General features: G+C 41.5%; 46 protein-coding genes, 3 tRNA genes and 2 pseudogenes. 25 read left to right on the forward strand and 26 right to left on the reverse strand.

All coding sequences use genetic code 11. From position 1 onward, the window contains the following. The first annotated feature begins 81 nt into the window (after positions 1-81). Genes GBI16_RS09290 through GBI16_RS09310 form a run of 5 tightly spaced genes read left to right on the forward strand, consistent with a single transcriptional unit; the run spans position 82 to position 5,126 of the window. Positions 82-513, forward strand: coding sequence for a hypothetical protein (locus GBI16_RS09290; RefSeq protein WP_004695737.1), 432 nt, complete (start codon positions 82-84; stop codon positions 511-513). 26 nt (positions 514-539) lie between these two features. Continuing rightward, positions 540-788, forward strand: coding sequence for a DUF2933 domain-containing protein (locus GBI16_RS09295; RefSeq protein ID WP_004695740.1), 249 nt, complete (start codon positions 540-542; stop codon positions 786-788). Positions 789-808: 20 nt separating this feature from the next. Next, complete coding sequence (locus tag GBI16_RS09300; protein WP_151706954.1) at positions 809-1,459, forward strand: isoprenylcysteine carboxylmethyltransferase family protein; 651 nt, start codon at positions 809-811, stop codon at positions 1,457-1,459. A gap of 11 nt (positions 1,460-1,470) precedes the next feature. Further along, positions 1,471-3,846, forward strand: coding sequence for a heavy metal translocating P-type ATPase (locus tag GBI16_RS09305; protein ID WP_151706955.1), 2,376 nt, complete (start codon positions 1,471-1,473; stop codon positions 3,844-3,846). After that, positions 3,843-5,126, forward strand: a complete 1,284-nt coding sequence (locus tag GBI16_RS09310) for an MgtC/SapB family protein (RefSeq protein WP_004663995.1) — start codon at positions 3,843-3,845, stop codon at positions 5,124-5,126. The genes GBI16_RS09305 and GBI16_RS09310 overlap by 4 nt, the downstream gene beginning before the upstream one ends. Positions 5,127-5,164: 38 nt before the next feature. Here GBI16_RS09310 and GBI16_RS09315 read toward each other — a convergent pair whose 3' ends face one another. Both GBI16_RS09315 and GBI16_RS09320 read right to left on the reverse strand, forming a co-directional pair. Next, on the reverse strand, positions 5,165-6,565 hold the full coding sequence (locus tag GBI16_RS09315; RefSeq protein WP_004763973.1) for a heavy metal sensor histidine kinase: 1,401 nt from the start codon (positions 6,563-6,565) through the stop codon (positions 5,165-5,167). Further along, complete coding sequence (locus tag GBI16_RS09320) at positions 6,558-7,238, reverse strand: heavy metal response regulator transcription factor (RefSeq protein WP_004679347.1); 681 nt, start codon at positions 7,236-7,238, stop codon at positions 6,558-6,560. The genes GBI16_RS09315 and GBI16_RS09320 overlap by 8 nt, the downstream gene beginning before the upstream one ends. A 148-nt stretch (positions 7,239-7,386) precedes the next feature. On the opposite strand from GBI16_RS09320, the gene GBI16_RS09325 reads away from it, so the two are divergent. The 7 genes and pseudogenes from GBI16_RS09325 (at position 7,387) to GBI16_RS09360 (ending at position 13,581) form a co-directional block, all read left to right on the forward strand. Continuing rightward, a complete protein-coding gene (locus GBI16_RS09325) occupies positions 7,387-7,683 on the forward strand; it encodes a hypothetical protein (RefSeq protein ID WP_004281865.1) in 297 nt (98 codons plus the stop codon). Between the two features lie 89 nt (positions 7,684-7,772). Next, complete coding sequence (locus tag GBI16_RS09330) at positions 7,773-9,686, forward strand: copper resistance system multicopper oxidase (RefSeq protein ID WP_151706956.1); 1,914 nt, start codon at positions 7,773-7,775, stop codon at positions 9,684-9,686. Continuing rightward, positions 9,673-10,593 (forward strand): copper resistance protein B, encoded by a 921-nt coding sequence (locus GBI16_RS09335; RefSeq protein ID WP_005401398.1) that lies wholly within the window; start codon positions 9,673-9,675, stop codon positions 10,591-10,593. The genes GBI16_RS09330 and GBI16_RS09335 overlap by 14 nt, the downstream gene beginning before the upstream one ends. 109 nt (positions 10,594-10,702) lie before the next feature. Further along, positions 10,703-10,996 (forward strand): annotated as a pseudogene (locus tag GBI16_RS09340) (IS5/IS1182 family transposase); the annotation flags it as partial. Positions 10,997-11,063: 67 nt separating this feature from the next. Next, positions 11,064-12,229, forward strand: a protein-coding gene (locus tag GBI16_RS09345) for an IS3-like element ISAba22 family transposase (RefSeq protein WP_151706957.1) whose coding sequence is annotated in 2 segments (ribosomal slippage) — positions 11,064-11,322 and positions 11,322-12,229 — 1,167 coding nt in all. Because the reading frame shifts where the segments join, the coding sequence is not laid out codon by codon here. Between the two features lie 367 nt (positions 12,230-12,596). Further along, positions 12,597-13,259 (forward strand): annotated as a pseudogene (locus GBI16_RS09355) (DNA/RNA non-specific endonuclease); the annotation flags it as partial. 76 nt (positions 13,260-13,335) lie between these two features. Next, entirely contained in the window at positions 13,336-13,581 is a 246-nt protein-coding gene (locus GBI16_RS09360; protein ID WP_086209089.1) for a hypothetical protein, read from the forward strand. Positions 13,582-13,660: 79 nt separating this feature from the next. On the opposite strand, the gene aqpZ is transcribed toward GBI16_RS09360, so the two are convergent. Continuing rightward, positions 13,661-14,347, reverse strand: coding sequence for an aquaporin Z (gene aqpZ / locus GBI16_RS09365; RefSeq protein WP_086209088.1), 687 nt, complete (start codon positions 14,345-14,347; stop codon positions 13,661-13,663). Between the two features lie 129 nt (positions 14,348-14,476). After that, the gene (locus GBI16_RS09370; protein WP_086209087.1) at positions 14,477-15,478 is read right to left on the reverse strand and encodes an AraC family transcriptional regulator; all 1,002 of its coding nucleotides are present in this window, start codon (positions 15,476-15,478) and stop codon (positions 14,477-14,479) included. A 110-nt stretch (positions 15,479-15,588) separates the two neighbouring features. Between GBI16_RS09370 and GBI16_RS09375 the strand changes: the two genes are divergently transcribed. After that, positions 15,589-16,227 carry a hypothetical protein gene (locus GBI16_RS09375; protein ID WP_086209086.1) on the forward strand — a complete coding sequence of 213 codons (639 nt, stop codon included), beginning with the start codon at positions 15,589-15,591 and terminating at the stop codon, positions 16,225-16,227. A 325-nt stretch (positions 16,228-16,552) separates the two neighbouring features. On the opposite strand, the gene GBI16_RS09380 is transcribed toward GBI16_RS09375, so the two are convergent. Next, positions 16,553-16,885 carry a hypothetical protein gene (locus tag GBI16_RS09380; RefSeq protein WP_228146988.1) on the reverse strand — a complete coding sequence of 111 codons (333 nt, stop codon included), beginning with the start codon at positions 16,883-16,885 and terminating at the stop codon, positions 16,553-16,555. A gap of 233 nt (positions 16,886-17,118) precedes the next feature. Next, positions 17,119-17,880 carry an imidazole glycerol phosphate synthase subunit HisF gene (hisF, locus tag GBI16_RS09385; protein ID WP_308463950.1) on the reverse strand — a complete coding sequence of 254 codons (762 nt, stop codon included), beginning with the start codon at positions 17,878-17,880 and terminating at the stop codon, positions 17,119-17,121. Between the two features lie 110 nt (positions 17,881-17,990). Between hisF and GBI16_RS09390 the strand changes: the two genes are divergently transcribed. The 3 genes from GBI16_RS09390 to GBI16_RS09400 are packed head-to-tail and all read left to right on the forward strand — an operon-like array spanning position 17,991 to position 20,006. Then, positions 17,991-18,941 carry a homoserine kinase gene (locus tag GBI16_RS09390; protein ID WP_086209083.1) on the forward strand — a complete coding sequence of 317 codons (951 nt, stop codon included), beginning with the start codon at positions 17,991-17,993 and terminating at the stop codon, positions 18,939-18,941. A gap of 13 nt (positions 18,942-18,954) precedes the next feature. Beyond that, positions 18,955-19,584 carry a DUF1294 domain-containing protein gene (locus tag GBI16_RS09395; RefSeq protein ID WP_151706958.1) on the forward strand — a complete coding sequence of 210 codons (630 nt, stop codon included), beginning with the start codon at positions 18,955-18,957 and terminating at the stop codon, positions 19,582-19,584. Between the two features lie 29 nt (positions 19,585-19,613). Then, positions 19,614-20,006 carry a hypothetical protein gene (locus GBI16_RS09400; RefSeq protein ID WP_086209081.1) on the forward strand — a complete coding sequence of 131 codons (393 nt, stop codon included), beginning with the start codon at positions 19,614-19,616 and terminating at the stop codon, positions 20,004-20,006. A 334-nt stretch (positions 20,007-20,340) separates the two neighbouring features. Here the strand turns inward: GBI16_RS09400 and GBI16_RS09405 are convergent, their stop codons facing one another. Then, a complete protein-coding gene (locus GBI16_RS09405) occupies positions 20,341-20,700 on the reverse strand; it encodes a helix-turn-helix domain-containing protein (RefSeq protein WP_151706959.1) in 360 nt (119 codons plus the stop codon). An 87-nt stretch (positions 20,701-20,787) separates the two neighbouring features. On the opposite strand from GBI16_RS09405, the gene GBI16_RS09410 reads away from it, so the two are divergent. Then, the gene (locus tag GBI16_RS09410) at positions 20,788-22,131 is read left to right on the forward strand and encodes an APC family permease (protein ID WP_151706960.1); all 1,344 of its coding nucleotides are present in this window, start codon (positions 20,788-20,790) and stop codon (positions 22,129-22,131) included. A 13-nt stretch (positions 22,132-22,144) separates the two neighbouring features. Continuing rightward, positions 22,145-23,584 carry an NAD(P)/FAD-dependent oxidoreductase gene (locus GBI16_RS09415; RefSeq protein WP_404814595.1) on the forward strand — a complete coding sequence of 480 codons (1,440 nt, stop codon included), beginning with the start codon at positions 22,145-22,147 and terminating at the stop codon, positions 23,582-23,584. 71 nt (positions 23,585-23,655) lie between these two features. Here the strand turns inward: GBI16_RS09415 and GBI16_RS09420 are convergent, their stop codons facing one another. After that, entirely contained in the window at positions 23,656-24,555 is a 900-nt protein-coding gene (locus tag GBI16_RS09420) for a DMT family transporter (RefSeq protein ID WP_151706961.1), read from the reverse strand. Between the two features lie 90 nt (positions 24,556-24,645). On the opposite strand from GBI16_RS09420, the gene GBI16_RS09425 reads away from it, so the two are divergent. Beyond that, a complete protein-coding gene (locus tag GBI16_RS09425) occupies positions 24,646-25,194 on the forward strand; it encodes an XRE family transcriptional regulator (RefSeq protein WP_151706962.1) in 549 nt (182 codons plus the stop codon). Between the two features lie 71 nt (positions 25,195-25,265). Here GBI16_RS09425 and hisA read toward each other — a convergent pair whose 3' ends face one another. The 5 genes from hisA to hisB form a co-directional block, all read right to left on the reverse strand. Further along, positions 25,266-25,997, reverse strand: a complete 732-nt coding sequence (gene hisA, locus GBI16_RS09430; protein ID WP_086209075.1) for a 1-(5-phosphoribosyl)-5-[(5-phosphoribosylamino)methylideneamino]imidazole-4-carboxamide isomerase — start codon at positions 25,995-25,997, stop codon at positions 25,266-25,268. Positions 25,998-26,076: 79 nt separating this feature from the next. After that, positions 26,077-26,745: a 3'-5' exonuclease gene (locus tag GBI16_RS09435; protein ID WP_151706963.1), complete on the reverse strand. Its 669-nt coding sequence runs from the start codon at positions 26,743-26,745 to the stop codon at positions 26,077-26,079. 112 nt (positions 26,746-26,857) lie between these two features. Further along, on the reverse strand, positions 26,858-27,370 hold the full coding sequence (locus GBI16_RS09440) for a DUF805 domain-containing protein (protein WP_086209073.1): 513 nt from the start codon (positions 27,368-27,370) through the stop codon (positions 26,858-26,860). 278 nt (positions 27,371-27,648) lie between these two features. After that, a complete protein-coding gene (gene hisH / locus GBI16_RS09445) occupies positions 27,649-28,266 on the reverse strand; it encodes an imidazole glycerol phosphate synthase subunit HisH (RefSeq protein WP_151706964.1) in 618 nt (205 codons plus the stop codon). Continuing rightward, complete coding sequence (gene hisB, locus GBI16_RS09450) at positions 28,266-28,859, reverse strand: imidazoleglycerol-phosphate dehydratase HisB (protein WP_004691554.1); 594 nt, start codon at positions 28,857-28,859, stop codon at positions 28,266-28,268. Before hisB ends, hisH begins: the two co-directional genes overlap by 1 nt. Positions 28,860-28,951: 92 nt before the next feature. On the opposite strand from hisB, the gene GBI16_RS09455 reads away from it, so the two are divergent. From GBI16_RS09455 to GBI16_RS09470, 4 genes are all read left to right on the forward strand, one after another. Further along, on the forward strand, positions 28,952-29,329 hold the full coding sequence (locus GBI16_RS09455) for a GNAT family N-acetyltransferase (protein ID WP_086209070.1): 378 nt from the start codon (positions 28,952-28,954) through the stop codon (positions 29,327-29,329). 185 nt (positions 29,330-29,514) lie between these two features. Next, a tRNA-Phe gene (locus GBI16_RS09460) sits at positions 29,515-29,590 on the forward strand. Positions 29,591-29,726: 136 nt separating this feature from the next. Continuing rightward, positions 29,727-29,802, forward strand: a tRNA-Phe gene (locus tag GBI16_RS09465). A gap of 142 nt (positions 29,803-29,944) precedes the next feature. Continuing rightward, complete coding sequence (locus tag GBI16_RS09470) at positions 29,945-30,697, forward strand: class I SAM-dependent methyltransferase (protein ID WP_151706965.1); 753 nt, start codon at positions 29,945-29,947, stop codon at positions 30,695-30,697. Between the two features lie 10 nt (positions 30,698-30,707). Here the strand turns inward: GBI16_RS09470 and GBI16_RS09475 are convergent, their stop codons facing one another. From GBI16_RS09475 to ompR, 4 genes are all read right to left on the reverse strand, one after another. Next, positions 30,708-31,127 carry a GNAT family acetyltransferase gene (locus GBI16_RS09475; protein ID WP_086209068.1) on the reverse strand — a complete coding sequence of 140 codons (420 nt, stop codon included), beginning with the start codon at positions 31,125-31,127 and terminating at the stop codon, positions 30,708-30,710. Between the two features lie 127 nt (positions 31,128-31,254). Further along, positions 31,255-32,772, reverse strand: a complete 1,518-nt coding sequence (locus GBI16_RS09480) for an acetyl-CoA hydrolase/transferase family protein (RefSeq protein ID WP_151706966.1) — start codon at positions 32,770-32,772, stop codon at positions 31,255-31,257. A gap of 205 nt (positions 32,773-32,977) precedes the next feature. Beyond that, positions 32,978-34,438 (reverse strand): ATP-binding protein, encoded by a 1,461-nt coding sequence (locus GBI16_RS09485; protein ID WP_086209066.1) that lies wholly within the window; start codon positions 34,436-34,438, stop codon positions 32,978-32,980. Between the two features lie 303 nt (positions 34,439-34,741). Beyond that, positions 34,742-35,506, reverse strand: a complete 765-nt coding sequence (gene ompR, locus GBI16_RS09490) for a two-component system response regulator OmpR (protein WP_086209065.1) — start codon at positions 35,504-35,506, stop codon at positions 34,742-34,744. Positions 35,507-35,841: 335 nt separating this feature from the next. Between ompR and GBI16_RS09495 the strand changes: the two genes are divergently transcribed. Then, positions 35,842-38,193, forward strand: coding sequence for a Tex family protein (locus tag GBI16_RS09495; protein WP_151706967.1), 2,352 nt, complete (start codon positions 35,842-35,844; stop codon positions 38,191-38,193). Between the two features lie 56 nt (positions 38,194-38,249). Here the strand turns inward: GBI16_RS09495 and GBI16_RS09500 are convergent, their stop codons facing one another. The 4 genes from GBI16_RS09500 to GBI16_RS09515 all read right to left on the reverse strand — a co-directional run bounded on the left by GBI16_RS09500 (position 38,250) and on the right by GBI16_RS09515 (position 41,574). Beyond that, on the reverse strand, positions 38,250-38,567 hold the full coding sequence (locus tag GBI16_RS09500) for a hypothetical protein (protein ID WP_151706968.1): 318 nt from the start codon (positions 38,565-38,567) through the stop codon (positions 38,250-38,252). Between the two features lie 93 nt (positions 38,568-38,660). Then, positions 38,661-38,984, reverse strand: coding sequence for a hypothetical protein (locus GBI16_RS09505; RefSeq protein ID WP_151706969.1), 324 nt, complete (start codon positions 38,982-38,984; stop codon positions 38,661-38,663). A gap of 117 nt (positions 38,985-39,101) precedes the next feature. After that, the gene (locus GBI16_RS09510) at positions 39,102-39,989 is read right to left on the reverse strand and encodes an SDR family NAD(P)-dependent oxidoreductase (protein WP_086209061.1); all 888 of its coding nucleotides are present in this window, start codon (positions 39,987-39,989) and stop codon (positions 39,102-39,104) included. A gap of 307 nt (positions 39,990-40,296) precedes the next feature. Then, positions 40,297-41,574: an O-acetylhomoserine aminocarboxypropyltransferase/cysteine synthase family protein gene (locus GBI16_RS09515; RefSeq protein WP_119063248.1), complete on the reverse strand. Its 1,278-nt coding sequence runs from the start codon at positions 41,572-41,574 to the stop codon at positions 40,297-40,299. 295 nt (positions 41,575-41,869) lie between these two features. Between GBI16_RS09515 and ettA the strand changes: the two genes are divergently transcribed. Further along, positions 41,870-43,531 carry an energy-dependent translational throttle protein EttA gene (ettA, locus tag GBI16_RS09520; protein ID WP_086209193.1) on the forward strand — a complete coding sequence of 554 codons (1,662 nt, stop codon included), beginning with the start codon at positions 41,870-41,872 and terminating at the stop codon, positions 43,529-43,531. A gap of 65 nt (positions 43,532-43,596) precedes the next feature. On the opposite strand, the gene GBI16_RS09525 is transcribed toward ettA, so the two are convergent. The 5 genes from GBI16_RS09525 to GBI16_RS09545 form a co-directional block, all read right to left on the reverse strand. After that, a complete protein-coding gene (locus GBI16_RS09525; protein WP_151706970.1) occupies positions 43,597-44,400 on the reverse strand; it encodes a DUF4198 domain-containing protein in 804 nt (267 codons plus the stop codon). 143 nt (positions 44,401-44,543) lie between these two features. After that, the gene (locus GBI16_RS09530; protein WP_086209059.1) at positions 44,544-44,885 is read right to left on the reverse strand and encodes a hypothetical protein; all 342 of its coding nucleotides are present in this window, start codon (positions 44,883-44,885) and stop codon (positions 44,544-44,546) included. A 153-nt stretch (positions 44,886-45,038) separates the two neighbouring features. Then, positions 45,039-45,114: transfer RNA gene (locus tag GBI16_RS09535), tRNA-Glu, on the reverse strand. Between the two features lie 92 nt (positions 45,115-45,206). Further along, positions 45,207-46,715 carry a glutamate--tRNA ligase gene (gene gltX, locus GBI16_RS09540; protein WP_086209058.1) on the reverse strand — a complete coding sequence of 503 codons (1,509 nt, stop codon included), beginning with the start codon at positions 46,713-46,715 and terminating at the stop codon, positions 45,207-45,209. 144 nt (positions 46,716-46,859) lie between these two features. Continuing rightward, positions 46,860-47,144 (reverse strand): hypothetical protein, encoded by a 285-nt coding sequence (locus GBI16_RS09545; protein WP_110974184.1) that lies wholly within the window; start codon positions 47,142-47,144, stop codon positions 46,860-46,862. Positions 47,145-47,244 lie beyond the last annotated feature (100 nt).

Raw genomic sequence — 47,244 nt, forward strand, 5'->3', positions numbered from 1 at the left:
TCAGTTTAGTAGTCAAATTCCTAGACTCTGTTCAGTACTAAAACATAGCTTTTACTTCCAAATTATTTAAAGGAAAAAATTATGATGAAATTCAAAAACATTTTTTTGGGCTTATGTATCGCAGCCGCGTCATTGAATACATTTGCACAGCAATCCGATGAACACAAAGATCACCACCCTGAAAAAACAGCACCATCTGCAGTAACAATTAAGCAAACAGTTACCAGCACCACTGCTACAGATAAAATGGCTGCAATGGATCAACACATGAAGGCGATGCAAGCCATGCATGAGAAGATGATGGCTGCAAAAACCCCACAAGAACGTCAGAAACTTATGGCTGAGCACATGAAACTCATGCAAGGAGGTATGAGTATGATGAAACAGATGGGCAGCCAAAGCATGAATGCAAATATGGCTGACCGTCAGCAGATGATGGAAAAACGTATGGACATGATGCAATCCATGATGCAGATGATGATGGACTGTATGCCTCCGTCAGCAACTAAATAGTTACCCATGAATTAGGGGAAAGCACCATGAATCACCAACACCAAGAAAATAATTCAGTACCTAACTTCTGGTCTACACGTTATGCCATTGGTCTAATCGTGCTGGGTGGTATCGCAGCTTATTTTCTATTAACGGAACATTTAGCCCACGTTATCGGTGCTTTGCCTTATTTATTCCTTTTAGCGTGTCCACTGATGCATATTTTTATGCATGGTGGTCATGGGCATAACCACTCGCAGCAAAAAAAATCCGATATATCTGATAACAAAAAATAGCTCTTATCAGGAGATCCATCATGAATCATGCGGAATCGGCTTATGGTTTATGGACGCTGGTTATCATTAACTCAGCAGTTTTTATCATGTTCGCTTTCAGTTTTTTTAGACCTTCCACTGCGCGCGATTGGCGTACATTTGGGGCCTTTTCGGCTTTTATCATTGCTCTATTTGTCGAAATGTATGGTTTTCCTTTAACCATTTACCTGTTATCTGGTTGGCTTCAAACTCGCTTCCCTCAACTTGACTTACTTTCTCATAATGCAGGTCACTTGTGGTCAACGCTATTAGGTGAAAAAGGTGATCCACATTTTGGCATTTTGCATATCGCCAGTTACGTTTTCTTGGGCTATGGACTTTACCTGTTATCAACGTCATGGCACGTGCTGTACAACGCGCAACGTCAGCATTCTTTAGCGATCACAGGCCCTTATGCACGTATACGTCACCCACAATACGTGGCTTTTGTGATGATCTTGCTGGGTTTTTTATTGCAATGGCCAACTTTACTGACACTGATTATGTTTCCAATCCTACTCTTAATGTACAGCCGCTTGGCAATTAAGGAAGAGGCTGAAATGAGTAAACAGTTTGGCGCTGTCTATGACAGCTATGCTCAACAGACTCCGAGATTTATTCCAAAATTCGGCCATAAAACCACTTTTCCATAAGAGAATTATTTATGTCAGATCAAAAAAATCATAACCAGGACCATATGGCACAGGCTACAACAGACGTACTGAAAGACCCAGTCTGTGGTATGACCGTCACTGAAGAATCGAAATACCATGAGGAATTTAAGGGGAAAACTTACTTTTTTTGCAGTGATAAATGTCAATCAAAGTTTCATAGCAGCCCGGTGCAATATATCGCTAAACCCGCAACGACGACTGCCGATGCACATACACAGCATCATCAGACTGTTCAACACGTTAATGCGGCAAGCACAACAGGTACGACCATCTATACATGCCCAATGCATCCAGAAATCAGGCAAGATCATCCTGGAAACTGTCCTAAATGCGGAATGACACTGGAGCCACTCATTCCTGAATTAGAGGAAGATGAGAATCCGGAGTTACGTGATTTCCGCCGACGCTTCTGGTGGACACTGCCATTGACCATCATCGTGACTTTTTTGGCGATGTTTGGTCATCAAATGAACCTGTTCAATATGGCTGTTCAGAGCTGGATTGAACTGGTGTTGTCACTCCCAATTGTACTTTGGGCAGGTTGGCCATTTTTTTCCCGGGGTTGGCAATCGGTTGTGAATCGCAGCCCGAACATGTGGACGCTGATTGGTTTGGGCACTGGAGCTGCATTTATTTATAGTGTGGTCGCAACCATTGCACCGCAAATCTTCCCAGACTCATTTATTTCCATGGGTCGTGTCGCTGTTTACTTTGAAGCTTCAGCGGTCATCATTTCATTGACCCTACTGGGACAAATATTGGAGTTAAAAGCACGTTCGCAAACTTCTGCTGCAATTAAGTCACTCCTTGGGCTCGCTCCTAAAACAGCTCGCCGAATCCTGCCTGATGGAACTGAAGAAGATGTTCCTCTAACGCATGTCCATGTAGGAGATTTACTCAGAATTCGCCCAGGTGAAAAAGTGCCTGTGGATGGTGTAATCACTGAAGGAAGTAGTTCAGTGGATGAATCGATGCTGACAGGTGAACCTTTACCAATTACTAAACGTATCGGCGATAAAGTCATTGGAGCTACCCTGAATACCAATGGTTCATTGATCATGCGTTCAGAGAAAATTGGTTCAAGTACCATGTTGTCCCAGATCGTGCAGATGGTGGCGCAAGCTCAACGATCAAGAGCACCAATGCAACGTATGGCTGATCAGGTAGCAGGTTGGTTCGTCATAGCTGTAGTAACCATTGCCTTGCTTACCTTCTTTGGATGGGGACTATTCGGCCCAGAAGAATCAAGCTGGGTTTATGCATTAATCAATGCTGTGGCAGTACTCATTATTGCCTGTCCTTGTGCACTAGGCTTGGCAACTCCAATGTCTATCATGGTTGCGACGGGTCAAGGTGCTACTCATGGTGTGCTGTTCCGTGATGCAGCAGCCATTGAGAATCTACGCAAGATTGACACACTAATCATCGATAAAACAGGTACGTTAACTGAAGGACGCCCTGTATTCGATCGTGTAGTTGCCGCATCAGATTTTGACGAATCTGAAGTATTACGTTTAGCCGCCAGTCTTGATCAAGGCAGTGAACACCCGCTAGCCGAAGCGATTGTAAACGCAGCACACGAACGTGGCCTGTCTCTTGAAACACCAGATAATTTTGAATCGGGCTCAGGGATTGGTGTTCGAGGTCAAGTGGGCGATCGTCAGTTAGCTTTGGGCAACACAGCACTGATGGAGCAATTGGGTATCTCGGTACAATCTCTGATTCCGCAAGCCGAAGAGCTGCGTTCAGAAGGTGCAAGTGTGATGCATCTAGCCATCAATGGTGAATTGGCCGGTCTGCTTGCAGTATCCGATCCCATCAAAAAAAATACCCCAGAAGCACTTGCCACCCTGAAGGAAGCGGGTCTACGTATCGTGATGGCAACAGGAGATGGTCTCACCACTGCCCGTTCAGTCGCAGCACGTCTAGGCATTGATGAGGTACATGGCGAAGTCAAACCCGCAGATAAACTAGAACTGGTCAGCAAATTGCAGAAGGAAGGTCGCATCGTGGCTATGGCTGGTGATGGCATCAATGATGCACCAGCCTTGGCTAAAGCTGATGTCGGTATCGCTATGGGAACCGGGACTGATGTTGCAATGAATAGTGCCCAAGTTACGCTGGTCAAGGGAGATTTACGAGGGATTGCTGTTGCCCGTTCACTTTCGGAAGCTACTGTCGGCAACATGAAACAGAACCTCATGTTTGCTTTCCTTTACAATGCTTTGGGTATCCCTATCGCGGCTGGCGTACTATATCCATTTACCGGTTGGTTGTTGTCACCGATGATTGCCGCCTTGGCTATGAGTTTGAGTTCAGCTTCAGTCATCACGAATGCCCTTCGCCTGCGAAATAAAAAGTTATGATAGAGAGTTCTTTTCTTCCACCAGATGTACCAGGTCTTATTGCAGCACTTGCCATCGGCCTGCTCATTGGTTTAGAACGAGGATGGCACGATCGTGAATTGCCCGAGGGCAGCCGAGTAGCAGGCCTACGTACCTTCACATTGACAGGATTGCTCGGAGGAGTGCTCGGTCATTTACAACCAAACTTCGGGCCTTGGCCGCTGGTCGCGGCCGTATTAGGGCTTTCCTTATTATTAACAGTGTCCTACGCGCGTACCGCAAAACTTTCCGGTAATCTAAGCGCTACCACGACGATCGCGATGCTGTTGACATTAGTTTTAGGTGCATATGCATCCCATGGTAATGTTACTTTAGCATTAACCGCGGCTGTAATCGTCGCTGTATTTTTGGATCTCAAGCCAACCTTACACGGTTGGCTACGCTTGATAGAGCATCGTGAATTAACCGCATCCCTGCAGTTGCTGGTACTTTCTGTCGTTATATTACCCTACTTACCCAATACGGGTCTGGGACCTTTTGCTGCATTAAATCCTTACCAGTTATGGTGGGCAGTGATCCTGATTGCCGGACTCTCTCTGGCAGGTCATTTTGCCATGCGGCTTACCGGTTCAGAAAGAGGCATATTCTGGACAGGTCTATTGGGTGGTTTGGCATCTTCTACAGCTGCAACTGTCGCACTGGCACGCTATACACGCCAGCACCCCGTCATGGTCAGTGCTGCTATTTCTGGAACATTGGCTGCCTGTGGCATCATGTTTTTTCGTATGGTTGTGCTGATAGGCGTCATTGAGCCAGCATTGCTAAGCACTTTTGGTGGTGCAATGATGATTGCGGGAATCCTTCTGCTGGGTATGGCATTGTGGAGACAACGCCAAATTACCAGCGCTGAAAACAACGATCGAACAATAGAAGCAATGGCTCCTTTTGATCTTGGGACAGCATTCAGCTTCGCTGCTTTCCTGGCTGTCATGGCAGTCTTGGTCCCGGCAGCAAAACAATGGTTGGGCACCAGCGGCATCTTCGTATTATCGACTATTTCTGGGCTAGCAGACGTAGATGCTATTTTAGTCTCACTTGCCCGCCTGCATAGTACTGAAGGCTTAACAACAAATGTGGCTGCTGTCGCGCTAGGGCTGGCCACACTGAGCAACATGTTAAGCAAAGCGACAATTGCATGGATGACAGGGGGGGCACAGTTTGGCCGAGCTATCATATTTGGCTACACAATTGCCATGATAGGTGCTGGCGTAGCTCTGGCTCTCAGTTTGAGCTTTATGTAAGGTCAACTCGGGTAAATGGAAGATGTTCAAAAAATGAGTTAAAATGATTCCCCTTGCATGGATTCACTTTGAAAAACAATGGTAAAAATGATTCGACCATTGAGGGATTCAGCCTGGATGGTCGCCCCAAGCATATCAAGAATAGATTTTGTTATCGCGAGCCCTAAGCCGGTTCCTTCTTCTGTTCTTTGTCTAGATGCATCTGTTCGATAAAATCGATCAAATAACCTGGATAGTTGTTCAGGAGAGATTTCAGGGCCTTCATTTTCAATTGAAAATATTGTGTTATCTAAATTCTGTTGAAGTTTTATGCGTATTGTAGAATTCTTATTTCCATATTTAACTGCATTAGATAATAGATTGCTGAGTGCTCGACGTAACATAGCAGGATCACCTTTGACATTTCCAGATCCTGTTTGTTGAAGCGTCATATTTTTTTCGGCAGCTAGCGCATCATAGAAATCAAATAAGGCTGTAACTTCTTTAACCAGGTCAATATTCTGTAAGTTCTGTAATTTTAGGCCATGTTCTGCTTTTGCCAAGAAAAGCATATCGGATACCATTCGAGCCAAACGTTCTAATTCTTCTAAATTAGAAAATAGTACTTCTTGATAGGTACTGGTATCTCGTTTACGGGCAAGACATACTTGAGTTTGAGTCATTAAGTTATTAATCGGTGTTCTAATTTCATGCGCTAAATCAGATGAAAAATCGGAAAGCCTTTCTAAAGCTGATTCTAGTCTGTCGAGCATATCATTGAAGGCAATTGCTAATGATTTTAGTTCTGTTGGTGTGTGCTCAACTTCTAAACGTTCTGAAAGATGTTGGGCAGAAATGCCTTCTGCGACCTTAGCCATTTTTTGCACGGGTCTTAAACCTCTCCAGGTTGCAAACCAGCCTAAAAACATTAAACAAATCGTACCGGCTAAACCAATGTAAAAAAGTTGACGCTTAAAATCATTTAAAAAATGTAGATGTTCAGATGTATCGATCCCCACAATAATGCGTACAGATTGTATTTCAGTATTTTTGTTTATATCCGTGTTGTAGATCATGCCACGATAGGTCTTATTCTTAATTTTCCATTTAATCCAAGGGTTATTTGCTGACTTGATTAACTGTTGAGTATTAATGATTGAAGGTGTTGAACTAAATAAAATCTGACCTGCCGGTCGTTCTATTTGGACCATAAGATCATGGTGTCCAACTAAAGCATCTTTCAAATATAGATCAAGTTCTGGAGAATTTTTAGGATGCTGTTGGAGAAGATTCTGAATAAGCTGGATTTTACCTTCTAATTGGGTACGATCTTGCGTTTCAAAATGATGCATCACTAATTTATGGATGAAAAACCCCATCATAATGAGAATACATATAGTCGATAATGAGAAAATAATACCAATACGAAAACTGATAGATTTGAATAATTTATTATTCATCTTCTACCTCTAATACATACCCCATTCCTCTAATATTTTGAATTAACTTAGGGGTAAAATTACTATCTACTTTATTTCTTAATCGTTTAATAGCGACTTCAACTACATTTGTATCACTATCAAAGTTCATATCCCAAATTTGAGATGCAATAAGTGCTCTTGGTAGAATTTCACCTCTTCTACGCATAAAAAGCTCCATAAGAGCAAATTCTTTAGCCGTTAAATCAATGCGTTGACCTGCTCGTGTTACCCGACGTTTTCTCAAATCAAGTTCTAAATCAGCAATCTTAATAATATTATTATCTTCTCTTTGTTGCCCTCGTCTAAGGAGCGTTTTTATTCGAGCTAGAAGCTCTGCAAAAGCAAAAGGCTTAACTAAATAATCATCAGCGCCTAGCTCTAATCCTTTTACTCGATCTTCGATTTGATCTCGGGCGGTAAGAAAAAGAATGGGCATTGTTTTACCGCTGCTACGAATATCATTGATAATATTCCAACCATTTAGTCCAGGTAACATCACGTCTAAAATAATTAAGTCATACTCTTCAGAAAGAGCTTGATGTTTACCCGTTAACCCATCTGTAACCCAGTCCGTAATATAGCCAGCTTCGGATAAACCTTGCTTGAGATAATCACCAGTTTTTTGTTCATCTTCAACTAATAGTATTCTCATTTCCGAATCCTAAGTCATTCATTAAAACTATAATAACGTTATAAAACATCTGATCGAGATAGATTACAAAAATGTCATTTTCAAGTCACTTAGATGTTCAGTGCTTCACTTTATTGTAGTAGCAAGAAATTAACTTTTAGAGAAACTTATGAAAACTGTAGTGCGTCGTAGTCTAACAATTTTAATGTGTGCTGGAACTTTAATTGCTGGTACTCAATCTTGGGCAAAAGATGTATCAACCTCAAGTGCCACTAAAACGGTAAAAGCACAGGAACCTTGTACAAAACCTTGTAAAATGGAAAAAGATGACAAGACTCAGCAAGATCATAGTCAACATCAGTCTCCTAACTCATCTGACATGTCAAAAATGGATCATTCTATGATGAATATGGACCATTCTAAAATGGATCATTCAAAGATGAATATGCCTAGTAGCAATAAATAATTTTATAAATAGCGAGAAAGAAGTATTAAAGTTTATACTAAATATTTGCTTTATTACTTCAATCTTGACCTTTCTAAAGGTGAGATAGAATGTCAAAAAAGTTAAGTCATATACTCTTAATTGGAGTTGGTTTATTTTCATCAACTTGGGTAATGGCGGCAGTTAAAGAATATGATTTAACAATCGCTGAACAAACTGTAAATATCACAGGAAAACCGCTAAAGAGAATTACTGTAAATGGTAAATTCGTTGCACCACTTCTTGAATTTGAAGAAGGTGATGAGGCCGTTATCCGTGTTCACAATAAGTTAAAAAATCAGGACTCTTCAATCCATTGGCATGGCTTATTATTACCTGGAATTATGGATGGTGTACCTGGATTTAACAAATTTAATGGCATTGCCCCTAATAAAACTTATGAATATAAGTTTAAAGTCCGCCAAAATGGTACTTATTGGTATCATTCACATAGTAAAGGACAAGAACAAGACGGTTTATATGGTGCTTTTGTTATTTATCCTAAAGATAAAACTCCACTAACAGCTGCTGAAAAAACCGATAAAGATTACGTTGTTTTGCTTTCTGATTTTCATAATTCGACAAGTGATCAAATTATGAAAAATATTAAAAAAGAAGCAGACTACTATCAGAACCGCCGCGAAACAGTATTCGATGTATTAAAACAAGTTAAACGTGATGGGCTAAAAGCGACTTGGCAAGACCGTTCTATGTGGAATCAGATGCGAATGCTGAAAACAGATATGTCCGATGTGACTGGTTATACATTTTTAATGAATGGCAAGACACCTCAGCAAAATTGGACGGGTAACTTCAAAGCTGGTGAAAAAGTTCGCCTTCGTTTTATTAATGCTTCCGCTATGTCATTCTTTGATGTACGCATTCCAAACCTAAAAATGACTGTAGTCAGTGCTGATGGTCAACCTGTAAAGCCCGTTCCTGTGGATGAGTTCCGTATTGGTACTGCTGAAACTTATGACGTAATTGTGGAACCAAAACAAGCACATTACCAAATTGAAGCTGAATCTATTGATCGTACCGGTTTTTCAGTGGGAACATTACATGAAGAAAGCAGTCCAGCAGTCAAACAAATTGAGATGCCTAAATCTCGCCCTCGTGCTTTATTAACTATGGAAGATATGGGGATGAGCCATGACATGTCATCTATGAAAGATATGAATCATGATATGTCTTCTATGAAAGATATGAATCATGATATGTCTTCTATGAAAGATATGAATCATGATATGTCTTCTATGAAAGATATGAAGCATGACATGTCATCTATGAAAGATATGAATCATGATATGTCTTCTATGAAAGATATGAATCATGATATGTCTTCTATGAAAGATATGAAGCATGACATGTCTTCTATGAAAGATATGAATCATGATATGTCAATGAATACCGCTCCTAAAAACTCATCAAATACAAATGACGATACTGTATTTGGATGGGCAAATGCTTCAACCCCTGTAGGTAAAAAAGCTTTGCAATATAGTGATCTTCAAGCTCTTGACCAACAACAAGATACTCGTGCTCCAGAACGCGAAATTGAAGTACGACTTGGCGGAAATATGGAGCGTTATATCTGGACAATCAATGGTAAAAAATTCAATGAAACGGAGCCATTAGAAGTTAAATATGGTGAACGGATTAGATTGAAATTTATAAATGACAGTATGATGGCTCACCCAATGCACTTACATGGTATGTTCATGCAGCTTGAAAATGGTCAAGATCCAAGCAATATACCAAATAAACATACTGTAATTGTTCCACCAGGGAAAACTATAACTACTCTGCTTACAGCCGATGAATTAGGTGAGTGGGCTATTCATTGCCACCTGCTTTACCATATGAGCGCAGGAATGATGAATAAACTAATTGTGGCCCAAGTAGACAAAGATAGTGTTTCAAAAAATATTGTTGCTCAGCCCCCAATAAGTGAGAAGGGAGTAAATCCACATGCAAATCACTAAGAATTTCTTCTCAAAAACAGTCTTATCAATTGCATTAATAAGTATATCAAACTTAACTTTTGCTAATAGCAGCACTTCGGAACAAGAAAGTAATATTACAAATGGTATGAGAGTCTTATTACAGGAGTCTGGTGGCTTAAGATATAGCCCCCAAGAATTGTATCCAGAATATTATTCAATGGAAAATGCAAATGGGGGAGATAATATTATTCTGACCGCAAGAAAGAGATCAGCCCCATCTCATGATGATCATCTTAAAGAACATGGCGGACAAATTTATCAAGCAACAAAACTTGAAAATGCATGGATAGTTGATGAAGATGGTAAGGGTACACTAGGAACGAAGTTTGAAACTTTGATTGGGACAGATGAAAATCGTATATTTATCGAAGCGAATCTAGCAAAGCCAGAAAGCAGTGATATTAATTATGATATATCTGCACTCTATAGTCGTAATGTAGCCCCATTTTGGGATGTGCAAACAGGTGTTCGATATAGTGAAGATAAAAACAGCCCAAACAACAATCGGATTGATGGTGTTATCGGTATATTAGGATTAGCCCCTTATTTCTTTGAGACACAAGCATATCTTTATGGAGGAGAGAATAACTTTTGGGGAACAAGTTTTGAATTCGAACGTGATTTAATTTTAACTCAAAAACTTATTACTCAACCTTACATCGAAGCAGATGTAGTATTTAGTGATGATTCTGACTATGCTGCAAAATCAGGTTTATCAGAACTAAAAACGGGGATCAAAACCCGATATGAAATTACTAAGCGAATTAAACCTTTTATTGACGTTGCTTACCAATATGAAAAAGGACAGAAAGCCACTTCTATGCAAGAGGCTACGGATTCTGAAAAAGGCTGGAAATATGGTGCAGGCATCGAATTAGTTTTTTAAAATAATTTAATGAAAGGAATAGTAGTTTAGCGTACTATTCCTTTCATCTTATAATGGCTTTGTTGCACAAACCTAGCATCAAAAGCTTATTCAGCAATATAATTTCAAAATGAATAAGCCTGCCTCTAAAATCTACCGTACAACCAATTGGTCATCCTATAACCGAGCCTTAATTAACCGAGGTAATATTTCCATTTGGCTTGATCCAAAGACTCAGTGGTATGCACAATCACAAGGCAAGCAAGGTCGAAATCAAACCTACTCCGATACAGCGATTCAATGCTGCTTAATGATCAAATTACTATTCCGACTCTCTTTACGTATGGTCACAGGTTTTGTTCAAAGTCTGATTAAACTCTCTGGATTAGATTGGACAGCTCCGGATTATTCCACCCTTTGTCGTATGATGTGTGCTGAAAAAACAGGAGGTTTTAACTTGGTAAACTAAACACACTCATCAGGAGTTTACCATGAGCAAGAAACACAAGACTTACACCACAGAATTTAAAGCTGAAGCCATCAAATTAATTGAAGCCAATCAAGGCAATGTCTCGGAAACAGCTAGACAACTTAGCATTTCAATGCAAACTCTTTCAAATTGGAATACCAAAGCAAAGGCTGGAACTTTAGCAGGTACAAAACAGTATTCACCTGATCTAAACGCTCTACTCGAAGAAAATAAAAAACTCAAACAACAGCTCAAAATAGCTGAAATGGAACGTGAATTTTTAAAAAAGGCAGCAGCGTACTTTGCCAAAGAAAGTCAGTAAGGTACGCCTATATGAAACAAAAAAGATATTCTTTTCCAATTACCTTAATGGCTCGATTACTTCATGTTTTAGTTTCATGTTTTTATGATTGGCTCAAGAGAGGCGTGAGCAAAAGAACGATTCAACGAAATCAACAGACGATATTGGTGAAAATAGCCCATGAGGAGACAAGGCAGAGCTATGGTTATATTCGATTAACCAAATACTTACAAGCTCAGGGTATAAAAATGAGTATGTACGCTGTAGGTCAGATAAAAGCGCTGAACCACCTGTATTGTAAGCGACACAAGCGTTTTAAAAGGACTACGAATAGTGACCATAATCGAGCGATCTATGAAAACCTGCTGGAGCAACAATTCTCAATGACTAGACCAAATCAAGCATGGTCAAGTGATATTACGTACATATGGACTGTTGAAGGATGGCTGTATTTAGCAGCGGTAAAAGACCTTTACACGAAGCAAGTGGTTGGCTATAGCTTAAATGAGCGCATGACAACACAGCTTGTTTGTAATGCGCTAAATATGGCTATTCACAATCAAAAACCAACCAAAGAACTGATTGTGCATTCAGACAGAGGAAGTCAATATTGCAGCCATGAATATCGAAATATACTTGAGCAATATGGTTTTCAAGGTTCAATGAGCAAGCGCGGAGACTGTTACGATAATGCACCGATTGAAAGCTTTTGGGGAATACTGAAAAATGAGTTAGTGCATCATTACAACTATCAAACCAGAGAAGAAGCCAAAGCAGATATTATAAAATACATTGAATTATTTTATAATCATCGAAGAATTCAAAAGGGTTTGGGTTTTAAGACACCAAATCAAATGGCCGAAGACTTTTATAAGTTGGCTGCCTAGAATCTCCCAAGGGAAAGTCTCCTGATAGTTCAGCGTATATCACATTCAGAGATTTATATTTTTTAGTATTTAAGATTTTTTGAATTTTGAATTTTGTCAATGATCTCAGTATATCTGTAATCTGTTCCTAGGCTTAAGTCTGCATCTTCTTAAACTGAGTTGCGTATATACTTCTTAAACATTGTTCTGGAAAGCTATTTTGAATAGATGTTCTCATTCACGAATTATGCATGAATGTTAAGGTAGAAATATTAATCAAATAAGAATTCTTCTTAATTTAGAAGGACATCTATTACTTAATTTATAGTTTATATAATTTAAATTAAATTGAGTGTTTTGTATGAGTATAGATTAAATCCGGATATAACACATGGCGCCTAATGCCGATATGCCGAATAAAGATGCACAATTCGACAGTTTTTCTTTGGCCAATATGGTACCGCAAGCCCCTAAAAATAATCAGCAGGTCTGGCGTGAATTAGAAGAGGCGACGCGCGCAATTGTGACCAAACAAAAGCTTGATGTTTTTGTAGTGACTGGACCTGTATTTCAGGGCAAGAAGCTTAAAACCATTGGACAGGGAGTGATTGTTCCGAGTGCGGTTTATAAGGCTGTGTATATGCCAAAAACAGGGGCGATTGGGGCGTATTATGCACCGAATGATAATTCACAGCAGGTAAAAGTTGTCAGTGTTTGCTATTTGGAAGAGCAGTTGGGAATGAATCTGTTTCCGCAACTGACAGAAGAACAAAAGCGCAATACCTACAAGCTCCCGCTGACAGCAAATGCTGTCAAAGCTCAACATGCCATTCAATATTCGCATTGGGATGCAGAAAGCCAGTGTGCGGAAGATGTTTCATCAGAGCAGCTCAAAGCGTTACAAAAAGACTTTAAGTCGGGGTCGAGTCAGTCGAGTGCAAAAAGCACAGATCAGACCAACAGTACAGGCATTGATTCGGCTACACAGGATGCTATTGTGAAGCAATTGATTGACGTATTGTTGCAATATATTTTGCAGCTGTTACGTTAAAGTTCTAAGCAGCTGGATGTGTATAGGTTCAGCTGCTTTATTCGATGACTGAAGCATAAATAAGAGTAAAAATAATATGTTTAAACCTTTTATACAGGGAGCGGAGTCACATGCCATTCATGACTTGACTCTTGATAATGACGTGGACTGTGTCAGTATTTATGGCAATTTACAACTCACCAAAGACCAAGTGGGTTTAGCCGCAGCCAAAGCATTACAGAGCTATATCAATGCCATCGTGCAACAGCTAGAAAGCGAGGTTCAACTTCCTGAAAAAATTCAGCGTTCAGAGACAGGGGAAATTGATAACCCTTTTTTATAAGTTCTAAGCATGTTCCATGTGGAACATTTAAAAAGCCCACATTCGTGGGCGTTATGCTGGTAGGGAATGGGAACAGCGTCTAAGCCTTTCTTTCCAAAATTTTATAAATGATGGCACCGATAATTGCGCCAATAATAGGTGCCACCCAAAATAACCAAAGTTGGCTTAAAGCAGCGGTTTCGGCAAAGAGGGCAACACCTGTACTACGGGCTGGATTGACCGAAGTGTTGGTGACAGGAATACTAATCAAGTGAATAAGTGTCAGAGCCAGACCAATCGCGATTGGGGCAAAACCAGAAGGTGCAAGTTTATCGGTCGCACCCATAATGATAATTAAAAACATTGCTGTTAGGACAATTTCAATAATTAAAGCTGAGATTAAAGAATACTGACCAGGAGAGAGCTCGGCATAACCATTGCTTGCAAATCCTCCTGTGCCAACAAATCCAGCTTGCCCTTGTACAATCAAATACAAAACCCAAGCTGCTAAAATTGCACCAATAACTTGAGAAATAATATAGGGAATCAGATCTTTGCTCTCAAAGCGACCACCGACCCATAAACCGATACTGACGGCAGGGTTAAAGTGTCCACCTGAGATGTGTCCGAGTGCAAAAGCACCCGTTAAAACGGTTAAACCAAAGGCAAGAGCAACGCCTAGAAAGCCGATGCCCAATTCAGGGAAAGCTGCAGCAAAAATAGCACTGCCACAACCTCCGAAGACCAACCAAAATGTTCCGATGAATTCAGCAAGATATTTATTCATAATGCGCCTTTTGTAGTTATTGATGTTTTATTTGTTTACAACGTATATTTAACGAGAAAACGATCGTTTTTCAATCAATTTTAACAAAAAAGCGTGACATCTTGATGACCTTAGAAAATTTGAGGATTGTTAGTCAACGTGTTGTAGTCGCCATTGTTGCGGGGTGAGCTCAGTCCATTGTTTAAAGGCACGCTGAAAAGCACTTTGTTCAGAATAACTGAGCAAGAGGGCAATTTCCTGTAAGCTCAAGTGTGGATCTTTTAAATATTGTTCTGCCAAGACACGTCTTACTTCTTGCATTCTGTGTTGATAAGTCGTGCCTTGTTGTTGTAAGTGGCGCTGTAGTTGTCGTACTGAAAAGCTCAATTGCTTCGCAATATGCTCAATTTGATATTGGTTTTTTTGGAGTCCTGTCAAAATAGCATGTTGTAGCCGTTGGTCAATGTGAGTGGAATTGGGCAATTTTTCAAGTAGGGCTTCGGCTTGCTGTAACAGTAGTTTTTGTAAGGTTTGATCGCCTTGTTGAAAAGGCATAGATAATTCACGCAGTGGAATCATCATCATCGGTCGACTTTGGGAAAAGCGAACGCGACAATTAAAATACTGTTCATACTGTAGGGTATTTTTAGGGGTAGGATGCGTGAAGTGCACTTCATAAAGCTGAATATCTTCATGGGCGACAAAGTGTTTCATAAATTGAATCATCAGTGCCATTGCCACTTCATTACTCAGTTGTGTGGTGAGTTCAATCGGCATTTCCACCCAACCAAAACATAGGTTTTCACCTTCAACGGCAACATATAATGAGCTACCATCATAAATCAGCCGATGAAAGTCATGGTAACGGGTCAGTGCTTCACCAAGCGTCTCACAGGATAGCGCAATATAGGCCAAGATACCTAAATGCTTAGGTTGTACATATTGAGCAATGTCGAGTCCGAGAGCCGGCGTTTGTAGATGGCTGTCGAGATCATTCAACAACGCTAACCACAGAGCATAATCAAAACGTTCTAGATTCTGAACTTTCTCAAGTTTTTCAGAAATTGGATAGCCCACCGCTTGGCAATAGGCATAAAGTAAATGACCTAGCCCGCCGTAGACTGAACCTGTGTAGTCTTTGAAATGTTGCATTTATTCGCTCTATTGTTCTTGTCGTGATTTGTCAATGAATTGGAATGCTAGGGTCAATATTTAGCATAGTTTCCACATTATATTCAATCTGAAAACAGGAGGGATTTGACATGTGGAAGGGTTTTGTCGCGGGATTGGTGGTGGCCAATGCCTTTGAGTGGGTGGCACATAAATATATTTTGCATGGTACACACCGTGCGGGTAAGCCACGCTACAGCCCTGTGCCTGACAGCATGAAGTCACATTGGGAGCATCACCGAGAAGTACGTAAAACGGCATTTCACGACCACGGATATGTTGAAGGCTGGAGTAACTGGCGTACTAAAAATGAGATCATTTCACTGGCTGTAGTCGCGGGTGTATTTGGAACATTATTTTATCCAGTGTCCAAAGGGATGACTTTATCTGTGCTGTATTCTGCTGGAAACTATTATTATATTCACCGCCGTGCGCACTTAGAACCTGACTGGGCAATGCGTAAAATTCCGTGGCACTATGACCACCACATGAACTCTAATCAGGATGCCAACTGGTGTGTGACTAAGCCGTGGTTTGACTATATTTTAGGGACTCGCGTGATTTCATCATTGGACTTGCAAGAACAAAATCCATTGGGCATTACCTTGCCTCAAGGCGTGTCTGAGCGTTTAACTCAATGGGTAAATCAGGTCTTTCCTGCAAAATGGGTTAAGGCACCAGAAGCTGTTGAGAGTAAGCCTAGGCAGATGACAGAAACTATCGCTGGATAATAGGGTTAATGTGAGAGTTGTCGTGATTTGTCAATAAAATTGGTATGTATTGTCAATATTTCATCATTTGAACATCTTATAGTAAAGCTGTTGATGAGGTGATTTCACTTCATGAGCTTAGTACGTCATTTTTCATTTTCCAGTTTAACAGAGCAATATAGTCGTTATTCTAGGTTTATAGGGAGTCGCAAGACTCCCTTTTTTTATCTCAAAAATTGAGAGTGTAGGTTCGAACAAGATCCAGAGAGCATTCTAAGCTTTAACATCTGCTGCATAATTGAGGCAATGGCACTAGCTGTGAATGAGTACAGTGGAATTGAGCTTTTTAATTCATCTGTTTTTTAAAGCCCGTTAAAATATAGCGATCCATTTCGTCCTTATACTGTGGAGAAAACTGGAAGCAAATGGGGTCATTCACTTTTAATGTGTTCAGCTCTGGAAAGCGTTGTCTGGCTTGTAGACTGTTGGTAAATATGAACCCTTGTCGATCATTTTGAAAATAAAAGGCTTTTTCAATGCTGACGTTGTGTCGGTTTTGCTGTCTGATTTCTACCCATTGATGAAAAGTTCCGCAATAACGAATTTGCTCAGGGGCGGCAAAGGCTTTTTTATAATACTGTGTGAGTTGGTATTCTGAGAACATTACATAACTAAACATGCACAAGCCTAAGAAGGGAATAATGGCGAACATGGTAAAAGGATGATCTGTGTATTTTCTTAATAGGTACAGTAATAGAAATAAGAAAGCGATGCCAAAGATAAGAAAAATAACCTGTAAGTCTTGCACTGTTTGATCTCTAATTGTTGTTCTAAATAGTTATAAAAAACTGAAGTCATAAAAAAAGAGCATCTTTCGATACTCTTTTAATCATTTCAGAATGATGCTGTCAATTATAAACGCATTTCAATGCCTTGTTCCGCAAGGTATTTCTTCGCTTCAGGAATGGTGTGTTGCCCAAAGTGGAAAATTGAAGCAGCCAGTACGGCGTCGGCTCCACCTTTTAAAATACCATCGGCCAAGTGTTGTAAGTTGCCAACACCACCCGAAGCAATGGTTGGAATAGTGACACGGTCATTGATTTGGCGCATCAGCTCGAGGTCATATCCTGCTTTGGTGCCATCGGCATCCATCGAGGTAATCAATAGTTCACCTGCGCCAAAGTTAGCCATTTTCACTGACCACTCAATGGCATCAATGCCTGTTGGTTTACGGCCACCATGAGTGAAAATTTCCCATTTATTTTCACCCGTTTTTTTCGCATCTATAGCAACCACAATACACTGTGCGCCAAAGCGTTGCGATGCTTCTTGGACAAATTCAGGATTAAATACCGCTGCTGAGTTAATGCTCACTTTGTCTGCACCAGCATTGAGTAAGAGACGAATGTCTTCAACTTTACGTACCCCACCACCGACGGTTAAGGGAACAAAAACCGTTTCAGCCATACGTTCAACGGTACGGTAGGTTGTGTCGCGGCCATTTGAGGTTGCTGTAATATCTAAGAAGGTAATTTCATCAGCACCTTGCTCGTTATATCGGCGTGCTACTTCTACTGGGTCACCTGCATCACGAATATCAAGGAATTGAACACCTTTCACTACACGACCGTTGTCTACGTCGAGGCAAGGAATAATACGTTTAGCTAGCATAATTTTTTCCAAAAATAACAGCCGATTATGAAACTTCGCGACTTAGATGCTACACCTTAATAGTCGGAGCAGGTATTCTATCAAACTTATGTAAGTTTTTTCGCAGGTTTTATATGTCGGTTTATACCACTTTGACTTTACAGGAAGTTCAGGCGTTTGCAGCACCTTATGGACTAGAGGTGATGGATCTGATCCCGATTCAAGGCGGTATTCAAAATACGAACTATTTTATTGTGTGTGAAAATGCTGTGCAGTACGTGTTAACTGTATTTGAAGAGATGGATGAACAAGGCGCAGGCGAGTTGGTTCCTGTACTTGAGCATTTGGGCCAAGCAGGTTTAACGGTACCCGTGCCATTAAGTCATTCAGGTAAAGCCATTCATAGCTTAAAAGAGAAGCCGGCACAAATTGCCCCACGGATGATGGGCAAACACCCTATGCCTGCGACCCTTGAGCAAACTGAGGCAATTGCCGTTGCACAAGCGAAAATGCATGTAGCACTGCAAGATTTTCCACTGGAACGTGCAGAATACCGTGACCATGATTACTGGCTGGCGGTGGCATTAGACATGAAACCGACTTTAACTGAAGCGGATCAAGCATTATTGAGCAAATTATTGGGTCTATACGATGCATTGTCGGCAGTTTATCCGAATCGTCCAAAAGGTTTTATTCATTCGGACTTATTTCGAGACAACACTTTGTTTGAGGGCAATCAGCTCAAGGGCATTTTAGACTTTTATGAACTGAATAAAGATGAGTTCTTGTTCGATATTGCGATTACGCTGAATGACTTCTGCACCGAATACCCAAGTGTACATTTAAATGAAGCCAAGGCCATCGCATTTTTAAACGCCTATGAAAGCATTCGTCCTTTGACTGCTGATGAAAAATCTTGCCTAGAGTTGTATCTCGCAATGGCTGCTGCACGTTTTTGGATGATGCGTTTACAAGTGGCACAAAAAAATGCAGAACAAGGCCGTACTGGGGAGGATATTTTGCAGAAAAATCCTGTCGAAATGCGTAATATGGTGATTGACCGCTTAAAGTTTGTAACTACTTAAATAGGAAAGAAAAATGCGTGACCAAGGACGACTCATTGAATGGTTTGATGATAAGGGCTACGGCTTTATTCAGCCTAACGATGACAGCAAAGATCGCGTGTTTTTACATATCAAGGACTTTGCGCGGCAAGGTCCTCGCCCCATAGTAGGATGTGCATTGGAATATAATGCAATTTTAGATGCGCAAGGGCGTTATCGTGCACAGCAAGTCAGCTATTTAAAAGCATCACAAACCCAAAATAATCGGACTCAAAAGAAGCCCCTGAAAAAGACCGTACAAGGCCAAAATTTGCGTCCAATGCAAATCGCTTCGGTGGTGTACATTGTTGTTTTAGCGCTGTTGGTGCTGCTGGGGCGTTTAAGTGGATTGGTGTTGCTCTTTATTAGTTTAATGAATGCAGCCAGTTATTGGTTCTATGCACAAGACAAAGAAGCGGCGCAAAATGGGCAGCGCCGCGTACCTGAAAATACGTTGCATCTGCTTTCATTTTTAGGCGGATGGCCTGCCGCATGGCTGGCACAGCAAAAGCTACGTCATAAAACACAAAAACAACCCTTTAGAAAGATTTACTTTTGTACAATCTTTTTCAATATTCTTTTAATTTTATGGCTTATTTCTCCTTTCAATAGTTTGCCTATTTAAAGTCAAAAGCCCACTTTATGAGGGACAATATGAATTATTCAGTCGATCAAGATCCGAATCGTAGCCTGACCTTTATTCTTTATATTTTGTATATTGTTGCGATTTTTTCCGCAGGAATTTTAGCAGTGATCGCTTTAGTCATTAATTACATCAAGCGCGATGCAGTCCGTGGTTCTATTTTTGAGAGCCATTTTACATGGCAGATTCGCACGTTTTGGTGGTATTTAATTTGGAACGTGATTGCCTTTGTGCCGTTTCTTTTCTTATTCTTTACAGGTGAAAATGCCACGGCATTTGCAGGTGTAGCACTAGGCGCTTCAACCTTCTGCGTCGCCGTGATTGTACTGTCATGGGTGTGGATTGTATATCGTGCGATTAAAGGCATCATTCGTTTAAATGATAATGAGCCGATGTATCAATAAGACCAGATGACTTTAAAAGGGCAGTTTGCCCTTTTTTTAGGTCTGTATCTTTTGAGATGGGATTTATGCACTGAGATGAAACCATATAATGCAGCAGTTTCACTATTTTTGCGCAGGCTTTAAAAAAGTACTGTACCAAATTAAATTTTATGTTTTACATTTTTGTTCAATAAATCTTACATTTTTAATATTTATAATTTACATTTTTATTTAATATATTTTACATATTTAATAATTTAAATTTACTTTTTTAATAAAATAACTATACATTAATGTACAGTTATTTATATAAAAATATGTTCGATATTGATTATAAAAAATAGCATGATTCTGGCTAGGCATAGAATCTTCCACGACGACGACGCAAGCCTAAAACATGAATGGCACGAACCAGTACGGCATAAGAAACTGAATAGCCAAAGTGCTGTTCAAAAAGTGGAACTAAATCGCTAATATTTTGAAATTTTGTATTTTTAACAAATACTTGGAATTCATTCCAGTCTTTAATGTGGCTAGGTGCTCCACGATTACTAACTGCTTTTGGAGATAAATTTCCAGTTTCTTCCTCTAGCTTAATCCATGCATCGAGGGTCACACGTGAGATGTTGAATTCTTTGCAAACAGCAACCTTATAATCAGTGAGTTTATAGCGTTGAATTGCTGCTTTTCGAGTTTCTAAATCGTATTTAGGCATTTTATTCAATATTCTTAAAATACAGAAGATGCTATTATATGGCATAGTTGTTGCAAAAACCAAAATCACTAGATTGAAAAATGAAAGATGGTGATTTCGGTGAAAAATGCAGATTTTTCTTTAAAGAAAATGTCACTATGGCAAGTGGTCATTATTGGTGTGGCCTACAAGACCCCAATGGTGGTGTTCGATACTTTTGGTATCGTGTCTGGGATCACCGATGGTCGTGTGCCATTGGCGTATATTCTGGCGTTGTTTGCAATGCTATTAACGGCATTTAGTTATGCACGTTTTAGTCGGGTCAGCGGTGACTCAGGTTCTGCTTATAACTACACCGCACAGTCCTGTGGAGCTAAAGCGGGCTTTTTTGTTGGTTGGTGTTCACTGCTCGATTATATTTTACTGCCTTTAGTTAATGCTTTACTGGCGGGTATTTATTTGGAAGCTGTCATTCCGAGCGTGCCCTATTGGGTCTGGGTGGTTTTATTTACAGGTTTAGTCACCCTAATCAACTGCTTCCGAATCAATATTTTAGCGAACTTGAGTTTGGTGTTTGTGCTTTTGCCCTTACTGTTGATGGTTCTGTTTATTTATTTGGTTATTCAAGGGGTGGGGTCAGCGCAAGGCTATGATCATGTACTGACTTTAGCGCCATTGTTTAATGGGGACAGCTCTGTTTTACCTTTGATTGCGGGGGCCTCCATTTTATGTTTTTCATTTTTGGGTTTTGATGCAGTTACAACCATGTCGCATGAGACCAAAGATCCGCAAAAGAACATTCCGCGTGCGGTTTTACTTACCACATTGGCAGGGGGGGCCATCTTTATCACAGCATCATGGTTTATTCAGTTGTACTTCCCAACGAATGTTCGTTTTAACAAACCTGATGAAGCTTTACCTGAGATTGTTCTCTATGTCGGAGGGGCATTGTTCCAAGCTGTATTTCTGTGTGCTCAAATCATGAATACCTTTGCTTCAGGTCTGGCGACTCATGCGAGTGCTTCACGCCTAATTCATATTATGGCGAAAGATGGCATTTTCCCCAAAGCAACCTTTGGACAATTACATGCAAGACTGGGTACCCCCTTGTACGCGGTATTGAGCATTGGCTTGATCTCATTGTCTGCCATTTTCTTAGATCTTGCGACCGTGGTCAGCATGATTAGCTTTGGTGCATTGATTGCCTTTACGGCGGTGAACTTCTCGGTTTTTGTGAAGTTTTATCTGTTGGAAAAACAAACTCAAGGCGTCAAAAACAAATGTCTCAATTTGATCCTGCCTCTGTTATCCGTATTGGTGATGCTTTGCCTGTGGGTCAACTTAGAACGAAATGCCCTGATTTTTGGGTGCTCTTGGCTAGCAATTGGTATTGGGATATTTATTTATAAGAAATTGAAAAAGCAAAACATTGTAATTGGAAATGCATACTAAACCTTGCATGAAAATGAAAGTAATATTGAGTGTAAATGAAATGAATATGAATAAACCGACATTTGTAGATGACGTTGAATACAAAGCCAGTTTTGCTGTACAAAGCGGCAAAGAGTGGAATTGGTTAAACCCGCAACATGGTGCGTTTGATCATCCTGCTAATTACTATGAAAGTTCAATGCATGTATGGCATGAGTTTGATGCTTTAAATGCAGATATCGAATGTGATGTCGTAGTGATAGGTGGTGGCTTATTGGGAACCTCGGCAGCACTGCATTTGTCGGAGCAGGGTGTAGATACGGTCTTGGTTGAAAAGAACCGAGTGGGCAGTGCTGCCTCAGGGCGCAATGGTGGGCAACTCACACCGGGATTGGCACGTTGGGAAGCCGAAACCATGATCGAGCACTTCAGCTTTGAAGAGGCAAAAAAGTTATGGCACTTTACCTCAACTGAAGCCATGACTTTGATTGATGACATTACTGAAAAATATGATTTAGATTTACAACGTAAACGTGGACATCTAACGGCCGCAGTACACCCAGGGCATTTAGATGCCTTGCGTGAAGGCATGCAAGCACGTCAGTACTTAGATGAAAAAAATACCTCAATGCTGACCCAAGAGGAATTACGAGAGCATGTGCAATCGGATAACTATTTTGGCGGCTTATTGGATCATTTAGGTGGACATATTCATCCTTTAGCGTTGACACGTGGTTTGGCGTATGGCTTTTGCCAAAAGGGCGGTAGCATCTATGAGCAAACAGAAGTGCAGTCGATTCAGGAACGTGCTGATGGTATTTATGTGACCACAGCGCAAGGGGTGATTAAAGCACGTAAAAGCGTGGTGATGGCTGTACACCATGCTTCATTTAAACTATTAGAAGAACGTAATCAAACTACGATTCCTTTTTATACTTACGTCTGTACCACAGCACCTTTAGCATTAGATTTGAAAGAACTATTGCCGACGGATCTGCCCGTATACGATACGCAATTTCAAATTGACTACTACCGTGGCGTTTCAAAAAACCGATTGTTATTTGGGGGCGAAGGCACTGGCTCGTGTTGGAGTCCTGAACAAACCCATGACTATTTGCTGGGACGTATTCAGCATGTATTTCCTCAGCTAGAGCAGGTGGCACTTGACTTTGTGTGGAGTGGAACGACAGATTTAACCGTTAATGGTGCGGCAGACAGTCGGAAATTTGGTCATCAATATCCCATTTATGCTGTACAGGGCTGGAGTGGGCATGGTGTTGCGCAAACGGTGCGTATTGGTAAAGCCATTGCCGATGATTTCTGTGGTCAATGTGATGATTTTAATATGTTGACCCGAATTCAACATCAGAACATTCCTTTTGGTCGGGCATTGGCACCGTTAGTGATTCCAATTGCCAAAAGTATGTATGGTTTAGGAGCAATGATTAATCCGGGTAAGATGGTATCGTTCTAAACATGAACTTGTGCTGCTGAATCTATACAATTTATGTTTAGACTCAGCAGACACCGCATTTGAACGTTAAATTAGCGCTGTTCAGCTTCTTTTTTTGATTTCAACAGTTTGGGTTTCCATTCACTCATCATAATGCCAAACACCACCAAGAGACCGCCCAACAAAGCTAGTGGTGCTAAACGTTCTCCTGCAACGCGCCCAAATAGTGCTGCCCACACAGGCTCTCCTGCGTAAATAATCGCTGCTTGTGATGGGTTGACTGAGCGCTGTGCCCAATTCATGACATATTGAATCACAGCACTGGCAAGCCCCAATCCAAAAGCAATGCCTAATAATGGCCATGAAAAAGCAGGTAGTTGTTGCTCACCAGCCAGTGGCATGGATGCAAAGGCGAGCACAGAGGCAACCGCCAGTTGAATGACCGTCACCCGACCAATATCAACTTTTGGGGCAAAAGAACCAATCAAAATAATTTCCATTGCTATAGCAATTGCACCGAGCAGGGTTAAGGTCTGGCCAAAATTCAATGAGATTGAGTTCAGACTATTGCCTGTGAGCAGGACTAAGCCTACAAACGCACAGAGTGCACCAATCCAAATCATAAAATGGGGCACTTTACGAAAGATCAACCACAATAGTAGGGGGACTAGGGGGACATACAGTGCCGTTAAAAAGGCAGATTCACTGCTACTGACTGTTTGTAGTCCGACCGTTTGTGTGCCATAGCCAATCGTGACCATACAGCCAATGAGTGCACCCGCCCACAGATCCTGTCGGGTGATGTGTTTTAAATGCTGATAGGAAAATAAACCAATAATGGTCGCGGCGCAGGCGAAGCGACAACCGACAAAGAACATAGGCGAGCTGAAATTTAAGGCATATTTCACGGCCAAGAAGGTACCGCCCCAAATAAAAGTAATGAGAATCAGCGCAATCACAGGCGCTTTAGAACCGAGCTGAGTATTCAACATAAAAAACTAATGTGCAATATATTGCACATAGCTTGTCATGCTTTGTTTTTGTGTGCAATATATTGCTCAATATTTTTTTGATTTATCTGTATGAACTCTCCTGCGGTGCTACAACACGTCAGCCAAAATGTGCGTCATTATCGAAACTTAAAAGGCCTGAGTCAGCAACAACTGGCAGATTTGGCTGGTTTAAGCCGTCGCATGGTGGCTGGGGTTGAATCAGGGCAGGATAATATTAGTCTGGCAAAGCTCAGCTTGATTGCCGATGTGCTTGAGGTCGATTTTGTACAAATTATTGCTGCGCCTGAACAGCAAGGGCAAGCGGTGGTGAACGTTTTGGCTTGGCAGGGCACACAAGCACACAGTGAAGCAAAATTAATGGCTTCAGCGGCAGCGACACAAAAAGTAGAGCTATGGACATGGGTACTTGCTCCAAATGAACACTATAGTGCTGAACCTGACCCAGAAGGCTGGCGTGAGATGCTCTATGTGATGGAGGGTGAACTAACTTTGGATTTGGCAGGCGACATGAAAGTCTTGGGTGTAGGAGAGTCGATCGTTTTTTCGAGTGCCATTGAATACCAATATATCAACCGTGGCAATGTATCGTTAAAGTTTATTCGTAATGCAATTTATTAAGAAGCAGATCTTCAAACTGATATTTAATGCATAAAAAAGAGGTCAATAGACCTCTTTTTTAAATTCTACAGTTAGAGCGATTGTTCATCTAATAGCAATTGTGCTTCACGTAGGTTTAAACTGCCTTCGTAAATCGCACGACCAGTAATTGCACCTAAAATACCAGGTTGACCTTTGAGGTTACGTACGTCATCAAGGTTGGTCACACCACCTGATGCAATCACAGGTAGGCCAGAGTATTGTGCCAGTTGAACAGTTTGTTCAACATTGACCCCTTGCATCATGCCGTCACGTGCAATGTCGGTATAGACAATGCTTGATACGCCTGCATCGGCAAAACGTTTGGCCAAATCAGTTGCCTTCACATCGGTCACATTGGCCCAACCATCGGTGGCCACCATGCCATTCATGGCATCAATCCCGACAATGATATGACCTGCAAATTTCTTACAAGCTTCTTCAACAAACTCAGGTTCTTGAACTGCTTTGGTGCCAATAATGACAAAAGATACACCCGCTTCTAGGTAGTGTTCGATGGTTTCTAGTGAGCGAATACCGCCGCCGATTTGAATGGGCAGTTCAGGTTGTGCGCGAGCAATCGCTTCAACCACAGGTTTATGAATTGGCGTACCCGCGAAAGCACCATTTAGATCGACCAAATGTAAGCGACGCGCGCCTTCATTTACCCAGTGCTGTGCAGTTGCAACAGGATCATCAGAAAAAACCGTATCGTCTTCCATACGACCTTGTTTTAAACGAACACATTTGCCATCTTTCAGGTCAATTGCAGGGATGATCAGCATGCTTTCGCTCCTAGCCAAATCTTAAATAAAATCAATGTCAGTCATCTTAGCAAAGTATTGGCAATTTTCTAAGCACCTGTTACAGCTTTTCATGACGAGGAGGTTTTATGATATTTTCCAGTTTTTGCAAAATCTCTTTCGGTAGTTGTTCCAAATGCCACAATTCTTCAAAAACTAACAGGGCAGCGTAGGCATCGGCAGCAGCATAGTTAATTTGTTCAGGCGTAAGGACTTTCCTTGCCCAATTTGAGGTGCTGACTTTTTTGCTTTTCGGGAAGTTGAGTTGAAACAGCAGGGCGATGGCATTTTTAATGCCAACAGGGTTGCTCAACCCAAAGCTTGCAAAGCATTTTGACAGCTCAACGATACCATTTAACTCAAAGCCTTTTTTACGGAACAGATGAGCATCATTTTTTAAACCAAAACCCACTTTGAGCTGGTCTGGATTCGCCAAAAATGGCGCAAGGAAGCTCCAAATGGGAGGGCTCATTTGAAACAAATAAGCACGCTCGACGCTGGCCAGTTGAATGAGATGTGGCCCAGTGGAGACTTCTCCCACTTGAAAGGTCGGTTTGGACTCGCTATCAAAACCGAAGATGGCAATCTGTTCCAGTTCAGTGCGAATGGCTTCACACTGTTCTACGTTCTGAATGACATGAATCGCTTGCATTGGCAAATTTTGAAAACGAGGCAAAATTTGAATGTGTTCTTTGTTGGGGATAGGGAGACTGGGTAGGGAATTATTCATGTTATATCTGAGGCATGCTTTTATCTCAGACTAGTGGTTTTTGATTTTAAAGGCAAAATAAAACCTGCAAGAAGCAGGTTTTAAGTACAATCCAAGATAACAGAATGCATTTTTATTGCTGTTGCATTTCGATCTGTGATTGATTGGCACGCAGTATATAGCTTTGATAAGAAGGCAAAGCAATTGCTGCTAAAATACCAACGACAAATAGCAGGATATAAATCCACGCTAGAATTGTTTCCCAACCTGCGGTTGGGCGTGGCGAACCATAGCTATTGCTACGATCATCACCTGGTGCAAAAATCAGGTAAAGCATTAAGATCACGTTAGCAAGAGGTACCAGCATTAACAGCGATAACCAGCCCGTATGGTTGCGGTCATGTAGGCGACGAATGGTAAATACGAAGGTGAAATAGAAAATTGCTATATAAATCACAGCAAGAAAAATCATGCCGCCACCAAAGTTGCCTGTTTCCATGTTGATGAAAGTCGTTGGAAAAATCACGGCAAAAATACCAATGATAATCACAGCGACGATGGCAAGGAGGCAGTTCCATGCGAGATATGAAAAACGTCCGAAGCGACCTGCGGCGTTCAGCGCAGATTCTTGTACATATTGAGTCATAGTGACTTACCTTATCGTTGTAAATTAAATTTTTTATAAATAAAAATGTCTAAAAAGCAGGCAAATCATAATCAAATTTGGTGACAATGGAAAGTCATTACGACAATGCTGAATATGTTAGTGTGTTTTAAATCAAAAATTTACAGGCTAAGGGGATAGCAAAAAAAAGATGAAAGCTTATGCACAGCATTTTTGGGGTATTACCGAAGTTGAGTGAATCGTGAATAAAAAAGCCCAACCGAAGTTGAGCTTTTTACTACAACAGATGTAGAGATAAATTAAATTTTCCATTCCACAAAGTTTTTTAGCAGTTGCAAACCTGCGGTATGACTTTTTTCAGGGTGGAACTGTGTTGCAAATAAATTTTCTTGATGAATCGCGGTACAGAACTCTAAACCATAGTCACAAGTTGCAGCCACAATGTCGCTATTCTTCGGTTCAACATAGAAGCTGTGAACAAAGTAAAAACGTGCATCTTGTTCAATGTCTTTCCACATTGGGTGGCTTGGGTCAGCTTGATGAACTTGGTTCCAGCCCATGTGTGGCACTTTTAAGCCATCTACATCTGGAAAACGTCTTACTGTTCCTTCAAAAATACCGAGAGCATCGACACCGCCGTTTTCTTCAGAGCGTTGCATCAGCGCTTGCATGCCGACACAGATCGCCAAGACTGGCTTATTAAATGCCGCATGACGAACGACTTCATCAATCCCTGCTTCATGCATGCCTTGCATACAGTCACGCATGGCGCCTACGCCAGGGAAGACAATTTTATCGGCCTGAGCAATCAGTTTAGGATCATTGGTCACATCGACTGTTGCACCGACATGTTCAAGCGCTTTTGCTGCTGAGTGTAGGTTCCCCATACCATAGTCAAGAAGGGCAATACGGGTCATTACAAGCTACCTTTGGTTGAAGCAATGGTGTTGGTTGCACGTGGGTCAATTTCACATGCCATACGAAGCGCACGGGCAAAAGCCTTGAACACACTTTCAATTTGGTGGTGGCTATTTTTCCCTTTGAGATTATCAATGTGCACTGTCATTAAAGCATGGTTCACAAAGCCTTGGAAAAACTCAGAGAATAAATCCACATCAAAACGACCAATCATGGCGCGGGTAAATGGAATATCCATAAACAAACCTGGACGGCCCGATAAGTCCACCACAGCACGGCTCAAGGACTCATCCAACGGTGCATAAAAATGACCATAACGGCGTAAACCTTTTTTGTCACCTAAAGCTTTGGCAAAAGCCTGTCCAAGCGTGATACCACAGTCTTCAACCGTGTGGTGATCATCAATTTCCAAGTCACCATCACATTCAATATCAATATCAAATAAGCCATGTCGCTTGATTTGATCAATCATATGATCTAAAAAGGGAATACCTGTGTTGAGCGTGCCTTGACCCGTACCATCGAGGTTTACACGAACTCGAATTTTGGTTTCGTTGGTATTTCTTACCACTTCACTGATACGTTCTGTCATAGACACGTTCCTCAAAGACGTCAAATAATTGATGTAAAATGTTTCGCCGTAACGAAGTCACCGCATATTAGATTGCTCAGGAGGGTTTATCAATGCCTATTACCGTACACGCTTATACTTCACTAGAAAAAGAAGAGTTGCGCAGCCAGCTAGAGCGACTGTACGACACCAGTCCTGAATTTGGCGATGGGCATGATGCCGTAGAACAACTTGAGCAGAATCTGGCTCAGTATACCTTACTTTATACCGCAGAATTTAATACTAAAGTCATTGGTGCACTTTGGTGTAGCGGGCAGGGTGAAAATAAAACGCTTGAATATATCGTGGTACATCCAGCAAATCGTGGGCGAGGGGTTGCGGAGCGACTGGTTGAAGAAACGTGTCGCATGGAAGAAAGTAAAGGTGTGAAAGTGTTTGAGCCAGGCTGTGGCGCGATTCATCGTTGCTTAGAGCACATTGGCAAAATTTAAGTTTTTTGAGGTCGTTTTAAGCTGCTTTACTTCATGGAAAGTGATTGAGCCTTAGTTTAAGTACACAGGGTGAATCAAAAAATGTGCAAAGGGTGTTGAATATTGCTGTAAAAGTAAGCATTCAAAAGATTTTTGTGAAAACACACTTGACGCTACACGGCTTAAACTGTTTAATACGCGACATCGGCGTGATAGCTCAGTAGGTAGAGCAACGGATTGAAAATCCGTGTGTCCCCAGTTCGATCCTGGGTCTCGCCACCATATTTTAAAGCTAATTTAAAGATTTCAATCCCTGATCCCATCAGGGATTTTTTTTGCCTGAAATTTATTCGATCAAATAAAAAAGTGATGATTTTTATTGACTATTCATCCGAGATACGGCTTAATACACGGCATCGGCGTGATAGCTCAGTAGGTAGAGCAACGGATTGAAAATCCGTGTGTCCCCAGTTCGATCCTGGGTCTCGCCACCATATTCAAAAAAGCCTCAAACATTGTTTGGGGCTTTTTTTCGTTTGAATAAAAATTCCATCTGATTGGATGTTGGACAAAATTATGCTTTTCGTGCTGGAGGGTGTGTTAATTTCGAATCAAAAATAAGATTGAGGGTGGCTTATGAAAGATTTATTTTCATCAGGAAGTTCGCTTTATCAATTGGCACGTCCGAGTTATCCAGCGAGTTTGATTCAAGAAATACTCAAGTATGTAGTTACTCCGCAATTTGCATGGGATTGTGGTGCGGGGTCGGGACAGCTGACTCAACTGTTGGCACCTTATTTTGATGCCGTGGTGGCGACAGATATCAGTACCCAGCAGTTACAGCATGCGCCATATTTTGAAAATGTCAGTTATCAAGTTCAGTCCGCAGAGCACACCAGCTTTGCTGAGCAGAGTTTTGATTTAATTACAGTGGCACAAGCCATTCACTGGTTTAATTTTGATCGGTTTTATGCAGAGGTGAATCGCACATTAAAATCAGATGGAGTTCTCGCTGTCATTGGCTATGGCCTTATTCAACTGCAACATCCTGAGCTACAAGCTTGTATCGAAAGGCTCTATTTTAGAACATTGAAAGGCTATTGGGATGCTGAGCGATGTTATATCGACGAGGCCTATCAAACGATTCCCTTTCCCTATGAAGAAATTCCCATGCCTGAATTGTCGATGTCGTTTCAGTGGTCTGCTGACCAATTGTTGGATTATTTCAATACTTGGTCTGCGTTGAAGCATTATCGACTGAAAAATGCCGATGACCCTTTATACGAGTTAAAAGTATTTTTTGCGCTTGATGATCATGTGAGCCAAATCTTTGAACTTACATTTCCAATTTTTGTAAGATTGGGGCGTCTAGCGGTATCGGTGCATTAAATGTCTATGCTTAATCGGTAATCAAGCGTTTCCCAAAACAGACCACATCAATTTCTTCATAGCCCAGTTGTTCATAGAAGCTCTGCACGTCGATATTTTCTTTACGTACAAGCAACTGTAGTTTGGGGCAGCCCAAAGCAATCAGGCGCTTTTCTAGCTGCTGTATGAGTGCGGTTGCGACCCCATTACGTTGGAAGTGTGGATGTACCGCCAAATAATTAATCCAACCACGGTGACCGTCATAACCCCCCATCAAGGTTGCGATCAGTTGCTCATCTTTGACAGCCAATAAAAACAGACCATCTTTTTGTGCAGTCTTTCTAAAAATATCAATTTCAGGGTTGTTCCACGGGCGAGTGAGGTCACACACCTCCCAGAGGGCAATGACGTCTTCTAAATCGGTTTCGAAATAGGGGCGAATAATGAACATGAGCTTGGCATTTTTATTTTTTGGATGCCTTTAGATTAATTGAGTTTTTTTATTTTGATAAGTGTTTTATTACACTTTTCATCAGATATAAAAAAACGCCCAACTGGGCGTTTTTTAAAGCTTTGAATTAAGCCGATTTTGCTTCTGCTTGTACAGGAAGCATGTGACCTGTTTCTTCAAAGTTAGAATGCCAAGACAATGCTTCACGAAGGATATGAGGAGTATGACCGCCTTTCTCACATGAACGTGTGAAGTAGTCATTTAATGCATCACGGTAAAGTGGGTGAGCACAGTTGTCGATAATCGCACGTGCACGCTCACGTGGTGCTAAACCACGAAGGTCAGCCAAACCTTGTTCAGTGACTAGGATGTCAACGTCATGTTCAGCATGGTCTACGTGAGAGGCGAATGGAACGATTGATGAAATATCTCCGCCTTTTGCAATTGATTTGGTCACGAAAATTGCCAAGTGTGCATTACGGGCGAAGTCACCTGAACCACCAATACCATTCATCATTTTCGTACCGCAAACGTGAGTTGAGTTTACGTTACCGTAAATGTCGAACTCAAGTGCAGTATTGATGCCGATAATGCCAAGACGACGAACCAATTCAGGGTGGTTTGAAATCTCTTGTGGGCGCAGTACTAACTTATCTTTGTATGCTTCAAGGTTATTAAATACTTTCTCGCCATATTTAGCAGAAAGGGTAATTGAAGAACCTGATGCAAATTTCATTTTACCCGCATCAATCAATTCAAAGGTACAGTCTTGGAGTACTTCTGAGTACATGACCAAGTCTTCGAAGTTTGAATCTTTAAGGCCTGTAAGTACAGCATTGGCAATTGAGCCAATCCCTGCTTGTAATGGGCCTAAGTTTTTAGGTAAGCGATTTTCAGCTACTTCTTTTTCAAAGAAAGCAATGAGGTGATCTGCAATACCTTGAGTTTCATCATCTGGTGCCGTTACGGTAGATGGAGAGTCGTGTAAGTCGTTGTTGATGACGATACCGACAATTTTTGCAGGGTCGATATTGATTGCATGTGTACCAATACGCTCATCGACTTGAGTTAGTGGAATCGGTTGGCGTGTTGGACGGTAAGTTGGAATATAAATATCGTGTAAGCCTTCAAAAGCAGGGCTTAAGTTGGTGTTGATTTCAACAATGACTTTTTCAGCAAAAATGGCGAAGCTTGCAGAGTTGCCGACAGACGTTGTAGGAATGATGCCACCATCTTCAGTAATTGCGACTGCTTCAATCACAGCAATATCAGGTTTTCTCAACTGAAGGTTACGCATTTGTTCAACAGTTTCAGACAAGTGTTGGTCAATGAACATCACTTCGCCTTTGTTGATTGCTTTACGTAAAGTGTTGTCTACTTGGAACGGTAAACGACGTGCCAATACACCTGCTTCAGTCAATTGCTTGTCTAGGTCATTGCCTAAAGAAGCGCCTGTAATTAGTGTGATTTTTAAAGGATTTGTGTGCGCACGTTTAACCAATGCCAAAGGTACAGCTTTCGCTTCGCCTGCACGAGTGAAGCCACTCATCCCTACAGTCATGCCATCTTCAATAAAAGCAGACGCTTCTTCTGCACTGATGACTTTATCGTGAAGTGAAGCTAAACGGATACGATCTAAAGACATGGTTTACTCTCGTTAATATTCTGGATCTGGCACCGATTGTACCGATCAAGAACGACATTGTGCATACCTGTTAGGCTAAGGTCTAATTTTTTGAAAAAATGTGGGTATAAGCTTTTCTGATGATTTGTAAGTATTTGAAATATATTTGGTAAAATTAAATTGTTGAATAGTTGAACAAAATCATTTGCTCAACTATTGTTCAATATTAAAAATGCTCTACTAGTGTTTGCTTGAGTTTTTCGAGCGGATTGTTGTTTGAAATTTCAACATCTTGCTGAGTATTTAAGGGGAGAGAAATAATTGCTTCGAGTCCACCTTGTTCACGATTATGAATAATCAATTCGCCTTGATGAATATCCACAATTCGCTTCACAATCGCGAGACCTAAGCCACTACCTTGTACGGTTCGGGCTTCATTACCACGGACAAAAGGTTGCATGAGCTCTTCAATTTGGTCTTCTGGGATCCCTTCGCCATGATCCGCTACGCTAATTAAAATGTGTTCATTTTCAAGTGTTGCGGAGAGTTCAATAGGTTCAGCACCATAACGTTTTGAATTATTGATGAGATTACCGATTAGGCGTTTGAGAGATAAACTGCGTGCTTGAATAATGGGGAGTTCTGTTGCGTCAAAACGAATATCTAGAGGTTTGAACTGCACCACCAATTCTTGTAACAACATATTTAAATCGGTGTCTTGGATTTCCTCATCTGAACCGTCGCGCATATAGGAAATGAACTGATTTAAGATCGCATCCATGTCCTCGACATCATAAATCAGACCTTCTTTTAAAAAATCATCATCAGGCATCATTTCTGCACTGAGTCGGATGCGGGTCAATGGTGTACGTAAGTCGTGGGAAATCCCTGCCAACATAATTCGACGGTCACGTTCAGTTTGATCTAAGGTATAGATCATGTGGTTAAAAGCCTGATTGACCTCACGGATTTCTTGTGGCCCATGGTTGGTCTCGAGATAAGGGGCTTTTCCTGTCTTACTGTAATTATTGGCAGCATTTTGCAGTCGACGTAGCGGGCGGTTAAGTTGGCGAACAAGGGTTAGAATAATGGCCGCTGCAATCAGGGGAACACCAAGTAACCAGCCAAAAATCAGCTCTGGACTATAGTTGGCATAGGTTTTGAGTGGTTCACGTACCCAGTTACCATTCATTTCTGGGGTTTGAATCCAAATCCGCGGACTGGGCTTAAATTGAAAATAAACTGTAGCATGTTCTACATTCAGCTCTTTGGCGAGCTTGGCTTCAATTTGGTTGGTAAAGAATTCAGCAATCACCTTGTCTTTGACATTTGGATATTCTTTGGGGTTGGTAACGTATTCAATGCCCACCCGACTTCTTAGCCAGTCATCGACATCAACTTCCGCATCTTTATGATAAATACGCAAATCAGGGTTGTTTAGTATTTCTAATTCAACCGCAAGATAGCGGGCGTGTTGTTGAATTTCAGGTAGATATAAAGTTCGCCAAAAGAACCACAAGGACATAAATAAGCTAAAGAACACCACAAACAACACCAGCACAGTGGTGCGCATGGCAGCAGAGCGTGGCTTAATTTTGTCGAGAAACCGTTCCCAACGCGTGCGCTTTCTCTCTGAGTAAGCTTCGTAATCTGTAAATTTTTGAGGGTCGATGGGTTCGAGTTTCACGTGATTTCCTGTTTCTATGTAAGTGACATAGTTCAATGGTGACAGGTATGCGATACGCGAAAAGTCATCTGCAATTGTTCGAGGCAGGAGCTCTGAATGTTATAAAGTTTCTGCGAGTATGATGTTGAAATGCAGAAATATGCCGAGTTTTGCAGATGGCAATGGTTTTGCTTACTTTTGTCGAAACAAAAGTAAGGCGAACCGCAGGTTAATCGATAAAGTTGAGCTTAATTTTAGGACTCCGTCGTGCCTATTATTACTACTCAGCTTTAAAAGACCAAAGCCGTATTTTTCAGTTTTGAATTATTCCGCGCCATCTGGAACAAAGACATAACCCACACCCCAAACGGTTTGGATATAACGCGCACGAGCAGGGTTTTCTTCTACTAGACGACGTAGGCGAGATACTTGGACATCAATCGAACGTTCCATTGCACCCCATTCACGGCCACGCGCAAGGTTCATCAATTTGTCGCGAGTCAAAGGCTCACGTGGGTGTTGTACCAAGGCTTTCAGTACCGCAAACTCACCTGTAGTTAAAGTCACGACTTGACCTTCACGCGTTAGGGTACGTGTTGATAAATCAAGTGACCATGGACCAAAGCTGACCACTTCCATTTGTTGGCTTGGTGCACCTGGAACTTCACGGACTTGGCGGCGTAATACGGCGCGAATACGTGCTAACAACTCATTTGGATTAAATGGTTTCGGTAAATAGTCATCTGCACCTGCTTCTAGGCCTGCAATACGGTCTGAATCACTGCCACGTGCGGTCAGCATGATGATAGGTGTGTCAATATTGGATTGGCGTAGACGACGGCAGATACTTAAGCCATCTTCTACAGGGAGCATGAAGTCGAGCACAATCAGTGAAAACAGTTCGCGCTGTAAGAGACGATCCATTTGGGTTGCGTCATGCGCTGTTTTTACCACAAAGCCTTTATCTTCTAAAAAGCGTTGGAGTAGCGTACGTAAACGTACATCGTCATCTACCACTAAAATGCGTTCAACGCGATCGGCGTCGTTATGTACGGCATCTGTTTTTTCAGCAGGTACAACTAAACTCATTGAAGTGCTCCTTTATTCTTTATTGTCATCGTAAACAAAAGTCGGGGTAGTCTTGAGTATACGACTCATTTGTATGTCTTTACTATGCTCTAAAGCAACAAATATTGCAGGTAAAATCAAGACATAGATACCAAATGTATACATCTTAGCCCATAGAAAAACATGGCAAAGAATGACTAAAAATAAGATTTAACACTGAAAATAATATGGATTTATGAAATTTGCCCGAAATATGTCACATTTAAGCGGTGAAATTCATAAAACAGTTGTGGATTTTATAGTCTTGGTCTTTATAATCATGGCTTTTAGTACATATCCTTGTGGGATCACATACGATGACTGACTTAGTTCAGCAGTTGGCAAAAGAAATTGCCGTACGTCCAAATCAAATCGAGGCTGCCATCAAGTTGATTGATGAAGGTGCTAGCGTTCCATTTATTGCGCGTTACCGTAAAGAAGTCACGCAAGGCTTGGACGATGCGCAGTTACGTCAGCTCGATACACGTTTGGCTTATTTGCGTGATTTATTTGAACGTCGCGAAAAGGTAATCGAATCATTAAAAGAACAAGATAAATTGTCTGATGATTTGTTGGCACGTGTAAATGCTGCTGAAACTAAAAATGCCTTAGAAGAAATTTACGCACCGTACCGTCCAAAACGGACCAGTAAATCATTTAAAGCTAAAGAAGCAGGCTTGGGCCCGATTGCAGAAAAAATCTTTGCAGAAGCGGTTGATCCTGCTGAAGCATTGGCAGGCTTTAGCCATGAAGATTATCCAGATCTAGAAAGTCAGTTGGATGCGATTCAACATATTTTAATTGATGACTGGGCGCAGAATATTGCACTGACAACTGAACTTAAAGCAATGTTTGCAAAAACAGCCACTTTAAAAAGTTTAGTGGCAAGTGATGAGAAAAAAGAAGTTGGCAAAAAATTCCGCGATTACTTCGATTTTTCTGAAAATTTAAACAAAGTCCCATCACACCGTTTATTGGCGATGTTACGTGGTCGTCAAGAAAACGTTTTAGGTTTAAAAGTTGATGGCGAAGATGATGCAGCATTGGCGCGTATTGAAACAGAATACAGCCTTGAAACTGCACAGCCGCAAGCACGTCAAGATTACTTAAAGCAAACGGCAAAATTGTTCTGGTTAGGCAAGGTTCGTCCAAGTATCGAACACTCGTTGCTTACCGAAAAACGTCTCGCAGCTGAATCTGAAGCAATGGATGTTTTCGCTGAAAATTTACGTCATTTATTGTTGTCTGCACCTGCGGGTGCACGTACAACCTTAGGTGTAGACCCTGGCATCCGTACAGGGGTGAAATTGGCTGTGGTGAATGCATCAGGTGATGTACTTGCACATAGCACGGTTTATCCATTTGCACCTAAAGAAGATAAAGCAGGTTCAATTGCAGAACTGGCGCGTTTATGTCGCGAGTTCAATGTTGACCTGATTGCCATTGGCAATGGTACAGCAAGCCGTGAAACAGAAAGCGTTGTGGCTGAAATGATGGCTGCAAACAGTGATTTAAAACTGACCCGTGTTTCAGTATCAGAAGCGGGTGCATCAGTTTATTCAGCATCTGAATTGGCATCTGCGGAGCTACCAGAGCTAGATGTGTCGATTCGTGGTGCTGTGTCGATTGCACGTCGTTTACAAGATCCATTGGCTGAGCTGGTAAAAATTGATCCAAAGTCGATTGGTGTAGGTCAGTACCAACATGATGTGAACCAAACTGGTTTGGCAAAAACGCTTGAAGCGGTGGTTGAAGACTGTGTGAACTCGGTGGGGGTGGATGTTAATACTGCATCATCTGCTATTTTGGGTTATATCGCAGGTTTGAATAAGTCGATTGCACAGCAAATTGTCGATTTCCGCAAAGAAAATGGTCGTTTTGACAACCGCCAAGATTTGAAGAAAGTGCCACGTTTAGGCGAGCGTACTTTTGAACAAGCGGCAGGTTTCTTACGTATTCAAGATGGTTCAGAGCCATTGGATGCTTCTGCAGTTCACCCAGAGTCTTATGCATTGGTTGCTAAAATTGTTGAAGCGAAAGCGACAACAGTGAAAGACATCATTGGTAACTCTGAAATTATTCGCCAAGTGAATGCAGAAGAATTTACAGATGAGAAATTTGGTCTACCAACCATTCAAGATGTGTTGTCTGAACTGGAAAAACCAGGTCGTGATCCGCGTCCAGAGTTCCGTACCGCAAAATTCCGTGAAGACATTACGGAAGTAGCGCAGCTAGCAGAAGGCATGCAGCTTGAAGGTGTTGTGACCAATGTGACGAACTTCGGTGCTTTTGTGGATGTGGGTGTACACCAAGACGGTTTGGTCCATATTTCAGAATTGGCGAATGAATTTGTTGCAGATCCGCATAAAGTGGCGAAACCAGGTCAAATTGTGCAAGTGCGTGTACTCAGTGTAGATGCGGAGCGTAATCGTGTGAATTTGTCGATGCGCCCTGAAGGTGCTGATGCGCCTAAAGCTGTACGTCAACCACGCCGTGAAAATGCAGAGCGTAGTGAACGTAAACCACAAGGTAAACGTCCACAACAAGCACGTCCGCAAGGCGAGCGCACTCAAACAAACAAGAAGCCACAAGCGACTAAACCTCAAGAAAATAAAATTGGTGGTTTAGGTGCATTGTTGCTTCAAGCGGGGATTAAAGGTTCTAAATAATCTTTAATGTTTAAATAAAAAAACCTCCCAAGTGGGAGGTTTTTTTATGGTTTCTTTTATCCGTTGATGATTGGCACGATCCAACTGGTGATGATTAGCATAATGCCAAAATGCCCTAGCTTTCGACATACTTTGACAAAAGTCGGTGCAGGTTGTTCTAGTCTCGTCGCATAATCTTTCAGGCTCATAGCTTGCGTGCTACGACTATGCCAAAGGAAAACAGCAAGGTCGATACAGATCAGAATCGTGCCGATATTGGCCACGACATCCATCATCACATAATCTTGTAAATACAGGCTGCTGCCTACGCGGTAGCTGAGGTAAATCGCAAAGGCGATACATACGTATTGCAGGACGAAAGAAAAATTGCGCATAGACTCACAAAACAAAAAATGACGGCTGTTTATAACACAAAATGTGAGATTGCATCGTCATCTTTATTTTTGTCTATAAAAAATAGTGGGTCTCTAGTTTATTACACTTTGAGCAAGTAGCCCTGAAAGCGTCGATATCAGCCCTATTTTTAATAAAATATTGCTATATAAACGAGACGGTGGGGGAGTTTTTACTGGTGTAGAGTCTGTGTGATTTTTATTGTTTAAATGAGAGCTTGAGCATTGGGCAGCGAGTCGGCTACTGAAAGCAAGTTCGATCAAAATCATCATTAGCCCGCCATAAACCATAACTTGCCAAATTGAATGATCAGGAAGACGAAGTTCTATATATAGATTAAAAGCCATAAGTGAGGCAAAAATGAAACAAAAGAGTTTGAAAATATAAAGTGCCTGCATTTTTCTCTCCTTTTCTTCTTATTTTTATATTGGATTTTATTTCTTAACGATCTGTTAAAACTTGCAAAATGTGCAAACCCAGCCTTTCAATGAAAAGCTGGGTCATGATCAGGAAACTTACCAGTGTTCACCTGGGAATAAGCGTGCATACGCTTTTTGTACCCAGTTGAGTTTTTGTGGCTCACCTACCGATGCGCTAGAGCTTGGGAATAAGTTATAGCCAATCGACATGAGTTTGTTGTTGATGTCTGGTGCAATTGAATAAGTGATAGATGCCAAACGACCGAGGTTGGTTGCGACTTTCTTCGGGCGCTTCACAATCGCGTACGCGACTAAATCTGCTGCTTGTTCAGGTGAAAGCGTGGGTACGTACTTATAAATTTTTGTTGGTGCAATCATCGGCGTGCGGACTAAAGGCATATACACTGACGTAATCGCAATTTTATGTGAATGTACTTCGGCTGAGAGACAACGGCTGAACGCATCCAAAGCAGCTTTAGATGCTACATACGCTGAGAAACGGGTAGCATTTGCCAATACACCAATTGAGCTAATGTTAATAATATGACCATCACGACGAATCATCATTTGTGGCAAGATGTTCATCACTAAACGCACAGCACCAAAGTAGTTGAGCTGCATGGTGCGTTCAAAATCATGAAAGCGCTCTGTTGACTCATGTACCGCGCGGCGAATTGAGCGTCCTGCGTTGTTAATCAAAATATCAATATGATCTACTGAAGCTAAAATTTGTTTAGAAACTTCATCAATGGAATCTAAATCATTTAAGTCACAAGGGAAAACCGTAGCTGAACCACCTTTGGCTTCGATATCTGCTTTGACTTCTTCTAAGGTTTCTTTGGTGCGTGAAACTAATAGTACATGTGCGCCTGCATCAGCCAGTTTATGTGCAACTGTTAAACCAATACCACTTGAAGCACCTGTAATTAAGACGGTTTTTCCGTTTACACGTTCTTTAAAAAGTCTATCAATTCTTGAATTCACTTTATCTTTCCTGATCTAAATAGAATATTTGAGGGTTATGGCTGTTTTTGTATTCGATTATTTATGCTGGATTTTTGGACCAATGCAGCTGCTTTCCTTAACAATATGATACCTAAACTGCTTCAAAATATCACGGCATAAGTTATTGAATTAATAAATAATTTTAGAGTAAAAACTCTATTTTGCTTATTCTAATAATTAACTTTTATCACGAATCAAAATGAAATTAAAGGGCTATAAATATAAAAGACAGCTGTATAAAAAGCCTCAATCATGTGATTGAGGCTTTTATTTTGTAGGATGCATTTCAGACTTGGGCTAAGGCTTGCTCTAAATCTGCAATTAAATCATCAATATGTTCAATCCCTATGGATAGGCGCACCATATCTGTACTCACGCCTGCTGATAGCAATTCCGCTTCATTCAACTGACGATGCGTGGTCGTTGCAGGGTGGCACGCTAAACTTTTGGCATCGCCAATATTAACTAAGCGTGTAAACAGTTGTAGGGCATCAATAAAACGTGTCCCACCTTCAAGGCCATCTTGTACCCCAAAAGATAAAATTGCGGAAGGCTGCCCTTTGACATATTTTTGTGCCAAGCCATGCTGAGGGTGATCTTTCAATCCAGCATAGTTAACCCATTTTACTTTGGGATGGGCTTGTAAATATTCTGCGACTTTCTGCGCATTGAAGATGTGACGTTCCATACGCAAGTTGAGTGTTTCTAAGCCTTGCAGAATCAGGAACACACTGAGTGGGCTAATCGCAGCGCCAGTATTGCGCAATGGAACGACACGAGCGCGAGCAATATAGGCTGCTTCGCCCAAAGCTTCAACATAGTTCACGCCGTGATAACTTGGGTCGGGTGTATTCAGCACTTTAAAGCGCTCAGGATATTTGCCCCAAGGAAACTTGCCACTATCAACAATCGCACCGCCAATCGAATTGCCATGTCCACCAATATATTTAGTGAGCGAGTGAATCACGATGTCAGCACCATATTCAAACGGTTTAAGCAAAGCAGGGGTTGCAACCGTATTATCGACCACTACAGGTACTCCATATTCGTGGGCGATTTTGGCAATTGCTTCTAGGTCGATAATATTGCCCAGTGGATTGCCAATGGATTCAACAAAAACCAACTTGGTTTTTTCATCAATTAAGCCACGTAGGGCTTCTGGATCTTGATAATCAAAGAAGCGTACCTCAATGCCTTGTTTCGGCAGAGTGTGGGCAAACAGGTTATAAGTGCCACCGTACAAGGTCGACACTGAAGCAATGTTGTCACCTGCCTCAGCAATGGTTTGAATAGCATAAGTAATGGCAGCCATGCCCGAAGCCAAAGCCAAAGCTCCAATACCTCCCTCGAGTGCGGCTAGACGCTGTTCGAGCACCGCAGTGGTTGGATTCATAATACGGGTATAAATATTGCCTTGGACTTTCAGGTCAAATAGGTCAGCGCCGTGTTGCGTATTATCAAAGGCATACGAGGTCGTTTGGTAAATCGGCACAGCCACAGCTTTAGTGGTGGCCTCAGGGCTATAACCAGCATGGATAGCCAAAGTTTCGTCTTTATAGGTCATGTGACTTCATCTGCGTGAGTTAAATATTACACAGTCTACCATTAATGAATATAAGTGAAATTGCAAAAAAATATGAATGTTTATCTAAAATTTTCATAATGAAGTGTAAGTTTTAACTTGGTAAGCATATAAAAACTGCTGAAAACAAGCGTTTAAAAAACACTCGAACTGAAAGTTGTAACATTGCATTGAAGATCGGTTTAATGCCTTATTTTTTCAGCGCATTCATCGTATAATGCCCCAAAATATTTTTCGCTGTTTTGCGATTTTTTGGTTTTCTATTGAGGAGTCCTGCGTGGCCCAATATATTTATACGATGAACCGAGTGTCTAAGATGGTTCCGCCTAAGCGCGAAATCTTGAAAGACATCTCTTTGTCATTTTTCCCGGGTGCAAAAATTGGTGTGCTTGGTTTAAACGGTGCAGGTAAATCGACCTTGCTTCGTATTATGGCTGGCGTAGACAAAGATTTCTCTGGTGAAGCTCGTGCGCAACCGGGTATCAAAATCGGCTATTTAGAGCAAGAACCACCACTCGATCCAAATAAAGATGTTCGCGGTAACGTTGAAGATGGTTTACGTGAACCATTAGATGCTTTGGCACGCTTGGATGAAGTATTTGCTGAATATGCGGCTGAAGACGCAGACTTTGACAAATTGGCAAAAGAGCAAGAAAAATTAGAAGCGATTATTCACTCATGGGATGCACATAACCTGAGTAACCAAATGGATCAAGCTGCTGCAGCATTGAACCTTCCAGCTTGGGATGCAGACGTAACTTTACTATCAGGTGGTGAGCGTCGTCGTGTTGCATTATGTCGTTTGCTTTTATCTAAGCCAGACATGTTGCTTCTAGACGAACCGACGAACCACTTGGATGCAGAGTCTGTATCTTGGTTAGAGCGTTTCTTGAAAGACTTCGCGGGCACGATTGTGGCGATTACGCACGACCGTTATTTCTTGGATAACGTCGCTGAATGGATTCTTGAGCTTGACCGCGGTATGGGTATTCCATATCAAGGCAACTATTCTGCTTGGTTAGAGCAAAAGAATGCACGTTTAGAGCAAGAACAGAAGCAAGAAGAATCTTTTGCTAAAGCATTGAAAAAAGAACTGGAATGGGTTCGTTCAAATGCTAAAGGTCAACAAAAGAAAAACAAAGCACGTATGGAGCGTTTTGAAGAACTTAACTCACGTGAGTTCCAACAGCGTAATGAAACGTCTGAAATCTATATTCCACCTGGTCCGCGTCTAGGCAATAAAGTGGTTGAAGTCGAAGGCATCAGCAAATCATTTGATGGTCGCGTACTCTACGAAAACCTCAGCTTTACCGTACCACCTACAGCAATTGTGGGTATTGTGGGTCCAAACGGTGCGGGTAAAACCACACTGTTCCGTATGATGACGGGTGAACAACAGCCTGATACAGGTACGGTGACACTAGGTGAGTCGGTTAAAGTCGCTTATGTGGGTCAGATCCGTGATACTTTGGATAACAACAAAACCGTTTGGGAAGAAGTTTCTGGCGGTTTGGATATCCTAAGAATTGGCGAATACGAAATTGCATCACGTGCTTATATTGGCCGTTTTAACTTTAAAGGCCAAGATCAGCAAAAACGTGTAGGTGAATTGTCAGGTGGTGAGCGTAACCGTTTACAACTGGCGAAAATCCTGCAAATGGGCGCTAATGTCATCTTACTGGATGAGCCATCGAACGATTTGGATATCGAAACTTTACGTGCACTTGAGGATGCAATTCTTGTATTCCCAGGCACGGTAATGGTGGTATCGCATGACCGTTGGTTCCTTGACCGTATTGCAACGCATATCTTGTCGTTTGAGAACGAACAGCCTGAGTTTTATGAAGGCAACTATGCCGAGTATGAAGCATACCGCTTGGCTCGTTTAGGTGAAGATGCTGTACAAAAACGTACTAAATACAAGAAAATTGGCGGTTAATACTGTCGTTAGCCAATAAAAAAACCAGCCTTCGGGCTGGTTTTTTTATGTTTGTTAATTGTTTTCTAAGGAGTTTTAGAGACATTCACTTGTAAGCTGATAATGCTGTAATACTGATTTTTAGGTTTTGCTTTGGCATTGACCTTTTCGCTCACTTCAATCAAGTATTGTCCAGCCTGTTCAAAAGTGAGCGTGGCATTGCCTTGTGCATCAACAGGTGTGCTTTTGGCTTGCTGTTCAAGCTCACCTTGAGCGCGAACCATAAGCTCTGCATGCGCAAGAGCTTTGCCTGCTTGCGTAATTTGCAGTTGTACAGGTTGTTGTACCGTGATTTGGTTGGGATGGGTTTTAAAGTTGACTTGAATTGGGGCTGGTGTTATAGCGACAGGTGAGGTGCTGTCCTTGCTGACATAGCTTTGAATGCTCCATTCACGAACCGTAGAGACCTTGCTTGGCACTTTACCTTTAAAGTCACTTGGAATGACATAGTCACGCTCACTCAGAGCAGGAACTTTGTCTGCTGCTACATCGGCAAAAATTTTCCACTGACGATTGTGTTGTACGTAATCAATTGGATACGAAGTCTTTGCGAAAATGGTATAGGTACCCTTTTCAGGAAGTTTGAGATCAAACGTTGCTGCTGAGTCTAAATTTTTTACGGGTTGAACGGCACTTTGAGTTTGGTTGGGCTGAAAAATAGTGAAGGATGTATCTTTTAAAGCGTATTCAGGATGAAAAGCTTGTTCTGCATAAGCACTGAGAACAGGAACTTGGGTATTCTCTGTGAGATAGGCTAAGGGTGCGACATAGGGTTCATGGGCTTGAGTCGCAGTGCTTAGAGCAAGCGCACAAAAGAGCATATTTCTCATGGCAATAAAGTTCCGAATATAATCAAAAAGTGGGTTGATTATATCGAGAAAAAATACCATTTGATAATAATTATTATTTATAATTTGCCTGAAGAAAAAGGAGAGCTTGGCCTCTCCTTGATCTGCTGATATTAGGAGGGGATTTAAATTTCCCACTCATGGTCGCATTCGCGGCATTTCCATTTTTTTTGGGATTGCATAAAGCCTTGCATCGAAATTTTAAAATCTGGAAGATCTCGGTAAAACAAGAAACCCGCAACTACACATACGATAAACACGACAACTGTTGCAATTTGAAGTGTTGAGCCTGCACCATCCCCAAAGATCCACATTGCAATGCTAATTAACACCAGAAGTAATAACACAAAGATAGCAGGGATTAGAAAAACTAAACTTTTAGGCACAACTGGACGTGCTGCTGGAGCGCCTGCTTGAGCAACAGGCATAATTTTTGGACTTTGGCATTGAGGACAGCGGTATTGCATGACGACTCCGAAATTCTAATCTATGTTGTATTCTAATCGGATTAGTGCAGAAAGCCAAAAAAAGCGTTGGAATGGATGGCTAAGAAATTTCAGGCAATAAAAAACCCAAGTCATTATGCTTGGGTTTTTTATCAGATGTTGCCATCTTAAATATGGCGTCCCTACGGGGATTCGAACCCCGGTTACCGCCGTGAAAGGGCGATGTCCTAGGCCTCTAGACGATAGGGACTTATTGAGGCATCACGTTGAGTGGTTAACACCGTCTCTCTGTGTGAGCGCTATATTAGGGATATAACGTTCATGCGTCAACTAAAAAATCAATTAAGCGTTATCAACTGCATCATTTTTCGGCAATTTTAAGCTTTCATTTAGTTTTTCCCATACTTTTGCTTCTTTTTTGCTTGGACCGCCTACAATTTCAAGTGCATGACGTAAGCGCGCGAAGGTTAAGTCAGGGCCGATGGTAACCATGGTTTGCATCACAGGGGTTGAAGCAGTCGAACCTGCAATCGCAATAAAGAACGCTGGCATAAAGTCACGCAGCTTAATCTCCATCTGGGTGGCTAAGTCCATCAATGTTTGGCTTACTGTATCATTGTTCCACGTAAACATGCTTTCTAAGCGCCAAATCGCAAATTGAAGGCTCTGACGAACTTGCTCTTCGGTCAACTTTTTGCTTTCAAACTGTTCTTTGCTCAGTGCGGGGAACTGATTAAAGTAGTGCGCAGACCAGTTTACGGCTTCTGAAAGTAAGTTGATCCGCGGTTGAATCGCTGCTGCGATGTCTTCGAGCATCTTGCGGTCAGATTTCCATGCCAGTAGTGTATCTAATAGTTCAGCTGGGCTTAAGCCTTTGATCCATTGACCATTGAGCCAATTGAGTTTTTCTACATCAAAAATTGGGCCACCTAAAGAAACACGGTGAATATCAAAATGCTCAATCATCTCAGCCAGATTGAACTTTTCACGTTCATCTGGCATTGACCAGCCCATACGACCTAAATAGTTCAATAGGGCTTCTGGCAAGACACCAATGTTTTTATAGTACGTGATTGATGTTGGATTTTTACGTTTTGACAATTTTGACTTGTCTGGGTTACGTAGCAAAGGCATATGACCCAGTACAGGCATTTCCCAACCAAAATATTGGTAAAGGAGCTGGTGTTTTGGTGCAGAAGGCAACCATTCTTCACCGCGGAACACGTGAGTAATTTGCATGAGATGGTCATCGACCACATTGGCAAGGTGATAGGTTGGCAAGCCATCTGTTTTCAATAAAACTTGCATGTCCACTTGTGCCCAAGGGATTTCTACTTCGCCACGTAGCAAATCATTGACTGTACAAATCCCTTCTTCAGGTACTTTCATTCGAATCACATGTGGCTCACCTGCAGCAAGTCTGCTTTGAACTTCTTCGGCAGATAGTTTTAAACCACGACCATCATACTTTGGTGTTTCACCACGGGCTTGCTGTTCAGCACGCATTTGATCAAGTTCTTCGCTTGTTGCAAAGCAGTAAAATGCATGACCTTTCTCAACCAAATCAAGCGCATATTGTTTATAGATATGCATTCGCTCAGACTGGCGATATGGTGCATGTGGACCACCGATGTCTGGACCTTCTGACCAATTTAGGCCTAACCAACGAAGAGAGTCTAAAATCATTTTTTCAGATTCAGGTGTTGAACGCAGTTGGTCGGTATCTTCGATACGTAGAATAAATTCACCACCGTGTTGCTTGGCATAGCATAAGTTAAATAATGCGATATACGCTGTGCCCACATGTGGGAAGCCTGTTGGAGAGGGAGCAATACGAGTACGAACAGTCATGGCCAATAATGATTCAGAATGTAAATTGAGGTCTATTATAACGAAAAAGCCCGACCACTTAATGCTTAATTCAACATTCCGTGATCAGACTTTTAATCGGTAACATCATTGCTTGAGAGAGGCGCTGATGTGATGCTTTTTTATTTAGAGGAAGAGCGATTGCACAAAACGACTGAAGCGTTGGTTTTGTGTAGCAAAGAAATTTTGTGTCGGTGCAACTTTAATTGAGGTCATGATTTTTAAATCAGTATCCGTCAATGTGTTTTTTTCACCACTTTTTTGTTGGCTGAGCGCTTTCTCAATCAACGATGTTTTTTCAGCAGGCATTGCAATTTTATCGTTGTTTTGAATTGCGGCGCTGTGTCCTATTTGGCTCATACATGCCAAGCCGATACTTAAAGTAACGCTGTGTAAAAATGTTGCTTTCATGTCCTTATTCCCCCTCTCAACATGGTATTAGAACAGATTTTTATTAAAAGTCTTTTTCAATCTAGTTTCAATTTAACCAGTTTTACCAATAAAAAAGTGT

This window comes from Acinetobacter sp. TUM15064, from assembly GCF_008980265.1.
Taxonomy (GTDB): domain Bacteria; phylum Pseudomonadota; class Gammaproteobacteria; order Pseudomonadales; family Moraxellaceae; genus Acinetobacter.

Bases quoted from the DNA above. Each gene is read 5' to 3' on its own strand.
- hisH (WP_151706964.1), bottom strand. From the start codon at position 28,266: ATGACCCGTATTGCCCTTCTTGACTATGGTATGGGGAACCTACACTCA.
- GBI16_RS09425 (WP_151706962.1), top strand. From the start codon at position 24,646: ATGAACTCTCCTGCGGTGCTACAACACGTCAGCCAAAATGTGCGTCAT.
- GBI16_RS09475 (WP_086209068.1), bottom strand. From the start codon at position 31,127: ATGTTCATTATTCGCCCCTATTTCGAAACCGATTTAGAAGACGTCATT.
- GBI16_RS09330 (WP_151706956.1), top strand. From the start codon at position 7,773: ATGTCAAAAAAGTTAAGTCATATACTCTTAATTGGAGTTGGTTTATTT.
- GBI16_RS09530 (WP_086209059.1), bottom strand. From the start codon at position 44,885: ATGCAATACCGCTGTCCTCAATGCCAAAGTCCAAAAATTATGCCTGTT.
- GBI16_RS09505 (WP_151706969.1), bottom strand. From the start codon at position 38,984: ATGCAGGCACTTTATATTTTCAAACTCTTTTGTTTCATTTTTGCCTCA.
- GBI16_RS09380 (WP_228146988.1), bottom strand. From the start codon at position 16,885: ATGTTTAGTTATGTAATGTTCTCAGAATACCAACTCACACAGTATTAT.
- GBI16_RS09545 (WP_110974184.1), bottom strand. From the start codon at position 47,144: ATGAAAGCAACATTTTTACACAGCGTTACTTTAAGTATCGGCTTGGCA.
- GBI16_RS09410 (WP_151706960.1), top strand. From the start codon at position 20,788: ATGGTGATTTCGGTGAAAAATGCAGATTTTTCTTTAAAGAAAATGTCA.
- GBI16_RS09375 (WP_086209086.1), top strand. From the start codon at position 15,589: ATGTGGAAGGGTTTTGTCGCGGGATTGGTGGTGGCCAATGCCTTTGAG.
- GBI16_RS09295 (WP_004695740.1), top strand. From the start codon at position 540: ATGAATCACCAACACCAAGAAAATAATTCAGTACCTAACTTCTGGTCT.
- ompR (WP_086209065.1), bottom strand. From the start codon at position 35,506: ATGAGTTTAGTTGTACCTGCTGAAAAAACAGATGCCGTACATAACGAC.
- GBI16_RS09515 (WP_119063248.1), bottom strand. From the start codon at position 41,574: ATGACCTATAAAGACGAAACTTTGGCTATCCATGCTGGTTATAGCCCT.
- gltX (WP_086209058.1), bottom strand. From the start codon at position 46,715: ATGACTGTTCGTACTCGTATTGCTCCCTCTCCAACAGGCTTCCCACAT.
- GBI16_RS09290 (WP_004695737.1), top strand. From the start codon at position 82: ATGATGAAATTCAAAAACATTTTTTTGGGCTTATGTATCGCAGCCGCG.
- GBI16_RS09320 (WP_004679347.1), bottom strand. From the start codon at position 7,238: ATGAGAATACTATTAGTTGAAGATGAACAAAAAACTGGTGATTATCTC.
- GBI16_RS09370 (WP_086209087.1), bottom strand. From the start codon at position 15,478: ATGCAACATTTCAAAGACTACACAGGTTCAGTCTACGGCGGGCTAGGT.
- hisB (WP_004691554.1), bottom strand. From the start codon at position 28,859: ATGACAGAACGTATCAGTGAAGTGGTAAGAAATACCAACGAAACCAAA.
- GBI16_RS09455 (WP_086209070.1), top strand. From the start codon at position 28,952: ATGCCTATTACCGTACACGCTTATACTTCACTAGAAAAAGAAGAGTTG.
- GBI16_RS09495 (WP_151706967.1), top strand. From the start codon at position 35,842: ATGACTGACTTAGTTCAGCAGTTGGCAAAAGAAATTGCCGTACGTCCA.
- GBI16_RS09390 (WP_086209083.1), top strand. From the start codon at position 17,991: ATGTCGGTTTATACCACTTTGACTTTACAGGAAGTTCAGGCGTTTGCA.
- GBI16_RS09305 (WP_151706955.1), top strand. From the start codon at position 1,471: ATGTCAGATCAAAAAAATCATAACCAGGACCATATGGCACAGGCTACA.
- GBI16_RS09360 (WP_086209089.1), top strand. From the start codon at position 13,336: ATGTTTAAACCTTTTATACAGGGAGCGGAGTCACATGCCATTCATGAC.
- GBI16_RS09315 (WP_004763973.1), bottom strand. From the start codon at position 6,565: ATGAATAATAAATTATTCAAATCTATCAGTTTTCGTATTGGTATTATT.
- GBI16_RS09420 (WP_151706961.1), bottom strand. From the start codon at position 24,555: ATGTTGAATACTCAGCTCGGTTCTAAAGCGCCTGTGATTGCGCTGATT.
- GBI16_RS09470 (WP_151706965.1), top strand. From the start codon at position 29,945: ATGAAAGATTTATTTTCATCAGGAAGTTCGCTTTATCAATTGGCACGT.
- GBI16_RS09500 (WP_151706968.1), bottom strand. From the start codon at position 38,567: ATGCGCAATTTTTCTTTCGTCCTGCAATACGTATGTATCGCCTTTGCG.
- aqpZ (WP_086209088.1), bottom strand. From the start codon at position 14,347: ATGAATAAATATCTTGCTGAATTCATCGGAACATTTTGGTTGGTCTTC.
- GBI16_RS09405 (WP_151706959.1), bottom strand. From the start codon at position 20,700: ATGCCTAAATACGATTTAGAAACTCGAAAAGCAGCAATTCAACGCTAT.
- GBI16_RS09525 (WP_151706970.1), bottom strand. From the start codon at position 44,400: ATGAGAAATATGCTCTTTTGTGCGCTTGCTCTAAGCACTGCGACTCAA.
- GBI16_RS09335 (WP_005401398.1), top strand. From the start codon at position 9,673: ATGCAAATCACTAAGAATTTCTTCTCAAAAACAGTCTTATCAATTGCA.
- GBI16_RS09480 (WP_151706966.1), bottom strand. From the start codon at position 32,772: ATGTCTTTAGATCGTATCCGTTTAGCTTCACTTCACGATAAAGTCATC.
- GBI16_RS09395 (WP_151706958.1), top strand. From the start codon at position 18,955: ATGCGTGACCAAGGACGACTCATTGAATGGTTTGATGATAAGGGCTAC.
- GBI16_RS09325 (WP_004281865.1), top strand. From the start codon at position 7,387: ATGAAAACTGTAGTGCGTCGTAGTCTAACAATTTTAATGTGTGCTGGA.
- GBI16_RS09400 (WP_086209081.1), top strand. From the start codon at position 19,614: ATGAATTATTCAGTCGATCAAGATCCGAATCGTAGCCTGACCTTTATT.
- GBI16_RS09300 (WP_151706954.1), top strand. From the start codon at position 809: ATGAATCATGCGGAATCGGCTTATGGTTTATGGACGCTGGTTATCATT.
- GBI16_RS09415 (WP_404814595.1), top strand. From the start codon at position 22,145: ATGAAAGTAATATTGAGTGTAAATGAAATGAATATGAATAAACCGACA.
- GBI16_RS09440 (WP_086209073.1), bottom strand. From the start codon at position 27,370: ATGACTCAATATGTACAAGAATCTGCGCTGAACGCCGCAGGTCGCTTC.
- GBI16_RS09310 (WP_004663995.1), top strand. From the start codon at position 3,843: ATGATAGAGAGTTCTTTTCTTCCACCAGATGTACCAGGTCTTATTGCA.
- hisA (WP_086209075.1), bottom strand. From the start codon at position 25,997: ATGCTGATCATCCCTGCAATTGACCTGAAAGATGGCAAATGTGTTCGT.
- GBI16_RS09435 (WP_151706963.1), bottom strand. From the start codon at position 26,745: ATGAATAATTCCCTACCCAGTCTCCCTATCCCCAACAAAGAACACATT.